Genomic DNA, 57,671 nt, shown 5'->3' with positions numbered 1-57,671 from the left:
ACGGGTACGCCGATGTTGCCGCCCCCGGCGTTGAGGCCGAGCGCCCAGCCCTTCTTGCGCAGCGGGAAGAAGGAGTTGATGTTCGTCATGCTGGAGGCGAAGTTGCCGCCGCCGACGCCGGTGAGCAGGGCGCACACCAGGAAGGTGGTGTAGGAGGTCCCGGGTTCCATGACGACGAACGCCGCGACGGTCGGCAGCAGGAGCAGCGAGGCCGCGACGACGGTCCAGTTGCGTCCGCCGAAGCGGGCGACGGCGAAGGTGTAGGGGACGCGGACGACGGCGCCCACGAGGGTGGCCATCGACACCAGGAAGAACTTCCCGGCGGCGTCGATCCCGTACTCCGGTCCCATGAACAGGACCATGACCGACCACAGCGTCCACACGGAGAACCCGATGTGCTCGGACAGGACCGAGAACACGAGGTTCCGGCGCGCCACGCGCGCGCCCTCCCGCTCCCAGAACTCCTCGTCCTCGGGCTCCCACCGCGAGATCCAGCCCCGCTCACCCCCACCCTTCCCGGCCTCCAAGGCCTCCCGGGCCTTCCCGGTCTTTCCCGTCGTCAAGGTCATCCCACGCCTCCCGGCCAGCGGCTGATGCTCCCGAAGGTAGGGAGGACGCGTTTCAGGCCCGTGCCGCCGGGTGACCGTGGGGGAACGTTGGGCTCACGGTGGGGTGGGGTGGGGGGTGAGGGTGGGCGCCCCGGGCGGGGGCCACCCGGCCGAGCCCGCGCCCGGCCGAGCCCGCACCCGACCAAGTTCGCGCCCGGCCGAGTCCCGGCTAGTCGAGTCCCGGCTAGTGGAGGCCCCCGGCCCAATTGAGGGTGTCGGAGCCCCCCTTGTCCCAGTCCATGACGACGGAGTCGCCGGAGCGGGACAGATCGGCGCCGATGAACTTCTGCTTCGCCCCGGTGCCGCACTTGAGGGCGAGCCGGAACTCGCCGCCGGAGCGGTCCTGTCCGAGCCCGGTGCACATGCCGACACCGCCGGGGTCGAGGTACGACACGATGTGCTTGCCCGCGGCCTGGCCGGTGGTCTGCTTGTCGGCGACGGTGAGGGTCTTGAGGCTCTCGTTCTGCCACTGCCCCTTGTACCCGGAGGCGGGCGCGGGACCGTCGTCGTCATCGCCGCCGATGCCGCCGCTGTCCGGTACGTCGGTACTGGGAGCGGCGGAGGGTATCGAGGGCGACTCGTCCCCGAGGCCACCCCCGCCGTCGTCCGTACCCTCGGAGGGCTCGCCGGAGCCCCCCGGCGTCGCATCGGCGGACGCGCTCTTGTCGGCCTGCGGCTTCTTGCCCTCGTCGGCCTTGTCGTCCTTGTCGTCCCCACCACTGAGGAGGAAGAAGGAGCCACCCCCGACGACGAGCACAGCGGCCACGGCTGCCGCGATCAGGACGGCACGCTTCTTCTGCGCGGGGCCGCGACCGGGCGGGGGCGGCGGATGGCCACCGAACTGAGGCTGCCCGTAGGGCCCCTGCGGGGGCTGCTGCCCGTAGGGCCCCTGACTTGGCGGGGGCTGCTGCCCGTACGGACCCTGACCCGGCAGAGGCTGCTGCCCGTAAGGGTTCGCGGGGGCGTCACCGTGGCCCGGGAGCGGCGGCGGGGCACCGTACGGGCCCGGGGGCTGCTGCGGGTACCCGTACCCCGGCTGCCCTGCGGGCGGGGGCGGGGCGGCGGGCGGCTGCCCGGGGAACGGGGACTGCGGCTGGTGGGGCGGATACGGCTGGTCCGACGGCGGCTGCTGCGGCGCCCCGAACCCGCCCTGCGGCGGCTGGCCAGGTGGCTGATTCATAGCGCGGAGCGTAGCTCCCGGGGGTGGAGCGTCACATCCGTGAATGCGCGAGGGCGTGCACAAGAAGGCCGCCCCGGCTCACACACAGCCGGGGCGGCTCTTGGCTCAGGCAAGCACGCGTCAGCGGTTGACGGACTGGATCTCCTTGACGACGACGTTCTGATCGGCACCGAATTCGGCGTCGGGCAGGCGGTCCCCGCCCTCCGTCGTGCTCGTCCACGTGATCTTCCAGGTGACCGTGGCGTTGAGCTCGTACGAACCGTCGCCCGACGACCGGAGGTACTTCACTCCGCACGGCGGGGTCTGCTTGGACTTGCCCTTGGCCCAGGGCTCGCCGATCCGGCCGTCCACGATGGGGCACTCGCCGGAAGCGGGGTACGTCGTGGCGTCCTTCGTACCCGGGTTGATCCTCAGGGAGATCGGTTCGGCCGTGGTCGTGGCCGAGATGTTGGTGTCGGGCAGACTCGCCGTCACCGAGACCTTCTTGAATTTCGCCTTGTCGAGCCAGACCCAGGTCGGCAGATTGACCTTCGTCTCGCCTTCGGGCGCCATGGTGATCTCGGTCGTGGGAAGCGGGAGTTCGTCGTAGGCGTATTCCGCGAGAATCCTCGGAGAAACGGCAAGAGGTTCCTCGGGTGTCTCGCTCTCCGGCACCCAGAACGGCAGCTTGTCGCAAGCGTTGGCTTCCGGTTCGTCCTTGCGGTTGGGGTTGATGGCCGCGGCCCAGAACATCCCCTCACCCTGTTTGTCCAGGTTGTAATCCTCGTAGGGATGGCCGTCCTTGTAATACGCGTCGTAGATGTCGCCGACGAAGTCCCCGAGGCCGAAGAGCTTGACCTTCCGCCACGCCTTGACCCGGGCCTCGATCTCCTTGGGAGAGAAAGCGGGTTCGTACCAGCAGGCGGGCGGGGTCCAGTCGCCGTCGACGGAGGAGAGCTTGCCCGGCTTGGCGGGCCCGGCGCTGCCGTCGACCTTCGTCCGGACCCTCGTCTCGATATTGATCTTGCCGTCCCGCACCCCGCCCTGCGCGCTGGAATCGCGCTGGTGCTTCCTGCCGCCCTCGCCACCGGCCGCGTGCGCGGTGGCGGGCGTCGCGGCCACCACCGCGGTCAGGGCCAGCGCGGCCAGCCTGACGGGCCTCCCCGGACGTATCACATGCACTTCTTCGCTCCCGTCTCGGACAGGACATCGACCGCCTGCCAGACACCCTTGGCGTTCTTCCTCAGACGCTCGTTGAAGAACGTGTAGTCGTCGGCGGAGGCAGGGATGGACCTGTTCACCTTGCCGGTCTCACGGTCCTTGGGATACGTCTTGGTCGCGTCCGCGCAGTACGTCAAGGACGCCTCGTCCGCCCCGTGCAGGGTGACCTGCCGGTCGTAGTAGCGAGTGGCGCCGACGTAACTCTTCCCGTCGTCGTAATAGCCCTGGATGTAAGAGGCCGTGGCGATCAGGGCCTTGTCCCTGTTGTAGAACTTGAGTGCCTTCTGGGAGGTTTTCCCGCCCACCGTGATGGCCACGTCGATGGCGTCGAGGTTCCGCGCGTTGTCCTCGAGGACCGCGTCCTTCTTCGCGTCCCCGGTCGACCCGCCCTCGAAGACGTTGCGCACGCCCTTGGGCATGTCGACCTTCGGGCGGTCGGCCCGCTCACCCGCCGCCGACGCCGAGGGCGAAGCCTTCTCGCTCGCCGCGGACCCGGCCCCCTCGATCTTGTCGTCACCCTTGGAGTCGCCGTCTCCGCCACCGCAGGCGGAGAGCGTCAGGGCCGCGGCAGTGGTCAGCGCGGCCACCGCGAGCAAGGCAGGTCGGCGGTTCACAGTCAGCTCCCGATGGGACGTGGGGTCAGTGAGTTCACTTGAGTGAACCCACGCTATCCACGCGCAAAGGCTGATGCGAGAGTGAGGTATCCCCAGCACGGGGACAGAGAGGGGCATATCGAAGGCCTGTGCGGGACGTTGTTTCCTAACGGTCGCACAACGCCCCGCGATGATTACCGCCTTGTGTCAGTCCGAAGCGTTGCGTCGCGTACCCGCTCCGCCAGGGCGTGAGGCGGATGTCCCGGCTCCGGATGCGGGGGACCCGTAGGGGTGGGGGCCGTGCCGGTTCCGGGCGTGGTCGCGTTCGCCATGACGAGGGCGTCCGCAGCCGGAACCCACCCGTCGGAAGGCACCCTCAGCCAGCCCTCCGCCGCCGAGAGTTCCGCCGCCGCACGCCGCAGCGCGTCGAGCCCGGGGTGCCGAAGGCCGCGCCGCCACACCAGCGACACCGGTGACAGCGGCACCGGGTCGACCAGGGGCCGAAGGACCGCTCCCGGCAGCTCGGGGAAGCCGACGACGGCGAGCACGGGGTTGCGGTGCTTGGCCATGACGCGGGCGAACTCCTCGGGGCCCACGGCCAGCGGCGCGGGCGGCGCGACCTCTATGCCGCGGCCCTCGAAGAGACGGTGGGCCAGGTCGGTCCACTCCGGGGTGCGCTCGTTGCCCGCGCCCGCGTACACGCGCTCGCCCGCGAGCCGGTCGACCGGCACCGCGTCCAGATCCGTCAGCGGATGGCCCACGGGAAGCAGCACCGCCATCGGCTCGTACCGTACGGGCTGCTGCTCAAGGCCCGCGCGGACGCCGCCGGGCAGTCCGGCGAACCGGCCGAACGACGCGTCGAGACGGCCGGCGGCGATCTCGGCGGCCGCCCCGGTCAGACCGCTCTCGAAGCGGGCCATCAGTTCGCAGTGCGGAACCAGTTCGCGGGCCCGGTCCAGGACCCGGGCGGAGAAGAGCCCCGGGCTGTTCAGGTCCACGAGCAGCGGACGTGCCGCCTGCCCCGTACGCGCGAACGCGGCGGACAGCTCCTCGTGCGCCGCGAGCACCCGCCGTGCGTACGGAAGGAGCCGCGCACCGTCGGCCGTCAGCGTCACCTGCCGCGTCGACCGCACGAACAGCTCCACCGCCAGGGCGCGTTCGAGTCGCCGCACGTCGCGGCTCAGGGCCTGCTGGGCCACGTACAGGCGGGCGGCGGCCCGGGTGAAGTGCAGTTCCTCGGCGACGGCGAGGAAGGACCGCAGGAGGCGGGGGTCGATGTCGCGGGGTGCCGCGGCACCCGGCGCCGCGGCACCCGACGCCTCCGGCGTCGTCGGCGGCGTCGGCGGCGGCGTCGGCATCGGCATCGGCGTCACCGGCGTCGGCGGCGGCGTCGGCGTCGGTTCGGTCATCTGGCGAACCTACAACTCGGGTGCGTGAATCGCGTCCGAGAAGGTGTTGGACCCCGCCCCCGCGCCCCCACGAGCCTGAACCCATGCCCGAGCCCGCCACCCCCACCCACCGCACCCCCGAACTCGCCGCCCCGGCCTACCCCTCCGAGCCCGCCACCCCGACCCACCGCACCCCCGAACTCGCCGCCCCGGCCCACCGCACTCCGGAGCCCGAACCAGCCGCCCCGACCCACCGCTACCCCAAGCCCGCCCCCCTGGCGCACCGCTCCCCCGAGCCCGAGCCCGAGCCCGCGCGCAAGCCCGAGCCCGCACCCGCACCCGCACCCGCACCCGCACCCGCACCCGCCGCCCACACTCGTCACCCCGCCGAGCCCAAGCCCCCCACCCCCCGTGGGCCAAACCTCCCCCACAACCCCCGCACCCCCTACACCCGCCTCTTCGCCATACCCGGCGCCACCGCCTTCACCTTCGGCAACCTCATCGCCCGCCTCCCCATGGGCATGTTCAGCGTCAGTGCCGTGATCATGATTGCCGGGGCCCGGGACTCGTACGCGCTCGCGGGCGCCGTCACCGCCACCGGGCTCGCCGCGACCGCCGTCGTGGCGCCCTGGACGGCACGTCTGGTGGACCGGCACGGGCAGGCGCGCGTCGCGGTCCCCACGACGGGCCTCGCGGTGCTCGGCTCGCTCTCGCTGCTGCTGTGCGTGCGCTTCGGAGCGCCGGACTGGACCCTGTTCGCCTCGTACGCCGCCACGGCCACCACCCCGAACACCGGCGGCATGTCACGGGCCCGCTGGTCGCACCTGCTGAAGGGCGAGCCGGACGCGCTGCACTGCGCGAACTCCTTCGAGCAGGCGGCGGACGAACTGTGCTTCATGCTCGGCCCCGTGCTCGCCGCGTTCCTGTGCGGCGCCCTGTTCCCGCAGGCGGGCACCCTGGTGGGGGCCGTGCTCCTGCTGACGGGGGTGCTGCTCTTCACCGCCCAGCGGACGACGGAACCCCCGCCCCGGGGACGTACGCACGGGCAGGCGAGATCGCCGCTCCGCGCGCGGGGGATGCCCGCCCTGCTCGTCGTCTTCCTCGCGACGGGCGCGGTGTTCGGCTCGATGGAGGTCGCGACGATCGCCTTCGCCGACGACCGGGGCCAGGGGTCGGCCGCGGGTGTGGTCCTCGCCCTCCAGGCCGCGGGTTCGTGCGCGGCGGGCCTCGCCTACGGGGCGCTGCGGCCGAGCGGGTCCGCCGACCGCCGCCACGTCCTGTGCGCGGCGGCGATGGCGGCCCTGATGACGCTGCCGCTGCTCGCCGTCCGCACGACCGGTTCGCTCGTGGTGCTCGCGGTGGCGCTCCTGATCGCCGGGATGGCGACCGCGCCGACCATGGTCACCGGCATGACGCTCGTCCAGCGCCTGGCCCCCGACGGGCAGTTGAACGAGGCCATGACCCTCGCCGTGACCGGGCTCCTCGGGGGCATCGCGTGCGGCGCCGCGGCCGGCGGCTGGGCGGTGGAGCACCTCGGCCCCACCGCCGGCTACACCGTACCGGCGGCCGCCGCGCTGTGCGCGCTGCTGCTCAGCACCGCGCGGGCTTGCGCCACGAGCACTCGAGCGCGCCGCCCGCACCGGAACCGCGCTCCGCGCGGGGCCTGACCGGCACGGCCTCGTCCTCGTCGGACTTCGCGAGGGTGACGACGATGGCGTCCTCGAGCGCCTTGACGGAGGCGGGCAGGTAGTTGTTGAGGATGATGCTGAAGACCAGTTCGCGGCCGCCCGCGTCCGTCACGTACCCGGACAGGGCGGATGCCCCGGTGAGCGTCCCGGTCTTGGCGCGGACGTTGAGGGCCGCCGGTGTCCCGCACATGCGCGAGCGCAGCGTGCCGCCGTCGAACTTGTCCGGGTCGCACGCCACCGGCAGCGACCGGTACCAGTCGGCGAACCAGGGCTCGCCCTTCGCCGACCGCAGCAACTCGATGAACTGGTCGGCGGCGACGTTGTTCTTGCGGGAGAGACCGGAACCGTCGACCTGGCGCAGCGCGCCGGGGTCGACACCGGCCGTCTTGAGGTAGCCGGCGACCGCCGCGACGCCGTCGCCCCAACTCCCCGGCCGCCCGGTCGCCTTGTGCCCCATGGCCTTCGTCAGGGACTCGGCGTGCATGTTGTTGGACAGCTTCATGAAGGGGATCAGGAGGTCCTCGAGCGGCATGGAGTCGTGCGCGGCCAGCGCACGCGCCCCCTCTGGGACGGCGATCCCCGCCCTGGTGGGTCCGCTCACCGTGACGCCGTGGGCGGCCAGGGCGTCACGGAAGATCGCGGCGGCGTACCGCGTGGGCTCCCAGACGGTGATCCACTCCTTGGTGGCGGCGCCGCCCACGGGCACCGTCCCGGTGACCGTGATGGTGTTCCCGCCGTGCTGCCGCTCGACGGCGAGGGTGTCGGCACCGCCCGCGGCGACGGTCCTGGCCCGCAGGTCGATGTCCACGTAGTCGGTCCTCGGGGTCACGGTGACCCGGGGCCGGTCCCCGGCGGCGGGGCCCGGCGCCACCTGGACGACGACCGTGCCGGTGTCGTAGTCGGTGTCGGGGGCGACGCTGAGCGCGGAGATCTGCGCCGCGTAGTACGAGGACTCGTCGTCGGCGCCCCAGGTGTCGCCCTGGCGCCGGTCGTCGAACCGGGTGTCGTCGGCGACGAGCCGCCCCGAGACCCGCTTGACGCCCGCCGCGGCGACCCGCTCCGCGAGCCGGTCGTAGTCCTTGGCGAGCGTCGTCGGGTCGCCGGTGCCGCGCAGATACAGATCGCCCTTGAGCACGGGCCCGTGCCGGTCACCGGTGGTGAGCACGTCGGTGCGGAAGCGGTGGTCCGGGCCGAGCAGTTCGAGGGCGGCGGCCGAGGTGAGCATCTTGGTGTTGGACGCGGGCATGAGCCGCCCGCCGGACAGGTGCTGGTAGAGGGTCTTGCCGGTCGCGGCGTCCGCGACCACGACACTCGCGGCGCCGCCCTCCATACGGGGGTCGCCGAGCACGGTGTCGATGGCCTCGGGCAGCCCGCTCCGCTCGGAGTCCGCCCCGGCGGGCGCGGTCAGGGAGCCGAGGGAGAGAGCGGCCACGGCGATGCCGAGCACGGCGGGCCAGATCCAGTGGCGCATACGGGGGTGAACGCGTCTCACAGGTCTACTCATGGGTCAGGAGCATTCCGGATGACACCGCGCCGCGACAGACCCCACACGGTCACCGGAAGCGTGCGGTCGCCGAACCGGCCCAAGGGGGTGCGGGTGGCAGAGCCCCCGCGACGCGCGGCGCGGACGCGCAGGAACGACGAAGGCGACGTGGCCCGCGCTCTGCGCGGGCACACGTCGCCTGTCGACTTCGTGGAGATGGCGGGAATCGAACCCGCGTCCAACGGTGCGGAATCAGGGCTTCTCCGTGTGCAGTCCACTTCGATTTTCTCGGCCCCGGAGATCTCGTGGACAAGTCTCCGACGGGCTCAGTCACTGTTTGATTTCCTCCCAGACCCCGTGACCGGGTCTAGAAGTTTAGTTCCCTAGCTGATGCCAGGATCCGGGTCGGGAACAGTCCCCGGGCTGACACTTCGCAAGTCGCTACTTAGGCAGCGAGGGCGAAGGAATCGCGCTTGGTGTTGGCGATTATTGGTTGCGACATATGGTTTACGAGATCATTGCCGCTTCCTCGACACGCTTCCCCTGCTTCGACATCCGCTGTCGAAACCGATCATCCCCATGTTGTTTTTTCAAGCCGGACCCGGAGGCCCGGTGCGTCCCGTCACCCGCGGGACGTGTCCCATCGTACGTGACCGACGCCGACCCGTGCCAGCCCATTCCCGCGCGAGGGGCGGGGCTATCCGATCCCCTGCCGCCGCCGCACCGCCGAGATCGCGCGGTTCGTCTCCCGGGTGTCCTGCTTCTCCCGCAGCGTCTGCCGCTTGTCGTACTCCTTCTTGCCCTTGGCGAGCGCGATCTCGACCTTCACGCGGCTGTCCTTGAAGTACAGCGCGAGCGGCACGATCGTGTGGCCCGTCTCCTGCGACTTCGACTCCAGCTTGTCGATCTCCGCGCGGTGCAGGAGCAGCTTGCGCTTGCGCGTGGCGGAGTGGTTGGTCCACGTCCCCTGGACGTACTCCGGTACGTGGATGTTGTGCAGCCACGCCTCGTGGCCGTCGATGTGCACGAAGCCGTCCACCAGGGAGGCCCGGCCGAGCCTGAGGGACTTGACCTCCGTGCCCGTCAGGACCAGGCCGCACTCGTAGGTGTCCAGGATGTGGTAATCGTGCCGTGCCTTCTTGTTCTGCGCGATCATCTTGCGCGCGGGCGCCTTCTCGGCGGCCTTGGCCGCCTTGCGCTTTTGCTTTTCCTTAGCCATAGTGCGGCCATTTTCGCACTACGAGGGGGGTCCGAGGCCAGTCAATACTGTCTCGGCCCGCTCCTGGGCGCCGTCCTCGACCTCCAGGTCGGGTGTGATGCCCCGGCCGTCGACCGCCCGCCCCGAAGGGGTGCGGTAGTGCCCGACGGTCAGCTCGGCGACGGAGCCGTCGGGAAGTCGGCTCGGCATCTGCACCGAGCCCTTGCCGAACGTCCTCGAGCCCACGACGACCGCGCGTCCGCGGTCCTGGAGGGCCCCGGTGAGCAGCTCGGCCGCGCTCATCGTGCCGCCGTCGACGAGCGCGACCACGGGTCTGTCGGTGTCCCCGCCCCGCCGGGCGTGCAGGGCGCGCTGCCGTCCTCGTACGTCGTACGTGGCGACGAGGCCGCCGTCCAGGACCGCGGAGGAGGCCCTGGTGGCCTCGGTGACCAGGCCGCCGGAGTTGCCGCGCAGGTCGAGCAGGATGCCGGCGCCCGCGGGCGCCTTGCGCACCGCCTTCCGCACGGCTTCGCCCGATCCCTTGGTGAAGGCCCCGACCTTGATCATCACGGCGCCGCCGGGGAGCCTGCTCACGGTCACGGAGTCCGTCGACAGGCGGGCGCGGCGCAGGGTCTCCGTCCACGCGCGCGAGGCGCGCCGCAGGCCCAGGGTGACCGGGGTGTTCTCGTGGTCGCCGCGGAGCAGGGACACCACGTCCGTGACGGGGCGCCCGGCGACCTTCTTGCCGTCGACGGCGGTGAGCCGGTCGCCCGCGCGGATGCCCGCCCGCTCCGCGGGCCCGCCGCGCTGCACCCGGGACACCTCGATCCTGCCGTCGGCCGCGCGCTTGGCCCACAGGCCGACGCCGGTGTAGGCGCCGTCCAGGGACTGCTCGAAGGCGCGGTACTCCCCCTGGGAGTAGACCGACGCCCAGCGGTCGCCGCTGCGGCTGACGGCCTCCTCGGCAGCCTCGGTGGCGTCCTTGCCCGACTTGCCGTCGGCCACGGCGTCGGCGGCGGCGTCCGCGGCCGCGTCGGAGGGGTCGCGGTCCTCGCCGCGCGGCCCGCGGTCCTGGCCGCTGTCCTCGGCGGAGGCGACGGAGCGGGCGGGCGGCGCCTCGCTCCGGCCGTGCGCCGTGTCCTTCGTCCAGGATCCGGTGGCCGCGCCGGTGGCGAGGACGCTCGCGAAGACCAATGTCAGGGCTGCCCCGCGGCGGACGCGACGGGGCTCGGCGAGCCGATCAGGGCCTGACATGTCGGTGAGTCTAGGACAACGAGGGGCGCCGCACGGCCGGTTGACCGTACGGCGCCCGAGGCACTCCTCACACCTGGGAAACGGAAGTGGCCCGCCGTCTCACACCCGTATGGCCCGCGTCACACCTTCAGGTACTTGCGCAGCGCGAAGAACGCGGCAAGGGCGGGCATCAGCAGTCCGATGGCGAGCACCAGTGGCAACTTGGCGAGAACCGCGTCCCAGCCGATGAAGTTGATCAGGTTGAGCTTCTCGGACAGCTCCAGTCCGTGGTCGATGATGAAGTACCGGCCGAGGAGCAGGAATCCGCAGGCGAGTCCGCCGCCGATCAGACCGGCGACGGCCGCCTCCAGGATGAACGGCATCTGGATGTAGAAGCTGGACGCGCCGACGAGCCGCATGATGCCGGTTTCACGGCGACGGCTGAACGCCGAGACGCGCACCGTGTTGACGATCAGCATCAGGGCGACCACGAGCATCAGCGCCATCACCGCGAGCGCCGCCCAGTTCATGCCGTTGAGCAGCTCGAAGAGATTGTCCAGGACGCCCTTCTGGTCCTCCACGGACTGCACGCCGTCCCTTCCGGAGAAGGCGGTCGCGACCACCTGGTACTTCTCCGGGTCCTTCAGCTTGATGCGGTACGACTCCTGCATCTGGTCCGGGGTCAGCGAACTGGACAGCGGGGAGTCGCCGAACTGCTCCTTGTAGTGCTTGTACGCCTGGTCGGCCGTCTCGTGCTGGACCGTGTCGACGACGGGCATCTTCTTCAGATCGGTGAGGATCTGCTGCTTCTGCTCGTTCGTGACCGCGCCCTTGGCGCACTTGGGGTCCTGCTCGGCGTCCCCCTTGTTGCACAGGAAGATCGAGACGTTGACCTTGTCGTACCAGTAGCCCTTCATCGTGCTCACCTGGTCGCGCATGAGCAGCGAGCCGCCGAACAGGGCGAGCGAGAGCGCTACGGAGACGACGACCGCGAAGGTCATCGTGAGATTGCGGCGGAGACCGACGCCGATCTCCGACAGGACGAACTGGGCGCGCATGGCGGCCTTTCAGTGGATCAGGTGGAGCTGAGGGGGCAGCACGGAGCGGACACCGGCGGCCATGGCAGGCGCCGGGGCCCGGGTCAGTGCTGGTAGCCGTAGACGCCGCGGGACTGGTCGCGGACCAGGCGGCCCTTCTCCAGCTCGATGACGCGCTTGCGCATCTGGTCCACGATCTGCTGATCGTGGGTGGCCATCACGACGGTGGTGCCGGTCCGGTTGATGCGGTCGAGGAGCTTCATGATGCCGACCGACGTCTGCGGGTCGAGGTTGCCGGTCGGTTCGTCGGCGATGAGGAGCCTCGGCCGGTTGACGAAGGCGCGGGCGATGGCCACGCGCTGCTGCTCACCGCCGGAGAGCTCGCCCGGCATCCGGTCCTCCTTGCCGCCGAGGCCGACGAGGTCGAGGACCTGGGGCACGGACTTGCGGATCTCGCCGCGCGACTTGCCGATGACCTCCTGGGCGAAGGCCACGTTCTCGGCGACGGTCTTGTTCGGCAGGAGCCGGAAGTCCTGGAAGACGGTGCCCAGCTGGCGGCGCATGTGCGGCACCTTCCAGTTGGAGAGCCGGGCCAGGTCCTTGCCCAGGACGTGCACCTGGCCGTGGCTGGTGCGCTCCTCGCGGAGGATCAGCCGCAGGAAGGTGGACTTTCCGGAGCCGGACGAGCCCACCAGGAAGACGAACTCGCCCTTCTCGATCTCCAGCGACACATCGCGGAGGGCTGGGCGGTTCTGCTTCGGGTAGGCCTTGGAGACGTTGTCGAATCGGATCACGGATGCACCACGGGTAGCCGGGGGTAGGTGAGCGTGACCATACGCGAACCGGGTGCGGCCGCGCAGTCGGCGTCCTGAGTTGCGCGTTTTGTTGTGGAAAACACCTGGTGCAAATGGGGCACCGCTGGACCGCGGGCCTCGTCGGGCGGCGGGCCGCGCCGAATTCCGCGGAAGCTGGCACAGTGGTAGGGGGAACGGTTGAGGTTCCCAGAGCGTTGGGCAGGCTGAGACTGTGCGGGAGGAGAAGCGCATGACCTATGACAGGTTGGTGTGCGCGAACTGCGCGGCGCCTGTGAGTGAGGGCCGCTGCCCCGTGTGCCGGGCCAGCCGGGAGCGGATGCAGCAGGAGGGCGGCCCCTTCGGCGGCCTCAGCCCTGCCGCCCTGATAGGGCTGCTCGTGGTGTTGATCATGGCGATGGCACTGGTGGCGCACCAGACCGCCTAGTCGAAGGGCGCCGGGCCGGGGCGCGGCCGCAGGGCACCCCTGGACACGAGGAAGGGCCCGGAGCCGTCAGGCTCCGGGCCCTTCTCACGTCCACTGCCGGTGCGGTCGGGCCGCGCTCACGTCCGCTGCCGTCGTGGTCAAACCGCGCTCACGTCCGCAGCCGCTGCGGTCAGGCCGCGCTCACCTCCGCTGCCGGTGCGGTCGGGCCGCGCTCACGTCCACAGCCGTCGTGGTCCCGCTGCCGTCGTGGTCAAGCCGCGCTCACGTCCGCAGCCGCTGCGGTCAGGCCGCGGCGCCGCGGTTGCCCGCCAGGCGGGGCAGGAACCGGAAGCCGATGCCACCGGCGATCATGGTGGCGGCACCGATGATCAGGAAGGTGGTCTCGGTGGCGCCCGTCTCGGCGAGCTCGCCGTCGTTCTTGGCGCTGCCGTTGTCGGAGACCTGCTGGACGGGCTTGGAGCCGGTGTCGGTCAGGCTGTCCTTGCCGCCCTGCTCGGCCGGGCCCGAGCCGCCGCCGTCGGGGGCGGCGTCGTTGCCGCCGCTGCCACCGCCGCCGGTCCCGTTGCTGTTGCCGCCGCCGGTCCCGTTGCCCCCGCCGGTCCCGTTGCCATTGCCGTTGCCGTCGCCGTTGCCGTTGTCGTCGTCACCGCCGTCGCCGTCACCCGGGTCGGTGGGCGGGACCGAGGGCTCGGGCGGGTTCGTCGGCTCCGGCGGCTGCGTCGGCTCCGGCGGGTCGGTGGGCTCGGGCGGCTCGGTGGGCTCCGGCGGGTCGGTGGGCTCACCGGTGGGCTCGGGCGGGTTGCTGGGCTCCGGCGGGTCGTCGGTGGCGTCGTTCGTACCCGGGAGGTCCGCGTCGACACCGATGCCGCTCTGGTCGGCGGAGGCGCTCGCGCCCGTACCGCCGAGCTCGACACCGACGTCGAGGGCCGAGGCGGCGCCGGCGGCGGTCAGCGAGGCGCCGGCGGCGATCACCGCGCCGGCGGCGATCCGCGCGACGCGGATCCGCGTCTTCTTCGTCATCTGGCTGCTACCCCCAGTAGCTGAATCGTCAGTGAGGCAGCGTCCCGGATCGCGGTCGCGGGATGACTTCTCGATCGGCCCCCCGGATCACACGCGCCCCGGAGATACGCATGCCGCGCGCTAGCCTTGCCAGTTTTCGAAAAGCCGTCAAGGCCGTTGCGGGCGCGATGCCCGTTATGGGGCGGTTGCCTGACGTACGGACGTGTGACTGTGACGTAAAAGGCGCAGGAAGCCCACACGAGGCCCATGAACAAAGGCAACCGCCGCCCCATGGGCCACAGTTGCCTCTGTTTCGGATCAGTTCAATTTTGTCGACATAGCGCCGAGATTACTTCTCCTGCTGCTTGCGCCAGCGAATTCCGGCCTCCAGGAAACCGTCGATCTCGCCATTGAACACCGATTCCGGATTACCGACCTCGTGCTCCGTACGCAGGTCCTTCACCATCTGGTACGGGTGCAGGACGTACGAACGCATCTGGTTGCCCCAGGAGTTGCCGCCGTCGCCCTTGAGCGCGTTCATCTTGGCCTGCTCCTCCTGGCGGCGGCGCTCGAGCAGCTTGGCCTGGAGGACGTTCATGGCCGTGGCCTTGTTCTGGATCTGCGAGCGCTCGTTCTGGCAGGAGACGACGATGCCCGTCGGGAGGTGCGTCAGGCGGACCGCGGAGTCCGTGGTGTTGACGCCCTGGCCGCCGGGGCCCGAGGAGCGGTACACGTCGACGCGCAACTCGCTCTCGTCGATCTCGATGTGGTCGGTCTGCTCGACGACCGGGAGGACCTCGACGCCCGCGAAGGACGTCTGCCGACGGCCCTGGTTGTCGAACGGCGAGATCCGCACCAGGCGGTGCGTGCCCTGCTCGACGGAGAGCGTGCCGTAGGCGTACGGGACGTTGACGGCGAAGGTGGTCGACTTGATGCCGGCCTCTTCGGCGTACGACGTCTCGTACAGCTCGGTCTTGTAGCCGTGGCGCTCCGCCCAGCGCAGATACATGCGCTGGAGCTTCTCGGCGAAGTCCGAGGCGTCGACGCCGCCGGCCTCGGCGCGGACGGTGACGACGGCCTCACGGGAGTCGTACTCGCCGGAGAGGAGGGTGCGGACCTCCATCTCGTCCAGCGCCTTCTTGACCGCCGCGAGCTCCGACTCGGCCTCCGCGCGGGTGTCCGGGTCGTCCTCCTCCTCGGCCATCTCGAAGAGCACGCCGAGGTCGTCGATGCGCCCGCGCAGGCCCTCCGCCTTGCGCACCTCGGCCTGGAGGTGGCTCAGCTTGCTGGTGATCTTCTGCGCCTCGTCCGGGTCGTCCCACAGGGACGGCGCGGCCGCCTGCTCCTCGAGCACGGCGATGTCTGCCCTCAGCTTGTCGAGGTCCAGGACGGCCTCGATCGACTCCATGGTCGAGGAGAGGGACTTGAGCTCTTCGGATACATCGACGACTGCCACAGCTCCAGCCTAACGGCTACGGCAAGCGCTCCTTCCCCGGCGGCCGGGGGCGGGGCCCTCGCGGGGCGCTGCCGGTGCGGCGGGGTGTCAGCCCGTCCGGCGTTTGAGGACGAGCGCGAAGCGCGACCTACGGAGCCAAGGACCGGGCTCACGGAACCGGCGGGGCCGAGTTTCCGTTGTCCGGGGTGGACGGGGAGGACTCGTCGCCGGAGGTGGCGTACCAGGCGCCGACGCCCACCGCGGCGGCCAGCGCCGCCCCGGCCACGCCGAGCGTGATCCGGCGGCGGCGCGTCGAGGCCCGGTGGCGGGCCGAGCCGGGGCGGACGGCGCCCGCGGCGCGGGGGGCCCGCGCGGTGCCCCGGGCACCGCCGGCCAGCTCGTCCGGGGCGGGTACGCGCATGGAGGTGTGGGTGTCCCGGTTGGCGTCCGCGGGCGCGGCGCCAGGCACCAGGGGCACGGCACCCCGGCGGGGGGCCTTCTCGCGGGGCTGGGGCGCCTGCTCCTCGTAGGACTCCTCGGGCTCCGCGTCCGGCTCGTCGACGTCGAGGGGCGGCATGCCCGCGAGCAGCGGCAGCTGCTCACGCAGGCGGGCGGCGAGCTCGGAGGCGCGAAGACGGGACGCGGGGGCCTTGGCCAGGCACTGGACCATCAGCTGCCACAGCTCCTCGGGGATGCCGGGGAGCGGGACCACGGTCTCGGTGACATGGCGCCTGAGCACCGCTCCGGGGTGCCCGCCGCCGAACGGCGTGAAGCCCGCGAGCAGCTCGTACAGGACGGTGGCGAGGGCGTAGATGTCCACGGCCGCGCGCGGGGGCAGGCCCTCGATGATCTCGGGGGCCAGATAGTCCGGCGTACCGATGATCTTCGTGGCGCGAGTCCGGCGCGGCGAGTCGATGAGCTTGGCGACCCCGAAGTCGGTGAGGAGGGCGGGGTGCGCGCCGCCGGGGCCGAGAGGGCCCTGCATGTCCAGGAGCACGTTCTCGGGCTTGACGTCGCGGTGCACGATCCCGGCCGCGTGCGCCGCGGCTAGGGCGTCGGCGACATCGGCGACGATGGCGACGGCGGCCTCGGGGGCCAGCCTGCGCTCGCGCTCCAGGCGCGTACGCAGGTCCGTGCCGCGGACCAGGTCCATCACGAGGGCGAGGTCGTTGCCGTCGACCACGAGGTCGTGGACGCCGACCACGCGCGCGTGGTCGAGGCTGAGCAGTGCCGTGCGCTCCTGGACGAAGCGGCCGACGAGCTCCTGGTCGGAGGCCAGGTCCTCACGCAGCAGCTTGATGGCGACCGGACCCTCGAGTCCCTCGCCGAGCCACACCGTGCCGGCACTGCCCCGCCCGAGGATCTGGTGGGCCGTGTACCGGCTGCCGATCTTCCGTCCCAAGACTGCTCCTACGGATGTGTGTGGGCCCAAAACTACGCGGCCAGGGCACCAACCATCACATCCGCACGGGAAATCACCCCGTAGGAGTCGACAAATCCACAGAGTCGGCCGGATCCGGTGCCCGGACCCGGCCCGGCGTCAGTTCCCGCCGACCTTGCCCATCCAGTCGCCGACGGTGTGGTAGACGTCCTTGACCTGGTCCCAGTACCCCTTTGTGGTACCGATCCAGTCCTGGAGCGGGCTCAGCTCCCAGACCAGCCAGCTCGCGACGAACAGGATGACGAGCATGACGAGGCAGCCCTTGAGACAGCCGAGGCCGGGGATGCGCGTGCGGTTGGGATTGTCGCTGCGGCGCCGGCGCGGGGCGGCCGGCTGCGGCGGCGGCGCGGGCTGCTGCGGGGCGGGCTGCTGCGGCGGCGTGTACGGCTGGGGCTGCTGCGGCTGCGGCGTCCGACGGCGCGGCTGCACCGGGGGCGTATACGGCTGGGGCTGGTGCTGCGGGGGGTACGGCTGCTGCTGGTGCTGCGGGGCGTACGGCTGGGGCTGCTGCTGCGGGCGCGCCACCTGGCGCTGGGGGCGGCGGCGCAGCGGGTCCTGGTTCGGGTCCAGGTACTGCACCTGGGTCTGGTCGTTGCGGTCGCGGGCCGCCCGCATCTGGTTCTGCCACGGGTGCGGGTCGTCGGGGTCGCCGCCGCCCTGTCCCGGGCCCACCGGCGGCAGGACGGCCGTGGGGTCGGCGCCCTGGGGTCCGCCGGTGTGCGGCAGGACGCTGGTGGCGGCGGCCGGGTCGTACCCGCCCGCGTTGGTGTTCGGCAGGACCTGGGTGGGGTCGGCGGCGCCCGGGGTGTCCGGCACCGGGGCCGGGGAGGGGTCGGGGGCGAGCAGTGCGGCCACGCCCTCGGCGGCGGCGATCTGGGCGGCGTTTGCGTGCACCCCGATGCCGTCGGCGACCGCGCGCAGACCGCGCGCCAGGTTCTCGGCGCTCGGGCGGCGGTCGGGGTCCTTGCTCAGGCAGCGCTCGATGACCGTCCACAGCGGGTCGGGCACGGTGGACGGCCTGCGTGGATCGGCGCTCAGATGCTGGTGCAGGACTTCGAGCGCGGAGCCGCCGGAGAACGGCGGGCGGCCGGTGACCAGCTCGTACAACAGGATGCCCGCGCCGTAGATGTCGACGGCGCTCGTCTGCGGGCGGCCCTCCGCGGACTCCGGCGCGACGTAGGCGGGCGTGCCGACGAACTCCTGGGTGCGGGTGAGGCCCGGCGAGTCGGCGAGGCGGGCGATGCCGAAGTCCGTGAGCATCGGGTGCATACCGCTCGCGTCCTGCTTGACCAGGACGTTCGCGGGCTTGAGGTCGCGGTGCACGACGCCGTCGGCGTGGCTCGCGGCCAGCGCGTCGGCGATCTGCGCGGTCAGCAGGGCCGCGGCGGCGGGCGTGAACGGGCCGTTGTCCCGCAGGTACTTGTGCAGGTCGGGACCGTCGATCAGGTCCATCACCAGGGCGAGCAGATCGCCCTCGACGACGAGGTCGCGGGTCCGCACGATGTTCGGGTGCGTCAGCCTGAGCAGGACGGAGCGCTCCCTGAGGAAGCGCATCACCACGTCCGGGTCGTTGGCGAGCTCCTCCTTGAGGACCTTGATCGCGACGGTCTCGCCGGGCTGCCCGGCCACCGCCGCCTCGGCACCCGCGGTCTCCCGCTGGCGGGCTCGCCAGACGGTGCCCGTGGCGCCGCGCCCGAGCGGCTCCTCGAGCAGGTACTTGCTGCCTACCGGCCGCACGTCATGCGCTCCCTGCTGATCTGGCTGGTCTCTGGTCCCGTGGCTCCGGACCGTGGTCCCGGACCGGGTTCCGGACTGTCGTTGTTCCGGACTGTCGTTCCGGACGGTGCTTCCGGACTGTGGTTCCGGACTGTGGTTCCGCCCCACTGTAGTGCCGTGGAACGGGGCGCCGTCCGATGATCTCGCGTTCGCCGGGGGGTGGCACGGGCCCGTGCACGCACCTGTGTTCGGAGGGAAGACGCGTGCCCGGCACGGTTGGTTGCCGGGACCTCCTTGCGGGCGCCCGAATAGATCTGTTGCCCTCGCCCACATCCGTCCGAGCAGGCACTTTGCGGACACTTTTGCGAGCAGAGCCGAACAATCAAGATCACTTGTGGGTGGGGGGCGGGCAGGTTGTCAGTGGCAGGTGCGAGGATGCTCCCGTACTGGCCGACGTGCCCGTGCGCGGTGGGGGGAATCACAGCGCGAGTCCCCGTGCCGGGCGGCAAGGGCAGAAGGGACCGCCGACGGCGATGCAGATCCGGCTGACCGTCCTCGGGCCGCGTGGCGGCCAGACCGAGCCGGGGGGACGCCCCGCGGCGGCCTGCGACGTGCTGGTCACCGCCCCCGCCGGGACCGCGCTCGCCGCGGTCGCCTCCGGCCTCGCCGCCGCCGTCGGCGCCGGCGAAGGCCCCACCGTCCTTTACGCGCAGTCGGACCGTCTCGACCTCCAGCGCTGCACGCTCGGCGAGCCGCCCCTGATCGACGGCGCCGTCCTGTCCGTCGGCGCCCCCGCGGAGCCGGGCCCCGAGCTCGCCGACGCCGCGACGCGGCTGCATGTCGTCGCGGGCCCCGACGCCGGCGGCGTGCACCTGCTGCACGGCGGCCAGATCCAGGTCGGCCGCTCCGACCGGGCCGACGTGCCCCTCGACGACCCCGACGTGTCCCGGGTGCACTGCGCGGTCACCCTCGCCCCCGACGGCCGGGTCACGGTCACCGACCTCGGCTCGACGAACGGCACGACGGTCGACGGCCGCGCGATCGGCGACCGCCCCGTCCCCCTCTCCTCCGGCTCCCTCCTGCGCATCGGCGAGTCCGTGCTGCGCCTGACCATTGGCAGCGTCCCGGACGGCCCCCTGCCCACCGCCCCGGACGGGGAGGGCCATGTGCGGGTGCGCGTCGCCCAGCTGCCCGAGAGCGCGCCGGGGGGCGCGGGAGACGCAGGTGGCGCCACGGTGCCCGCGCCCCGCGCTCCCGAGGGTTCCCCGCCGTCCGCGCACGGCCCGACCCAGCATGCGTACGGCTCGGCGGACTGGGGGGCGGCGGCCGGGGGCTGCGGTGCCGCGGCCCCCGGCCGCGGGGACGATCCCGGGGCGCCGGGGGCGGTGGTGCCGCAGCAGGGCGGAACGCCCGACCTCGAGCGGCACCGGACGGGCGCGCCCCCGCGGGACACCACCGCCCCCCGCCTGCCGCGCAAGCGCGGTGGCCTCTCGGCGTGGGCGCGGCGCCTGGCCGGGGGCCGGGGCGACGGGGCGGAGCGCGGCGACGGGAGGCGGGACGCCCAGGACGCGTACGGCACCGACGCGGCGTACGGCACTGATGCGTACGACACCGATCCGCGCGACTCCACCGCGTACGCACCGCACGCCGCGCCCGCCCCACATGCCCCGCACACCGTGGATGCCTCGTACGACGAGACGCACGCCGGTCTCCACGGCGTCGTGGGGCCCGGTGAGGTGTACGCGGAGGCGGGCGGGGGCGGGGGCGTCGGCGGGGCGCAGGCCGGTGCGGGGGCGCCCGAGGTGTGGCCCGACGCGGCGGCGCTGCTGCTCGCGGCCCTCGGCCCGGGGGCGCGGCTGTGGGAGCGCGGGCCCGCGCATCCGGAGGCCCTCGCCGTGCGGCTCGGTACGACGGACCGGCCCGCACCCGGCGCGGCGGGCCTCCTTCCGGCCGTGCCGGTGACGGTGAGCCTGCGGGAGGCGGGGGCGCTCGGGCTCGCGGGGCCCCGGGAGCGACTAGCGGGCCTGGCGAGGTCGGTGCTCGCGCAGCTGGCCGCGCTGCACTCCCCCGCCGTCCTGGAGATCGTCCTGATCAGCACGGACCGCGGGCGCACGGCGCGGGAGCGTGCCGACGAGTGGTCCTGGCTCGGCTGGCTGCCGCACGTCAGGCCCGGCCGCGGACAGGACTGCCGGCTGCTCCTCGCGTACGACCGCGAGCAGGCGGCGGCGCGTACGAGTGAGCTGCTGCGCCGCCTGGACGAGCCCGCGGAGGCGGGAGCGGGTGGACGGAGCTTCTTCGCCGAGGAGTCGACCGGTGCCGCCGCGGGCCCGGTGGCGGCCGGGCCGCGCACGGTCGTGGTGGTGGACGGCGACCCGGGCGCGGCGGACCTGCGGGAGGCCGCGGCGCGGCTGGCCCGCGAAGGGGCGCGGGCGGGCATCCATGTGGTGTGCCTGGCCGAGACGGCGGCCGCCTTCCCCGTGTCACCGGTGCCGGATACGTACGAGGAGGCGTGCGAGGTGTCGCCCGCGTTCCGCGCGTGCGGTGCCGCGGCGCTGCTCAGCGGGGACGTGGCGACGGCCCTGCGGGTGCTGCGCACGGTGGAGGGGCGGCCCGCGGGGCACGGCACGGTGGCCGTGGTGGACGCGGTGTCGGCGGCGTGGGCGCAGCGGTTCGCGCGGGCGCTCGCTCCCCTGCGGCCCGACGGGGCGGGCGGGGCCGGGCACGCGCGCGTGGCGACGCCGTTGCCGCAGTCGGCGCGGCTCCTGGACGAGCTGGGGCTCGCCCGGGCCACGCCAGCCTCGCTGATGGCGCGGTGGGCGGCCGCCGCCGACGACGCCCAGGCGCTCGGCGGGCGGGCCTGGGCGGTGCTCGGGGCGGGGGCGCGGGGCCCGGTCGTGGTGGACCTGGCCGCGGACGGACCGCATCTTCTGGTCGAGGGCCCCGCGGGCAGTGGACGCACGGAGTTGCTGCGGTCGGTGGCGGCGTCCCTGGCCGCGGCGGAGCGCCCGGACCGGCTCGGGATCGTCCTCGTCGACGGCCGCGACGGCGGCCCCGGCGGCGGCGCGGGCGGCACCGGGCAGCGCCCCGGCGAAGGCCTGCGGCCCTGTACGGAGCTGCCGCACGTGACCACCCATCTCACCGCCAACGACCCCGTACGGATGCGGGAGTTCGCGCAGTCGCTGACAGCGGAGCTGAAGCGGCGCGCGGAGCTGCTCGGCCGGGTGGGGTTCGCCGAGTGGCACACGCGGCGGGAGGTGTCCGGGCGGTTGGTTCCGCAGCGGGCCGGGGGGCCTGCGGGCGGGGCGGTGCGGGCTGCGGGGGTCGGCGGAGCGGGGGGTGTCGGCGGGTCAGCGGTTCTCTCGGCCGGGACCGAAGCTGGGGCTGGGGCCGGGGGCGGGGCTGTCGTCGGGCGGCAGGGTGTGGAGGGGGCGGAGGCGGCGGCCGGTGGGGATCTCGCCGACGTGCAGACGAGTGCCACGCTGCGGCTGCGGCCCGCGGGAGCCGTGCAGGCCGAGTCCGGACCGCCCCTGGCGCGGCTCGTCGTGCTGGTGGACGACTTCGACGCGCTGCTAGCGCCCGCCCTGGGGTCGCCGGGCCGGCCGGCCGCCGGTTCCGTGGTGCGGGCCCTTGAGGCGGTGGCCAGGGACGGGGAGCGGCTCGGGGTGCAGCTGGTGGTGGCGGCGCGGGGCGAGCGGGTCGGGGCCTCCGAGGTGGGGCGGCGGGCCGGGCTCGTGGTCACGTTGGACGCGGTCGGGGGCGGGGCGGAGGATCCGGCTCCCGGGCGGGGTGTCCTGCGGGGGGCCGACGGGCGGGAGGCCGCTTTCCAGGGTGGGCGGGTCACGGGGCGGATTCCGCGTACGGCGACCCTGCGGCCCACCGTGGTGCCGCTCGAATGGGAACGGGCGGGGGATCCGCCCGCTCGGCGGCCCGTCCGCGAACTGGGGAACGGGCCGACGGACCTGGCCCTCCTGGCCAGTGCCCTGGACCGCGCCGCACGATCCGTCACCACGGAACGGACCCCGTCCCTCCTCTGAGGCTTCCCACCGCCCCGCACCGCCACCGCCCGCGGCAGCCGCCGTGCGGGCGTGCGGGTGTGCGGGCGTGCGGCCCCACCGGCGTGCGGGCGCAACGCCGTGCGGGCGCACCGCCGTGCGGGCGCACCGCCGCACATGCCCTTACGCCCACATCTCCGGACCGTACGCAGGGGCTGTGCCCACCTTGCCTCTCCCGGCTACGCTCGGGCAGGGGCTACCCCACTCGCCCTCTGGGCGGCTCGGCTGCCCACAGGGAGGGGTGGCTCGGCTGCCCGCAGGGGGGTGCCCGGCTGCCCGCAGGGGGCCCGGCGCAGGGCCGCCCGCGGAGCGGGCCGAACCGCTGGCGGCGGGTCAGACGCCGCATACCTGCACGGACGGGCCGCGCAGCGGCGGCGGACCTGAGCCGCGCACAGCGGCAGCGGACCCGGGCCGCGCGGGGCGACCCAGCTGCCCGCAGGGGGCCCAGCGTCCGGCTGCCCGCGAAGCCAGCCGAACCGGTGGCGGCGGGTCAGGCGCCGCATACCTGCACGGACGGGTGGGCGGGATGAACCCCCGCGCGCAGCGGCGGCGGACCCAAGGCGCCGCAGCGGCAGCGGACCCGGGCCACGCGGGGCGGCCCAGCTAATCCCAGGAGGATGGCCCAGCTACCCGCAGGGGACCCGGCGCCCAGCTGCCCGCGGAGTCGGCCGAACCGGTAGTGGCGGGTCAGACGCCGCCTACCTGCACGGGCGGGCGGGCGGGACGAACCGCCGCGCAGCGGCGGTAGACCCAAGGCGCCGCAGCAACGGCGAACCCGGCCCACACGCAGCGGCGGCGGACCCGGCCCGCGGTAGCGGCGGTGGGCCCGAGCCGTGTGGAACCGCCAGGGCGCCCCCGCCAGCAGAAGGCCCCCGCCAGGTGACACCACGTCACAAGCCCATTACGATCACCGAGTTGACTCCGTAGACCATCTTGCCGCCCCTCACCGCCCGGGCGTAGACAGACCGAACGGGACCAGAACCGGACCGGTCGGGGTAGAGAACGGGGCAGTGATGCGCAGCAGGCTCGCTACAGGCACACGCACACGCACTCCGCACGCACGCCGTGCTCGTCGTCCGCGCGGGGCGGCCGCCAAGGTGGTCGCCTCCGCCGCCGTGGCCGCCCTCGCACTGGGCCTCAGTGCGTGCGGCGGCGACAGCGACGGCGACAAGGACAAGGGCGAGGGCGCCGGCGGCAAGGAGGACGCGGCCACCGTTCGACTGCCGAAGCTGGACGGCGAGAAGGTGTCGGTGTCCGCCGTGTGGGGCGGCGCCGAGCGCAAGGTGTTCCTGAAGGTCCTGGACGAGTTCGAGAAGCGTACGGGCGCCGAGGTCTCCTTCGTACCGGCACAGGACCCCATCATCAGCTTCCTGGAGTCGAAGGTCGCGGGCGGGCAGCCGCCGGACGTGGCGATGCTGCCGCAGGTGGGCGCCATCGAGCAGGCCGTGGCCAACAAGTGGGCGAAGCCGGTGGGACCCGAGGCGCAGAAGCAGCTCGACAAGAACTACGCCAAGGGCTGGCAGGACCTCGGCGCGGTGGACGGCAAGCAGTACGGTGTCTACTTCAAGGCCGCCAACAAGTCGCTGATCTGGTACAACACCGAGGTCTTCGACAACGCGGGCGTCCAGGAGCCGAAGACCTGGGACGCGTTCATGAAGACCGCGCAGACCGTGTACGACTCGGGCGTCACGCCGCTGTCCGTGGCGGGCGCGGAGGCGTGGACGCTCACCGACTGGTTCGAGAACGTCTATCTCTCGCAGGCGGGCCCGGAGAAGTACGACCAGCTCGCGAAGCACGAGATCAAGTGGACCGATCCGACGGTGAAGAAAGCGCTGACGACCCTCGGCGGGCTCTTCGGGAAGAAGGGGTTCGTCGCGGACAACGCGTTGCAGACCGAGTTCCCCGCCTCCGTGAAGCAGACCTTCACCGGCGGCGACCAGCCCAAGGCGGGCATGGTCTTCGAGGGCGACATGGTCTCGCTCGCCATCTCCGAGACCAAGGCGAAGGTGGGGACGGACGCGAAGGTCTTCCCGTTCCCCGCGGTCGGGGACGCCTCCCCCGCGGTGGTCGGCGGCGACGCCGCCGTCGCGCTGAAGGACAGCAAGGGCGCGCAGGCCCTCCTCACCTACTTCGCCTCCCCGGACGCGGCGCGGATCTGGGCGGAGGCGGGCGGCTTCGTGTCGCCCAACAAGGGCCTCGACCTGAAGGCGTACCCGAACGACGTGCAGCGCGGCATCGCCGACGCCCTGATCGAGGCGGGCGACGACATCCGCTTCGACATGTCGGACCAGGCCCCGCAGTCGTTCGGCGGCACGCCGGGCAAGGGCGAGTGGAAGGCGTTGCAGGACTTCCTGAAGAACCCGAAGGACGTCGCGGGCACCCAGCGTGCGCTGGAGGACGCGGCGGCCAAGGCGTACAAGAAGAGCTGACGGGGCGATGACGACCCCCGGCGCCGGGGGCACCGCGGCGGTGCCCCCGGCCGATGCGACGCCGCACACCCCCAGGACCGGCCCGCACGGGACCGGCCCCCGCACGAGCGTCACCAGGACCCGCAGGGCGATCGCGGCGCTGTTCCTGCTGCCCGCCCTCGTCCTGCTCGGCGCGCTCGTGCTCTACCCCATCGGCTACTCCGTCGGCCGCAGCTTCTTCGACAAGGCCGGCGACTTCAGTGGCTTCGACAACTACGAGACGATGTTCTCGGACGACGGGATCCGTACCGCCGTCAAGAACAACGCGATCTGGCTGGTCGCCGCCCCCGCCCTCACCACCGCGCTCGGCCTGGTCTTCGCGGTCCTGACCGAACGGGTGCGCTGGGGCACGGCGTTCAAGCTCATCATCTTCATGCCGATGGTGATCTCGATGCTGGCGGCGGGCATCATCTTCCGGCTCGTGTACGAGTCGGACCCCGACCGCGGTGTCGCCAACGCCCTGTGGGTGGGTGTGCACGACACGTTCGCCGAGTCGTCGGGGTTCCCGCAGGGCCATCCCGGCGCGCGCTCGCCCCTCAAGGGCGCGGGCGGCGGCGCGTTCATCACCAAGGACCCGGTGCGGGCCGGGGAGCCGGTGGTGCTCCCGCTGACCGGTGTGCCGCCGGACCGGATGCCCGACGACGCCGACGCGGCGAAGCCCGCGCGGGCCGAGCCGGGCAAGGTCACCGGCACCGCCTGGCAGGACTTCACCCGCGGCGAGGGCCGGGGCCGGGTGAACGCCCCGGACGCCGCCGAGTTCGGCTACCCCGGCATCAGGATCGAGGCGGTCAGGGACGGCAAGGTGGTGGCCTCGACGAAGGCCGCGTCCGACGGCACGTTCACCCTGCCCGGGGAGGCGGACGGGGCCCAGCTGCGCTATCCGGCGTCCAACTTCCGCGAGCCGTACAACGGCGTCGACTGGCTCGGCCCGTCCCTGATCACGCCCGCCATCATCGGCAGCTACATCTGGATGTGGGCCGGGTTCGCGATGGTCCTGATCGCGGCCGGGCTTGCCAGCGTGCCGCGGGAGCTCCTGGAGGCGGCGCGGGTGGACGGTGCCAACGAGTGGCAGGTGTTCCGGCGGGTCACGGTGCCGTTGCTCGCACCGGTCCTCGCGGTCGTCGTGGTGACGCTGATGATCAACGTGATGAAGATCTTCGACCTGGTCTTCGTGATCCCGCCGGGCTCGTCCAAGGACGAGTCGAACGTCCTCGCGGTGCAGCTGTACAACTCGGCGTTCGGCGACCGGGACGCGGGCGTGGCGAGCGCCATCGCGGTACTGCTGTTCCTCCTGGTGATTCCGGTGATGCTCTTCAATTTGCGGCGGATGAGGCGGGAGGGTCGGCGATGACGCGGCACCCCTCTCCCGGCCGGGGGTCCGGGGGTTGTCCCCCGGGAGAACACAGCAATTTGCGGCGGATGAGGCGGGAGGGTCGGCGATGACGGCAGGGAGGACCACGTCGGGGAGTGGGGCGGGCACGGCGGCGCCGCCCGCGTCGCGGGGCGTCACGGTCGTGAAGGTCGAGCAGTCCCTGGGCGCCCGGATCGCCGCCGTCGTCAGCGGCAGCGTGCTGCGGGTGTTCCTCGTCGTCGTCGGCCTCTTCTGGCTGGTGCCGACGCTAGGGCTGCTGCTCGGTTCGCTGCGGACGCCCGCGGACATGAGTGAGAGCGGCTGGTGGAAGGTCTTCAGCAAGCCCTCGCAGCTGACCTTCGAGAACTACTCCCACCTGCTGGAGGACGAGACGATCACCGACTCGATCCTGACCAGCGTGTCGATCACCGTGCCGGCGACGCTGCTGGTCGTGGTGATCGGCTCCCTGGCGGGGTACGCGTTCGCGTGGATGGAGTTCCCCGGGCGCGACTGGTGGTTCCTCGGCGTGGTCGCTCTCCTCGTGGTGCCGGTGCAGGTGGCGCTGCTTCCGGTCGCCAAGCTGTTCGGGGAGATCGGCATCTTCGAGTCGACGACGGGCGTGGTGCTCTTCCACACCGCTTTCGGCCTGCCGTTCGCGATCTTCCTGCTGCGGAACTTCTTCGCGGAGATCCCGCGGGAGCTGCTGGAGGCCGCGCGCCTGGACGGCGCCGGTGAGCTGCGTCTGTTCCTGCGCGTGGTGATGCCGCTCGGCGCGCCCGCCATCGCCTCGCTCGGCATCTTCCAGTTCCTGTGGGTGTGGAACGACATGCTGATCGCGCTGATCTTCGCCGACGCGGGCAGCCCGCCGATCACGGTGGCGCTCCAGCAGCAGGTGCGGTTCTTCGGTGACAACGTGCAGATCCTGGCGCCGGGCGCGTTCATCTCGATGGTCATTCCGCTGGCGGTGTTCTTCGCCTTCCAGCGTCAGTTCGTGTCCGGTGTCATGGCCGGTGCGGTGAAGTGAGAGGCAGGTGACGTAGGGGGCGGCGGGAGTTTCGAGGAGGCGGTACGGCACCGGGCGCGTGCCGTACCGATGAATTCCGGGTGAATAGCGCCAAAGTAGGGCAATGCACCCCCATGCCTCCTTCGGCCACCCCGGTGACCCCGGGCACCCCAGCGACCCCGGTGACCCCGGGCACCCCGGGCACCCCGGGCACCCCGGGGAGCGCGGTGACCCCGGGCACCCCGGTCACCCCCGGCACCCCCCGCACCCCCGGCACCCCGCCCTCTCCGCACTGGCCACCCTCCTGGCACTCCCCGCCCTCCAGTCCGCCCTGGCCCCCCGGGCCCGCCGCGCCGCCGCCCGTGCGCGCAGCACGCGGTTCCGCCTGGAGCGGGCGGCCGCCGGGCGCGACAGCGGGCGCGAGCCGCTCCTGCCGCCGCCCGCGCACCTCTCGCTGCGGGACAGCCGCACCCTCAACCTGGCCCTGGCCGCGCCCGAGCCGGGGACGCGGTCCGCGGAGCTCCTGATCACCCGCGGCCACCGCCGCTTCCGGGTCCCGCTCGCCGTCGAACGGGACACCGACGGCAGCCCCCTCCTGACGGCGACGGCCACCCTGCACGACGCCCTGGACGCCACCCGCGCCCCGGGGGCCCCCGCCCCGGCCCCCCTCCTCGGCGACGGCGTCTGGCGGCTCACGGTGGTGACGGCGGACGAGGGCGGGCGGGTACGGCGGCGGGGGTTCGCACTCGCCGCCGAAGGCGCCGGTGCGGGCGGCGCGCCGCGAGGACCCACGACCCCGCACGCGCCGAGCCCGCGCACCGGCACCCTCATGCGGGTGGTGCGCTGCCGCGGCGGCAGGGCGGCGGTGCAGGTGACGCGGTCGCCGACGCGCGCGGAGCTGGTGCGGTTCGAGCCGCGCGGGGACGGGATCACGGTGTACGGGCGAGTGGTGGCGGGCCCCGGGGAGCGGGCCCTCGCGGCCCTGGCCGGGCGGGCCGTGCGCCGCCGTGACGGCGTCGTCGTACCGGTCGGACTCGACTGGGACGGCACCGGGTTCCGCTTCCCGCTGCCGCTCGCCGCGATGGCGGGCGCGGGGCCGGGCCAGTGGGTGTGGGACTTCCGCGTCGGCGAGCTGCCGCTGGGGCGCCGCCTGACCGACGTACGCGATCTGCCGGCCGCCTTCCCGACGCCGTTCCGGCTCGTCGCGCTGCCCGACGGCCGCATGGTGCGCACGCACCCGCACCTCACCGCGTCCGGCGCGTTCGCCGTCACCTGCCTGGACATCACCGAGGAGACCTCATGAAGATCACGTACCTGCTCGGCTGGGGCGACGAGATGGGCGGCACCGAGCTCGCCACGTACACCCAGGCGCTGCACCTCGCCGAGCGGCACGACGTGCGGGTACTCTCCGTCTTCCGCACCAGGGCCGAGCCGTTCTTCCCCGAGGCGCGACAGGTCCGCGTGCGGTACCTCATCGACCGCACGGTGACGCCGGAGCGGCCCGTACGGGCGTCGGGGCTCGACGAGGCGGCGTGCCGCACCCTCGCCGCGCTGCCGAGCGAACTGATCGACCCGGCCTGGGAGTCGGCGTTCGACCGGCTCAGTGACGTGGAGCTGACCGCGGCGCTCGGCGCGCTCGACACGGACGTCCTGGTCACGACGACCCCGGCCCTGCTCGCCGCCGCCGTCGATGTGGTGCACGGGCGGGTGGTGACCGTGCACCAGGAGCACCGCCCGACGCAGCGCCGCGGCCGCTCCGGCGAGCCGCTGCTCCTGCACGCGCCGCGCCTCGACGCCCTGGTCACGCTGACCGGGCGGACCCGGGACTGGATCGCGGAGTCCCTCGGCGCGAGCGCACCGGAACTCGCCGTGATCCCCAACGCCGTACCGGACGGCTTCCGGCCGCGCGCCGACGGCGAGAGCAAGGTCATCGTCATGGCCGCGCGCCTGACCGGCGAGAAGCGCGTGGACCACGCCGTCCGCGCGTTCGCACAGCTGGCCGACGCCCATCCGGAGTGGACGCTGCGCGTCTTCGGCGGCGGCCACCGCGAGCAGAGCCTGCGCCGCCTGGTGGACGGCTTCGGGCTCCAGGACCGGGTCGAACTCCTCGGTCCGTGCCAGGACATGGCCGCCGAATGGGCCAAGGCGGGCCTCTCCCTGATGACCGCGGGCCACAACGAGGCGTTCCCGCTGGTGCTCCTCGAAGCGCTCGCCGCGGGGGTGCCCGTGGTCGCGTACGACGTCCTCACGGGCCCGGCGGAGATCGTCCGCCACCGCGTCGACGGACTGCTCGTACCACCCGGTGAGATCGACGAACTCGCGCACGCCATGTCCGAGTTGATGACCGACGACACCCTGCGCCGGTCCTGTGCGCGCGCCGCCCGCGAGGGCGTGTACGAGCGGTTCTCCTCCGCCGGTGTGACGGCGCAGTGGGAGGAGCTGTACACGCGGCTCGTGGCGGGCCGTGACCGTCCCGAGCGGGCGGCGGCGCGCGCGGACCGGGTGGCGCTCGGGGTGGCGTCCGGCGGGTGCGGCTTCCGGCCGACGGCGCCGCACGCCTTCGACGCGGCCGCGAGCGCCGACGAGAAGGCCCGCGAGGACGAGATCGCCGCCGCCGCCCCCGACGGCGGCGTGATCCGTTCGGTCGGCCGCCTCGCGGAGTGCCGCGACGACGTGCTGGCACCGCGCATGGCCGCCCTGAACCTCGAACTCACCGCGGCCGCCCTGGAGTCGCGTCAGGTGCCGTACGTCCTGGTGCGCACCGGCGGCTGCGCGCACACCCTCGCCGTGGACGAGGACGACCGCGACCGGGCCCTGAAGGCGCTCGCGGAGTCGCTGCACGGGCAGCCGGTCTACGCCGAGCTGGTGCGCCCGCGCGACGCGGCGCCCGGGTCGGTGCTCGCCGAGCGCCTCGACGGGATCGGTGAGCTCGCGGGCGTCCGGGTGTTCAAGCCGGTGACCACGACGACGCTCTCGCTGCGCCACGGCGTGCAGCAGGCGTGCACGGTGGCGTTCTGGACCCGCCCGCCCACGCCGGACGCCCCCACCCCGGACACCCCCGCGCCCGACACCCGCACGCCGGACACCCCGGCGACGGACGCCCCGGCCGCCCGGACCGCGCGCCGCGCCCCCTTCGGCGGCACCCTCGCCGGAGCCGAGCTGCCCTCCCTCGCGCCCACCGCCGAACTGCGCGTGGGCGCTCGTACCTACCCCACCCCCGGTGTCTTCACCGAGGTCCTCATGAACGACGTCGACTTCCCCGTCGACGCCGTCTACACCTGGGTCGACGACACCGACCCCGGCTGGCGGGCGGCCCGCGCCGCCGCGCTGGCCGAGGCGAGCGGCGCGGGTCCTGGCGCGAGCACCGACTCCTCCCCCGACACCGGCACCGTCCGCTTCCGCAACCGCGACGAACTGCGCTACTCGCTGCGCTCACTCGCCATGTACGCGCCCTGGGTGCGGCACGTGTACCTGGTCACCGCGGGGCAGGTCCCGAACTGGCTGGACCGGGACCACCCCGGCCTCACCGTCGTCGACCACCGGGACCTGTTCGCCGACCAGGACGCCCTGCCGACCTTCAACTCCCACGCCATCGAGACCCAGCTGCACCGCGTCGAGGGCCTCGCGGAGCACTTCCTGTACTTCAACGACGACATGTTCCTCGGCCGCCCGACGACCCCGGGCACCTTCTTCCTCGGCTCCGGGCTGCCCAGGTTCTTCTGGTCGTCCATGCCCGTGCCGCCGCTGCCGGTGTCCGCGGCGGACGAGGGCTATCTGGCGGCGGCGAAGAACAACCGGGAGCTGCTGCGCCGCGACTTCGGCCGGACCGCGACGCACTGCTTCTACCACGTGCCGTACGCGCTGCGCCGCAGCATCCTCCAGGAGCTCACCGAGCGGTACGCGGACGAGCTGACGGCGACCTCCCGCAGCCGGTTCCGCTGCAACGACGACTACTCCCTGGTGTCGTCGCTGCACCAGCACTACGCGTACCTCACCGGGCGCGCCGTGCCGGGCGGGCTCAGCTACGACTTCGTGGACATCGGCAGGCGCGCCGACCACGCGCGGCTCGGGCAGCTCCTCCAGTCGCGCAACAAGACGGCGTTCTGCATCGGCGAGTCGCCCGACAGCGGCATGTCCGACCAGGAGATGGCGCTCGCCGTCCGCTCGTTCCTGACGGCGTACTTCCCGGTGCGCTCGCCCTACGAGCGCGCCCCCGCCGGCTGAGGCACGCCCGCCGCGCAGACCGGCCGGTCCGGGTTCAGGCCAGGAAGAGCCGCCGCACCACGCGCTCGGCGGCTCCTCCGTCGTCGTACGGGCAGAACCGCGCCCGGAACGCCGCGCGGAGGCGCGTCGTCTCCTCCGTGTCCCAGCCGCCGTCGCGAAAGAGCGCGGACAGCTCGTCCTGGGTCGTCGCGAGGGCGCCCGGTGTCTCGCCGGGGCGGCCCGAGAGCACGTCGAAGTAGGTGCCGCGGGCCAGGCGGTAGGCCTGCCAGTCGGGGGCGTAGGTGACGATCGGGCGGTCCAGGCAGGCGTAGTCGAACATGATGGAGGAGTAGTCCGTGACCAGGGCGTCGGCGGCCAGGCACAGCTCCTCCACGCGCGCGTGCCCGGTGACGTCGATCAGGTTCGGGTGCGCGGCGAGGCCCGCGTCGGCGCCGTAGAAGTAGTGGGCGCGGACCAGGACGACATGGTCGGGGCCGAGGGCGGCCGCGAACCGCTCCAGGTCGAGGCGGGGCAGGAAGCCCTTCTGGTAGTCGCGGTGCGTGGGGGCGTAGAGCAGCGCGCGCACACCGGGGCGGATGCCGAGGTCGGCGCGGATCTTGGCGGTGTCGTCGGGCCCCGTCGTGAAGTACACGTCGTTGCGGGGGTAGCCCGCCTCCAGGGCCTGGTACGCCGCCGGGTACACGCGTTCCCACACCTCGGTGGAGTGCGGGTTCGCGGACAGGCTGTAGTCCCACTGGTCGGTGTGGTCGAGGACCTTCTGGAAGCTGATGCCGTGCGTGCCCGCGGGGTAGCGGCGCTGGTCGAGGCCCATCTTCTTCAGGGGCGTGCCGTGGTGGGTCTGGAGGTAGACCTGGCCGGGGCGCTTGGTGAAGCCGCCGGGGAAGGAGGAGTTGTTGACGAGGTAGGTGGCGCGGGCCATCGCCTGCCAGTAGCGCCGCGAGCCCTCGATGACGTACTCGACGCCGGGCGGCACCCGGTGCTTGTGGCGGCTTGAGACCACCCACACCCCGCGGATGTGCGGGGCGAGCTCGCGGGCCTTGGCGTGGATGGCGGCCGGGTTGCAGCTGACGGCGCGGTTCCAGTAGGCGCCGTACACGGCCAGGTGCGGGTCGAGGGAGCGGCGCAGGTCGGCGCGGTAGGTGACACGCATGGCGCGGGCGCGGACGGCCTTCTTGCGGCGGGCGAGCGCGGAGCGGACGGCCTTCATGCGGCCGCCCGCGCGGGCGAGGCCGCGGTAGGTGGCGTACGAGCCGGACAGCAGGGCGCGTTGCCGGTCGGTCACCGTGACGTAGCCGCCGGGGCGGTGGGCGCGCAGCATGGCGGCGGCGGCACGGAAGTACGCGGCGCGGTCGCCGGGCTGGATGCGGCCCGGGTCGTCGAGGACGGCCAGGATGTGGTCGACGGCGTACGGGAAGAGCCGGGCCGTCACCTCGGTGCCCGCGGCGAACAGCTCCTCGTACCGCCCGACGACCGCGAAGTGCGCCCGGCCCGGTGACTTCGCGAAGCTGCCGCCGCGCCGCTCGCGCCAGCGCACGCACACCCGGTCCAGGGCGCCGACGCGCTCCCCCGCGGCCAGCGTCGCCTGGTGCACCGGCACCACGTCCTCGTAGGGCCCTGCCGAGAAGGCGAGCGCGTGCGCGGACCAGAAGGAGCGGCGCACGACGCGGTTCCAGGCGGCGACGGTCACGGCGAGCGGGTCGCCGGTGACGTCCTCGCCGACCGGGCGGCGCACCGTCTCCCACCAGTCGACGCGGTCGTGGCCGAAGAGCAGCACGTCGACGTCCTCGGAGGGGCCGCGCAGCGCTTCGTCCAGGGCCGCGAGGGCGCCGGGGAGCAGGACGTCGTCGCCGTCGAGGAACAGCAGCCACTGGCCGGTGGCGCGCTCGGCGCCGATGTCGCGGGCGGCGCCGATGCCCCGCCGCTCGGGCAGGCGGACCAGTTGCACCCGGGGGTCGCGCTGCGCATACTCCGCGGCGATCGCGGCCCCCGCGTCCGGCGAGTCGTCGTCGACGACGACCAGTTCGAGGTCCTTGAAGGACTGGTCGAGCACGGACTCCAGGCACTCCCGGAGGTAGCCCTGGACGCGGTGGGCGGGCACGACGACTGAGAAGCACGGCATGAGTACCGACCGTAGCCACACGTGCACGCCGTGTCGAAGACCGCGCCTCACTCGATGGGGTGATCGGGCACCTCGATGGGGTGAGCGGGCGCACAGAAGTTGATCGTGTCGGGCAAAAAGGGTGAATACGCCCGTACTAGGTCGTAGCGCCACCCATACTCCTACGAAAGGCCGGTCGCCGTGCAGCCCCGACTCACCGTCGTCGTGCCCATCTACAACGTCGAGGAGTTTCTGCAGGAGTGCCTTGAGTCGATCGCCCGGCAGACTCTGGACGGCGGCATCGAAGCCGTCCTCGTCGACGACGGCTCCACCGACTCCAGTCCGCGCATCGCGCGTGAATTCGCCACCCGCGACCCCCGCTTCGTCTACGTCCGCCAGCCCAACGCGGGCCTGAGCGCCGCCCGCAACACCGGGGTGCGGCACGCCCACCCGAGCGCCGAGTACCTCACGTTCGTGGACAGCGACGACATCGTGCCGCACGACGCCTACGCCCGCCTGATCGCGAGCCTGGACGCCAGCGGCTCCGACTTCGCCAGCGGCAACGTCTGGCGGCTCACCGACCGCGGCCGCTCGCAGGCCTGGCAGTACCAGTGGCTCACCGCGCCGCGCACCCGTACCCACATCAGCCGTGACCTGGCCCTGCTCGCCGACCGCGTCGCCTGGAACAAGGTCTTCAGGCGCGCCTTCTGGGACCGGCACGGCTTCGAGTTCCCCGAGGGACGGCTCTACGAGGACACCCCGGTGATGATCCCGGCGCACTTCCTCGCCTCCTCCGTGGACGTGCTCCACGACCACGTCTACTACTGGCGGGTGCGCGAGGGCTCGATCACCCGGCGGCGCACCGACGTCAAGGGCGTGCGGGACCGCATCGCGGCGTGCGCCCACGTCAGCACCTTCCTGGCCGGACAGGCGCCCGGGCTGAAGTCCACGTACGACGTCTCGTGCCTGCGCGACGACTTCGTGTACTTCCTGGAGGCGCTGCCGATGGGCGGCCCCGAGTACCGGGCGGCGTTCCTGGAGGGCACCGCCGGCTTCCTGCGCGCGGCGGACCCGGAGGTCCTGCGGCGGCTCCCGGCGGATCTGCGCGTGAAGTGGCACCTGGTGCGGGAGCGGCGCACCGGTGAGCTGATCGAGCTGCTCGACCACGAACGGCGCGGCGGCAAGGGCACGTTCGCGGTGCGCGGCGCCGTGCGCAAGTACGCCGAGTACCCGGGGGTGGAGGGCCTTCCCCCCGAGATCGCCCGGCTCGGCCGCGACGAACTGCCCGCCGTGGCACGCCTCGGCGAGGCACGCTGGGGGGCCGACGGGCTCCTGCGGATCAGCGGCTACGCGCACCTGCGCAACCTGGACGCGGCCCGGCCCGCGCAGTCGGTGAGGACCGGGCTGCTCAAGGCGGCCCACAGCAGGGGCCGCTACCGGTGGGTGCCGGTCGCGACCGTGCCCGCGCCCGAGGCCACCGAGCACTCCGAGCAGCATCTGCACTGCTACGACCTGTCCGGCTTCGAGATGACCGTCGACCCGCAGCGGCTGCGGACCGGCGGCAGGTGGCGGCCGGGCAACTGGCTGCTCGGCGTGGTCGTCGCGGGCCACGGCGTCGTGCGCCACGCCGCCGTCCGCGCCCGGGACCGCTCCCGCACCCAGTCCCTGGTGCACGACCTCGGCGACGGGGTGCGGGTGGTGCTCGGCTTCAGCAAGGGCAGGCTCGTGCTGCGCGTCCAGGAGTACGCGGCCCGGGTCGAGGGCCATCGCGGGCACGGCGGCGACGTGGTGCTCACCGGCAGCCTGCCGGGACACGCCCGCCCCAGGGCGCTGCGCCTCACCCACCCCGGCGGTACCCGGCTCGACTTCCCGGTCGCCGTCGTCGACGACCGCTTCGAGGCCCGCGTCCACCTGCCCGACCTGGAGGCCGTGCCGCCCTCACCGCACCACGCCCCCGCCCAGGTGGAACCGCCGCACAGCGACCGCTGGCAGGCCGCGCTCGAACTCCCCGACGGCTCCACGCTGCCCCTCGCGGCGGTCACCGACCTGCCGCCGGGGCGGTACGCGACCCGGCCCGGCCGTGAGCTGTGCACCACCGCCGACGACCGCGGCAACCTGGTGGTGGAGCTGACCCGGCGGCCCATCGCGGACCGGGTCGTGTGGTCCGCCGACGGCGCCCTGGAGATCGAGGGCTCCGCCACCGAGGCGAGCTGGCCGTCGGCCGTCCTCGTCCTGCGGCACAGCGGCCGCGACGACGAGGTGACGGTGCCGGTGGAGCTGACCGGCGACCGGTTCCGCGCGGTGGTGGCGCCCGGGGGCGGGGTGCTGCGGGAGGGCCGCTGGTACGTGTTCCTGCGCGAGGTGGAGAACAGCGGGCAGGGGGTGCCGGTGCGGGTCCTTGCCTCGACGGGGGCCGGGCTGCCGTTCCACCAGGTGCTCCAGGGGCGGCGGTTCACCGCCGACCGGCGCTTCGGCGACCGGCTCGTGATCGACGCCGGGTCGGTCCTCGCGCCGACCGAGCGCGGCGCGTACCGGCGTCACCGGCTGCGCACCGAGCACTACCCGCGCGAGCGCACCAGGGCGCTGCGGGACGCCGTCCTGTACTTCGACGGCGACTCGCCGCGCGCCGTCCACGAGGAGCTGGTGCGGCGCGGCGCCGACATCGAGCACCTGTGGGTCACCGAGGACCAGCAGACCCGGGTGCCCGCGGGGGCGCGCGGCGTGGCCGCGCACAGCACCGAGTTCCACGAGGCCCTGGCCCGCTGCCGCCGCATCGTCACCGCGGGGCACCTGCCGGACTTCTTCCGGCGCAGGCGGGGCCAGACCGTCGTGCAGACCTGGAACGGCACCCCCCTCAAGCGCATCGGCACCGACCTCACCGACACCCTGTACGCCGACCACGGCCACCTGGACCGGCTGCCGCACCTGGCCGCGCAGTGGAGCGTCCTGGTCTCCCCCAGCCGCTTCGCGACGCCCCACCTGGGCCGCGCGCTCAGCTACGACGGCGAGGTCCTGGAAGCCGGATCGCCGCGCAACGACGTGCTGTTCGCCGACGACCGCGGCAAGGTCGCCGAGCGCGTCCGGCGCGAACTGGGCCTCGCCCCGGACCGCCGTGTCGTCCTGTACGCGCCCACCTACCGCGACCACCTCGGCTTCGGCGCGGGGCGGTACCGCCACGACCCGGCCCTGGACCTCGGCGCCGTCGAGGACGGCCTCGGCGACGACCACGTCCTGCTCGTACGCAGACACCCGCTGACGTCGGGGCGCCTGCCCGGCGCCCGCGCGCCCTTCGTCCGCGACGTCACCGCTCACCCCCGGGCGTCCGAACTCCTGCTGGTGGCGGACGTGCTGATCACCGACTACTCGTCCCTGATGTTCGACTTCGCGCACACCGGGCGCCCGATGCTCTTCCACGCCTACGACCTGGAGCACTACCGCGACACCGTCCGCGGCTTCTACCTCGACTTCGAGAACGGCGCGCCGGGCCCGCTGCTGACCTCCACCGCCGAGGTCGTCGACGCCCTGCGCGACCTCGACGCCGTCACCCGACGGCACGCGGACGCGTACGCGGCGTTCCGCGAGGCGTACTGCGACCTGGACGACGGGCGCGCAGCGGGCCGCGTCGCGGACAGGCTGCTGCGGTGACGGCGCCGATCAGGTCCTCCCCCGCGGCGCCCGGGGCGAAGACCCCCGCGCGGGCCGCGGGCACCGGCACCGCGGGCGCGACGGGGGGCGCGGGTGCGGTGTGGCGGCGGGTCTCGCTCGGCGCCACCGCGTCCGGGTTCGGGGTGCGGTGGCGGCCGAGCCCCTACCTCCTGCTCGGCGGGCTCTTCTGGCTCGTGATGTCGCTCGCCTACTGGCGGGTCCCGATCTGCTGCGACTTCGGGCAGCACGCGGCGGTCGTCGAGCGGCTCAAGGACGACCTGCTGCACCCCGCCCACCCGATGGCGGACCTGCCGGGCGACGGCAGCGCGTACTACTCTCCGTACGCCGTCGCGCAGGCCTTGCTCGCCGACGCGACGGGCCTCGCGGGCTGGCAGGTCGTCAAGCTCTCGGGCCCGCTGAACCTGCTGGTGCTGCTCACCGGCATCGGCCGCTTCGTCCGTGTCCTCACCCCGCGCCCCTGGGCCCCCGTGCTCGCCCTGTTCGCGATGGTGCTGCTCTGGGGCACGCGGATGGCCTGGTGGAGCGGCTATCTGGGCCTGATGTCGATGACGGGCAACCTCGGCTACCCGTCGACGTTCGGCATCGCGCTGATGTTCTGGGCCTGGGCGTGGGCGGGCACGGCCGCCAGGTCCCGGCGCGGCGCGCCGACCCACCTGGGGCTCGGCGCGCTGTGCGGGCTGATCCTGCTGATCCATCCGATCACGTCGGTGGCGGCGGTCATCGGCGTGAGCGCCTTCGCCCTGCCGCAGTGCGCGCGGGCGCTGCGGGACGGCGTGCCGGCGGGGCCGAGGGTGGCGCTGCTGTGGGCGCTCACCGGGCTCACCGCCCTCGCGGTGGCCACGACCTGGCCGTACTTCAATCCGCTGACCCTGGTCGGGGACCAGTCCGTCGACTGGATCCACCGGCAGCTGTACACGGACATGCCCGAGCGCTTCTGGCTCGCCGCCCTCGGTCTTCCCGCCCTGTACCTGCGGTGGCGCAAGGACCACAAGGACCCGCTGGTCGTGATGTTCGCCCTGGACTGCGCGGTCGTCGGCTACGGCTGGCTCAGCGGCCACTACACCTACGGCCGCATCCTCGGTCTGACCCTGGTCCCGTTGCAGTTCGCCCTGGCGATCGAACTGGCGGCCGCGCGCCCGTGGGGCACCCGCCGCGCCGCCCTCGCGGGGGCCACCGCGCTCGGCGCGTTCACCGGGTTCTTCCAGATCCAGGCGGGCGCCGTGGTGCCCCGCACCCTGGACCCGGTCGGCTTCGCGCAGCCCCCGCGCTGGCCGGACTACGGCTGGGCGGCGGCGCACATGGACCGCGGCGACGTCGTCCTGACCGACAGCTACCGGCCCATGCGCTCGGTCCCCGCGTTCGGCGTCAACCTGGTGGCGCCCGCCTGGCCGGACGCCTCGCTCGACGAGTCGGTGCGCAACCGGCGCCTAGAGGAGGTGCGCCGCTACCTCGACCCGGCGTCGACACCCGCCGAACGCGCCGCCGTGGTCGAGCGGTACCACGTGCGCTGGCTGCTGCTCGCCCCGGAACAACGGCTGCCGCCCGAGGCGGTGGTGGTGACGTGGAGCTCCCGCACCGGCGAGATCCTCGCCCGGGTGGGCGGGGCGCCGTGAGGCGGGAGTGACCAGGGCGCGATGAGGCGGAAGTGGCCAGTGGGGCGTGTGAGGCGGTGGGGTCCGGGAAGGCACCTCGAGCAAGCCTCCCGACGAACAACCCTAATCGGATAAATCCTGCCAAGCTCTAAAATTTCTCCCGTGGACCGCATCTCACCGCAAGAGCCCCAGATCACCGTCGTCGTGATCGGCTACGACGACGCCCCGCACATCGCCGACGCGGTGCGCTCCGCGCTCGCCCAGGGCCCCGTCGTGGGCGAGGTGATCGCGGTGGACGACTGCTCGACGGACGACACCCCCGCCGTGCTCGCGGAACTGGCCGCGCGGGACCGCCGGGTGCGGGTGGTCCGGCGGCCCGTCAACAGCGGCGGCTGCGGCGCCCCCCGCAACGACGGCGTCGACGCCGCCGGACTGCCGTACCTGATGTTCCTGGACAGCGACGACGTGCTGGCCCCGGGCGCCGCCCAGAAGCTCCTGGACGCGGCGCTCGGGCACGGCGCCGAGGTCGCGTCCGGGCGGTGCGTGCGGCGCGAGCTGCCGTCGGGCCGCGAAGTGCCCTGGCAGCCCGAGCTGTACCGCAGGCCCGCGCTCGTGGCCCGACCCGCGCTGCGCCCGCGCCTCGTCCACGACACGCTCTGCGTCAACAAGCTCTACCGCACGGACTTCCTGCGCGCCCACGGCATCCGCTTCCCCGAGGGCCGCTTCCTCTACGAGGACTTCGTCTTCGGCGCCCGCGTCCTGGCCGCCGCGCCGCGCATCGCCCTCGTCCCCGACACCGTGTACGTGTGGCACGTGCGCCGAGCGGCCACCAGGCTGTCGATCTCCCTGGACCGCGCGGGGATCGAGAACTGGCGGGCCCGCGTCACCGCGCACCGCCGGGCCGTGGAGATCCTGCGGGGCGCGGCCGACGGCGACAAGCTCCTGGTGCGGGCGGCCCGCGCCCAGTTCCTCGACCACGGCCTGCGCATGTACGCGCGGGAGCTGACGGCCCGCGGCCCGGAGTACCGGCGCGAGTGGTGGGCGCTCACCCGCGCCTACCTCGCCGAGTTCGACGCCGCCGACCTGGAGGCCGCGCCCGCGCCGGGACGCGTCGTCGCCCGGGTCGTCCTCGCCGCGGCCGAGCCCCGCGACCTGGACCGCGTCACGCAGGTGGCGGCGCGCCCGGCCCGGCTCGTCCCGCCGTACGCGCGCACCGCCGACGGCACCCCCGTCTGGTCGCCCGACCTGCCCCAGGTCACCCTGGACCACCTCCTCGTACGGCCGCTGCGGCTGCTTCCGCTCGCGGTCGACGCGGAGCTGCGCCCGCGCGCGGGCACCAGCGTGCTGCGCCTGCGGCTGCACGAGCTGTACGGACGGGTCGCCGCGGCGGGCCCCGGCGTGGTCGACGTGGAGCTGACGCGCCGGGGCGGCGGCCGGCCCGGTCTGCGGCGCACGGCCGCGTTCGGCCCCGAGCGGCCGGACGGGACCTGGCTCGCCGAGGTGCGCGTCGACCTCGGTGCGCTCGACGGCGACGTGTGGGACCTGCGGCTCCGGTTGCTCTTCGACGACGGGACGGCGCGCGAGACCACGGCGCGCGCCGTGCCGGGCCCCGGTCTGCTGCGGCGCGCCGTGGTGCCGGGCGGGCGGCGCGGCGTCCTGCTCGTACAGCCCTACGCGACGCGGGCGGGCAACCTCTCGGTGCGGATCGCCCCCGGGGTGCGCGGGGTCGCGGCGGTCGCGCGGCGGCGGCTCGGGCGGATCGTGCGCGGGCTGCCGGGCAGGCGGGCGGACGGCCCCTGACGCGAGCCGTACCCGGACTCTGGAAGACTGCGCGTCCGGGATGTCCGGGGGCGCGACCACCACCGGCACGGCACGACGGTCCACGACCGACACGACACGACGGGACGAGCTGACCATGACCTGGCTGATCACCGGCGGCGCGGGATACATCGGAGGACACGTCGTGCGCGCCATGGCGGAGGCGGGCGAGCGGACGGTGGTCTACGACGACCTGTCGTCGGGCCTCGCCGAGCGCGTGCCCGACGGCGTGCCCCTCGTCGTCGGCTCGACCCTGGACGTGGACCTCGTCGCGCGCGCCATGCGGGACCACGAGGTCTCCGGGGTGATCCACCTGGCGGCGAAGAAGCAGGTCGGCGAGTCCGTCGAGCAGCCCCTGCACTACTACAGGGAGAACGTCGAGGGCCTCAGGGTCCTCCTCGACGCGGTCACCGACTCGGCGGTGCCGTCGTTCGTCCTCTCCTCGTCGGCCGCCGTGTACGGCATGCCGGACGTGGACCTGGTCACCGAGGACACGCCCTGCGTGCCGATGAGTCCCTACGGCGAGACGAAGCTGGCGGGCGAGTGGCTGACCCGCGCGGTGGGCCGTGCCACCGGGCTGCGCACGGCGTGCCTGCGGTACTTCAACGTGGCGGGCGCGAAGAGCCCCGAACTCGCCGACACCGGTGTCTTCAACCTGATCCCGATGGTCTTCGAGAAGCTCACCGCCGGCGAGGCCCCGAGGATCTTCGGCGCCGACTATCCGACGCCCGACGGCACCTGCGTACGCGACTACATCCACGTCACGGACCTCGCGGAGGCCCATGTGGCCGCGGCCCGGCGGCTCACGGCGTCCCCCGGCGGCACCGACCTGACCCTCAACGTCGGCCGCGGCGAGGGCGTTTCGGTGCGCGTGATGGTCGATCTGATCGCGGAAGTCACCGGGTACGACGTCCCGGCCGCGGTCACCGAGCGGCGCGCGGGCGACCCGGCGCGCGTGGTCGCCGTGGCGGACCGGGTGACCGCCGAGCTCGGCTGGTCGGCGAAGCGGGACGTGCGGGAGATGGTGGAGTCGGCGTGGGCGGGCTGGACGCGGCTGCACCCGGAGGCACAGCGACTGCACCCGTAGGCAGAGCCGCAGGCACGCACCGAGAGGTAAGTACGCACCCGATAGTGGGTACTTGAGCGGCGGCCCGGTGGGCGCCAGGCTTGGGGCGCGGCGAGCGACACCTCGCCCCGCGCCACTCCACCGCCCCTCGCCCCTCCTTGGGAGCCGCCATGCCCGCGCACGCCCGTACACCCGTGACCCTGGTCGGACTCGGCGCGATGGGCGCGGCCCTCGCGTCGGCGTACCTCGCGGCCGGGCACCCCGTCACCGTGTGGAACCGCACCCCGGCCAAGGCCGCGCCGCTCGTCGAGCGCGGCGCGGTGCACGCCCTCGACGTCCGGGACGCCATCGCCGCGAGCCCGCTGACGATCGCCTGCCTGACGACGTACGAGGCGACCCTCGCGGCCCTTGGACCCGCGGCGTCCGCGCTCGCGGGGCGGACCCTGGTCACCGTCAACTCCGGTACCCCCGCGGGCGCGCGGGCGATGGCCGGCTGGGCCATCGGCCACGGTGCGCGCTTCCTCGACGGCGCCGTCAAGAACGTGCCCGCGGCCGTGGGCGCGCCCGACACCCTGCTCTGCTACAGCGGCGACCGGGCCGTCTTCGACGCGCACGAGGCCACGCTGCGGGTCATGGGCGGCGACACCGTGCACCTGGGCACCGACCCCGACCTCGCGGCCCTGTACGAGTCGGCCGTGGGCGGCACGCTGCTGCCCGCGCTGCTCGGCTTCCTCCAGGGCGCGGCGCTGGTCACGGCGCGCGGCCTGGAGGCGAGCACCCTGGTCCCGTACACGGTGAAGTGGCTGGAGATGATCAACTCCCTGCTCCCGCGGTACGCGGCGGAGATCGACCGCGGCGACTACGACGCGCCCCAGTCGTCCATCGGCATCTTCCACGCGGGCATCCCCGGTGACACCGAGGTCGCCGTGGAGGCCGGTCTCGACGTGAGCTGGCACGCGCCGATGCACGCGCTCCTGGAGCGGGCGGTCGCCGAGGGGCGCGCCGAGCAGAGCGTCGCGGCGCTGGTGGAGGTGTTGCGCAGGCCCGTCTGACGCGGCTCGCGCGCGGTGCCGCGCGGCGGGGGTGTAGCAGGCTCCACCCCCGCTTCGGGTGCGCGCCCTCTCGTGGCCACCGGGTCCGGATTCCTAGCGTTCTCGGTGACGGGCGGCAAGGCCGCGGGAGTCGGGGAGAGGGCGTAGAAGATGTTCGGGCGGCGCGGGTCTGCGCGGCGGGCGGCCAGGGAACGGGTGGGCAGCGACGCGCTCGTCCTGGACGGGGTCGGGCGTACGTACCGCGGGGGTGATGTCGTCGCCCTGCACCCGGTCGACCTGGTGGTGCCCCGCGGCCGGTTCCTCGCCGTCATGGGCCCCTCGGGCTCCGGCAAGTCGACGCTCCTACAGTGCGCGGCCGGGCTCGACCGGCCCTCGTCCGGCACCGTCCGGGTCGAGGGCGTCGGGATCGGCGCCCTGCCCGAGGCCGAGCTGACCCGGCTGCGCCGGGAGCGGATCGGCTTCGTCTTCCAGGCCCACAACCTCGTGCCGTCGCTCAGCGTCGGCGAGAACGTGGCGCTGCCGCTGATGCTCGGCGGCGCGACGGACGGGGTGGGCGCCCGCGCGGCCGTGGCCCTGGCCGCCGTCGGCCTCGGCGACCGCGCCGACGACCGCCCCGCCGAACTCTCCGGCGGCCAGCAGCAGCGCGTCGCGATCGCCCGCGCCCTGGTCACCGACCCGGCCGTGGTCTTCGCCGACGAGCCCACCGGCGCCCTGGACCCCGCAACCGCCCACGACGTCCTCACCCTGCTGCGCCAGGCGGTCGACAGGGACGGCCACACGGTCGTCATGGTGACGCACGACCCCTCGGCGGCCGCCTGGTGCGACGAGGCGGTCTTCCTCGCCGGGGGCCGAGTCGTCGCCGCCCTCGGCGCCCCGGACGCCGAGCGGGTGCACGCCGTGATGCGGCAGCTGGGCGGCGGGCGGACGGTGGTGACGGTATGAGCGGCGTGCACCGGACGGGCGGGGTTCCCGACGCGGGTGGGGGGCACGGGGGGCGTGCGGGGCGGGGTGGCCGGGGCGGCGTCGGGCCGGGCGGCTGGAACGGCGCCGAGCGGGGTGGCCCGAGCGACGCCGGACCGGGCGGCTGGAACGGCGCCCGGCAGGGCGGCCTGAGCGACGCCCGGCAGGGCGGTCCGAACGACGCCTGGCGTGGCGGCCCGAGCGACGCCCGGCAGGGCGGCCCGTACGACACCCGGCAGGGCGGCCTGAGCGACGCCCGGCAGGGCGGCCCGTACGACACCCGGCAGGTCGGCCTGAGCGACGCCCGGCAGGGCGGTCCGAACGACGCCGGACCGGGTGACTGGAACGGCGCCCGACAGGGCGGCCCGAACGACGCCCGACAGCACAGCCCGAACAGCGCCCGGCGTGGCGGCCGGAACGGCGCCCCACAGGGCGGCCCGAACCGCGCCCGCCAAGGCGGCCGGGGCGTCGTCGCGCTGCTCGCCGCCCGTGGGGCGCGTACGCACCGCAAGGCGTGGGCCGCGGTCTTCGCGGCGCTCGTCCTGACGTCCACGCTGCTCGGCGCCTTCGCGCTCGCCGTGACGTCGGCGGCGCTCGGCCACGCCCGCGTGGAGCGCTACGCGGCGGCCGACCTCGTTGTCGCAGGTGACCAGAACACCCGCTACACCGCCAAGCCGTGGGGCTCGGAACCGGAGACGGCGACAGCGGGCCTGACGGAACGGGTACGGGTGCCCGAGCGCGCGCTCGACGTGGTGCGCGGGGTGCCGGGCGTACGGGCGGCCGTCGCCGACCGGGTGTTCCCCGTGGGCCTCGCGGGCACCGCGGCCACCGGCCGCCCCTGGGACGCCGCCCGCCTCGCCCCGTACGCGCTGCGGGACGGCCGGGAACCGCAGCGGGCGGGCGAGGCCGTGGTGGGGCACGGCACAGCTGTGGCCGGCGGCCGGGTCGCGGTGCGGGTCGACGGGGCCGAGCGGACGTACCGGGTCGTGGGCGTCGCGGACGGGCCGCGCGCCGCGGTCTACTTCACCGGCGGTGAGGCGCGCCGCCTCGCCGGGCACTCGGGCACCGTGGACGCCGTCGGCGTCGTGGCCGACGAGGGCGTCGGCACGGGCGCGCTGTCCGGGCGGGTGCGGGACGCCGTGGACAAGGCCGGTCTCCGCGGCGCCGGAGAGCGGGCGAAGGGCGACGCGGCGGGGCTTCGGGTGCTCACCGGCGACGGCCGCGGGGCCGCGGAGGACCTGACGGCGTCCCCGGCGCGCTCCACCCTCCTGGAGATCCTCGGGGCGGTCGCGGGGACGATGACGCTGATCGCCGTCCTCGTGGTGTCGTCGACGATCGTGCAGGCGCTGCGCCAGCGCGGCCACGAACTCGCCCTGTTGCGGGCCGTGGGCGCGACGCCCCGGCAGCTGCGGGGCGCGGTGGGCCGCGAGGTGGGGCGCGTCGCGGTGGCGGCGGCAGCGGTGGGCGCCGTCCTCGCCGTGCCCGCCCACCTGGCGCTGCGCGCGCTCCTCGACGCGCGCGGCGCGGTGCCCTCGGGCCTCGTACTCCCCCTGCCGCCCTGGCTGGCGGCCGCGCCGCTGGTCACGGCGGGCGTCACCGTACTCGTCGCCCGGCTCTCGGCGCTGATCGCCTGCGGTCGCACGGCGAAGGTCCGGCCCGCGCAGGCGCTGCGCGAGTCACCGCCGGGAACACCCCGCCGCATCACGGGCCTCGTGCTGCTCGGCCTCGGTGTCAGCGCAGCGGGAACGGCGACGCTCCAGGGCGGGCAGGCCGCGGCGGCGGCCGCGAGCGCCGCCGCCGTCCTCATGGTGATCGCGTGCGCGGTGCTCGGCCCGTGGATCGCGACGGGCGCGATGCGGGTGCTCGGCGCGCCGATGCGCCGCTTCGGCGGCCCCGGCGGCCGGCTCGCGGCCGCCAACTGCACGGCGGCGGCGCCCCGCCTGGGCGCCGCGATCACCCCCGTCGTCCTGGTCACCGCGTTCGCCCTGGTGCAGCTCGCGGCGGGCGCCACCCTCACGCACGAGGCACGGGCCCAGGCACGGGAAGTCGCCCGCGCGGACGTCGTGGTGCGGGCCGAAGGGGGGCTCCCGCGCGGTGCCCTGGAGCGGATCAGGGCCCTGCCCGGGGTGTCGGGCGCGACGGAGGTCGTGCACAGCACGGTGGTGCTCGCTGGCAAGGAGGCGGGCGAACCGAAGCTGGAGCGCCTTCCGGTGCTCGGTGTCACGCCGGAGCGCCTGACCCGCACCCTGGACCCCGACGTCCGCGAGGGCGACCTGGCAGGACTGCGCCCCGGCACCGTCGCCCTCTCCGCGGACCGGGCCCGCGCCCTGGACGCAGAGCCGGGATCGACGGTGCGGCTGCGCTTCGGCGACGGCACCGAAGGGCGGCTGCGGGTGGCCGCGGTCTACGACCGGGGCCTCGGCACCGGGGACTTCCTGCTCGCCCGTGACGAGGTCCTGCGGCACGCGTCCGGCGCAGGCCGGGCCCGGGTCCTGGTGGCGACGGACGGCGCGGCCCGCACGCTGCGCGCGGTGGACGCGGCCGTGCCGGGGGCCCGTGTGCAGCGGGACGCGGCGGCCGTACGGGACGCGGTGCGCGTCGAACCGGAGGACCAGGCCCTCGGCGAGGTGGTGACCGGGGCGGCGGTCGGCGCGATCGGCGCCTTCACCGTCATCGCCGTCCTCAGCACGCTCTCGCTGATCGCGGTCGGCCGCCGCCCCGAGCTCACCCTCCTGCGCAGGGCCGGGGCCGCCCGCTCCCAGCTGCGCAGGATGCTGCGCGCGGAGGCCGCCGCGGTCGCCGTCACCGGCCTGGTGGTGGGCGCCGCCGTCGCCCTGGTCCCGCTGCTCGCCTTCAGCTTGGCCTTCGCGGGCGCCCTGCCCTACCTGCCGCCCGTCCAGGGCGCGCTGATCGTCGGCGTGGTCGCGGCGACGGCCCTCGCGGGGACGGTGCCGCCGGTGCGGCGGGTGCTGCGGGGGCGGTATCCGACGGGGTGAGGGCGCGGGAGCGGGGCCGGGGAGCGGGGTGCGGGGTGTGTCCCGCACCCCGCTCAGGCCTTGTTGAGGTACGCGAGGACAGCGAGCACCCGCCGGTGCCCGCTGTCGCTCGGCGGCAGGCCGAGCTTCAGGAAGACGTTCCCGATGTGCTTGCTGACGGCGCGTTCGGAGACGACCAGGGTGGCCGCGATGGTGGTGTTGTCGCGGCCCTCGGCCATGAGCTGGAGCACCTCGCGCTCGCGCGGCGTGAGGGAGTCGATGGGGTCGTCGGCGCGCCGCGTCAGAAGCTCGGTGACGACCTCGGGGTCCAGTGCGGTGCCGCCCGCGGCGACGCGCTCCAGGGCGTCGAGGAACGCGTCGACCCGGCCGACGCGGTCCTTCAGGAGATAGCCGACACCGCTCGCGTCACCGGCGAGCAGCTCGGCCGCGTACGTCTCCTCGACGTACTGGGACAGGACGAGGACCGGAAGTCCCGGCAGCTGCTTGCGGGCGTCGAGGGCGGCGCGCAGCCCCTCGTCGCGGAACCCGGGGGGCATCCGGACGTCGAGGACGGCCACGTCGGGCCGGTGTTCGAGGAGGGCGGGCAGGACCTCGGGGCCCGTGGCCGCGACGGCCGCCACCTCGTGCCCCGCCGATGTCAGGAGCAGCACGAGCCCCTCCCTCAGCAACGCGTTGTCCTCCGCGATCACCACACGCACGGCAGCTCCACCCCGATCTCGGTCGGCCCCCCGGCGGGGCTCGTCACATCCATGGTCCCGTCCAGGGCCGCGACCCTGCGCCGCATGCCGAGCAGTCCGCTGCCGCCCGCCTCGTCGGCGCCGCCCTCGCCCTCGTCCCGCACGCACAGCCGCAGGCCGCGCGGTGCGCGGGCCAGTTCGATGCGGGCCGCGTGCGCCCCGCTGTGCTTGGCGGCGTTCGTCAGGGCCTCGGCCACCACGAAGTACGCGGCTGCCTCCACGGCGGCGGGTGCCCGGGCGCCGCCCTCCACGCCGTCGTCCCGCACGGACACCTCGAGGCCGCTGCTCGCGGCCAGCGCCCGTACCGCGCCGACGAGGCCGCGGTCGGTGAGGATGGGCGGGTGGATGCCGCGCACGACGTGCCGCAGCTCGGTCAGGGCCTCCTCGGCCTGGTCCTGGGCGTCGTCGAGGAGTCTGCGCACCGTGTCGGGGTCGGTGCCGCCCTGGTCGTGGGCCCGCTTGGCCAGACCGATCCGCATGGACAGGGCGACGAGCCGCGCCTGGGTGCCGTCGTGCAGATCCCGCTCGATGCGGCGCAGCTCGGCGCCGTGCGCCGCCACCGCGCCCGCCCTGGTCTCCGTCAGCTCCTCGACGCGCTCGGCCAGCTCGGCGTTGCGCTCGTCCTCGGCAGACGGCTTGAGCAGCGCCCGCGACCAGCGCGCGTCGAGTTCGGCGAGGCGCACGATCAGCGGGAGCACGACGGCCCGGCGGCGGAGCAGTCCGCACCACACGCCGTCGACGATCACACCGATCACCCACAGCGGCAGCGCCGCGTACAGCAGCGCGAACCCGTAGACGAAGTGGAGGGCGAGCCAGCGCAGGTCCCGGTAGGTGCCGGGGTCCTTGACGGCCTTGCGCACCCGCTCCACGAGGGTGCCGGTCAGCGGCGTGTACGCCTCGGGTATCCGGGTGCCCGACCACTGGGCGACCTGGCGCCGCTTGTGACCCGCGATACGGCGCAGCATCAGGACGGTCTCGGGCAGGACGCCGAGTCCGATTACGATGAGCGAGGCGACGGCGGTGAAGAGCAGGACGCCGACGAACACGTACGAGAGGAGGGCGAGCCCCGCACCCATGAGCAGTTGCATGGAGGCGCGGTCCGCCCGCCCGATCGTCTCTCGCATGACACTCAGGTTAGGCGAGCCCCCTGGCGGGCGCGGGTGAGCGTGCCACCGCCCGGAGGGTGGAGCCCGCTACACCCCGGCCCGGGAGCACACCCCCTCGATCACCGCGGGCGCGGCAGGCAGAGTTGACCGCGAACGCAAGTCCTTGCCCCGAAAGGTTCCGTCATGAAGGCCCTCCTCTGGCTCGTGCTCGCCGTCGCCATCGTCCTGAACGCCTTCAGCAGCGTCGCGTTCAGCGGGGGGACGGAACTGGCGGTGAGCATCACCACGGGTTCCGCCGTGATCGGCTCGATCACGGTGCTCGTGCTGACTCGGGAGCGGCAGTCGTAGCTGCGCCGCAGGTGTAGCTCAGCCGCAGGCGTGGCTCAGCGCGGGTCGGGCGCGAGGCAGTCGTAGAGCCCGGCGCACGTCGGACGCGAGCCAGCCGTAGTGCCCGGCGCACGTCGGGCGGGCGGACTCGCGCATGGGGCGCGAGGGGACTCACAGCGCCTTGAGGGCCGCCGCCGTCGCCCCGGCCAGCCCCTCCAGATACCCCTCGGGCAGCTCACCGCGCACCACGACCGCCCGCCAGTACAGCGGCCCCGACATCAGGTCCAGGGCCAGGGCCTCGTCCGTCGCCGTGAGGCCCGCGCGCAGTTCGCCGCGCGCCACGGCCTGCGCGACGATGCCGCTCGCCACGCCGTACTGCCCCTCGCGCAGCGCCTTCTGCAAGGCCGCCTCGATGTCGGGGTTGCGGGCCGCCTCCGCCTGGAGGTCGGGGACGACCTGGGAGGCGACGGGGTGGCGCAGCGCGCGGGACGTCACCTCGTACAGCAGGCGCAGATCGCCCTCCAGGGTGCCGGTGTCCGGCGTGGGCAGGCCCTGGACCGCGAGCGCCGACACCAGGTCGAGCACCAGGTGCAGCTTGGAGCGCCAGCGGCGGTAGACGGCCGTCTTGCCGACGCCCGCGCGGCGCGCGATGCCCTCGATGGACATGCGCGCGTACCCCACCGCCGCCAGCTCCTCGAAGACGGCGGCACGGATGGCCTCGGTCACGTCCTCGCGCAGCACGGCGGCCCCCGCGGGCGCCCTGCGGCCCCGGTCACCCGGCTTTTTCCCGCTCTCCCCGGACTCTCCGCCACGCGTCGTCATGGGAACAGCATAGGGCGCGACGACGAAACGGTTGCGTTCCGACGTCGAGGCGTCCTACTGTCTACGTGACGACGATACGGTCCCGTCCCAACGTGTTCGACGCGCCACACGTTTCGGTGTGTTCCGAAGCGAACTGACGTGAACCGGCGTGACCTCGCACCGTGCCGCCGCCCTCCCACGTCCCCGAGCGGAAGCAACGGCCGTGACCCTCGTACTCGACAAACCGCCCGCGGCCGAATCCGCAGCGGAGTCCGCCGCAGCCCTCGCCGCCCGCCACGGACTGAGTGTCATCGGCGCCCGCCCCTCCCTGCCCGCCTATGTGCGCGAACTGTGGCGGCGGCGCCACTTCGTCACCGCGTTCGCCACGGCCCGGCTCACCGCCCAGTACAGCCGGGCGAGGCTCGGCCAGCTCTGGCAGGTGCTGACGCCGCTGCTCAACGCGGCCGTCTACTACTTCGTCTTCGGCGTCCTGATGGACACCAGGCGCGACGTGCCGGACTATGTGCCGTTCCTGGTCACGGGCGTCTTCGTGTTCACCTTCACGCAGCAGTCCGCCCTCGCGGGCACCCGCGCCGTCTCCGGCAGCCTCGGACTGGTGCGCGCCCTGCACTTCCCGCGTGCCGCGCTGCCGATCTCGTACTGCCTGCAACAGCTCCAGCAACTCCTCTTCTCCCTGGGCGCGCTGCTCGCGATCCTGCTCGGCTTCGGGGTGCCGCCCAGCCCCTCCTGGCTCCTGGCCCTGCCCGCGCTCGCCCTCCAGTTCGTCTTCAACGCGGGGCTCGCCCTCGCCCTCGCCCGCCTCGGCGCGCGGACGCCGGACATCGCGCAGCTGATGCCGTTCGTGCTGCGGACCTGGATGTACGCGTCCGGGGTGATGTGGAGCATCGACAAGGTCCTGGCCGACAGGGACCTGCCACGCGCCGTTACCGTGCTTCTCCAGGCCAACCCCGCCGCCGTCCACATCGACCTCATGCGGTTCGCGCTCATCGACAGCTTCCACGCCGACCGGCTCCCGCCGCACGTGTGGGCATGGGCGGTGGGCTGGGCGCTGGTCGCCGGGGTCGGCGGGTTCCTCTACTTCTGGAAGGCGGAGGAGACGTATGGCCGCGGCTGACGCACCCCCGGGGGCGAGCGCGCCCCGCACGCACGAGCCCCCCGCCCCGACCGTCGTCGTCGACGCCGTCGACATCGTGTACCGCGTGCACGGCACCGGTGCGGCCACCACCCGGGGCACCGCGACCGCCGCCCTCGGCCGCGTCCTGCGGCGCGGGCGCGGCGCGGGCGCAGGGGCGCGCACGGTGCACGCCGTCCGCGGGGTGTCCTTCACGGCCCTGCGCGGCGAGGCCATCGGGCTCGTCGGCACCAACGGCTCCGGCAAGTCCACGCTCCTGCGGGCGGTCGCGGGCCTGCTGCCGGTCGAGCGCGGCCGGATCTACACCGACGGCAGGCCCTCGCTGCTCGGCGTCGACGCGGCCCTGATGAACGACCTCACCGGCGAGCGCAACGTCCGGCTCGGCTGCCTCGCGGCGGGGATGTCCCGCGAGGAGACCCGGGAGCGCGGCGCGGGCATCGTCGCCTTCTCCGGGATCGACGACAAGGGCGACTTCAGCACGCTGCCGATGCGCACCTACTCCTCCGGCATGGCCGCCCGCCTGCGCTTCTCCATCGGTGCCGCCAAGGACCACGACGTCCTGCTGATCGACGAGGCCCTGGCCACCGGCGACCGCGCGTTCCAGAAGCGCTCCCAGGAACGCGTCCGCGCGCTGCGCGAGCGCGCCGGGACGGTCTTCCTCGTCAGCCACAACAACAAGTCGATCCGGGACACCTGCGACCGCGTCCTGTGGCTGGAACACGGGGAGCTGCGCCTGGACGGGCCGACGGCGGAGGTCATGAAGGAGTACGAGCGGTTCACCGGCGGCAAGAACTGAGACCCTCCTTGCCCCTTTTGTCACGCCAATAAGCAGATCCTTACACTATGGGAGCGTTTAGCAGCGTTGGCCGAGCCGACGACCGAGGCAGCAGAGAGGCTGGAGCAGGGATGCCGGAGCTGAGCGTCGTGGTGTACGGCCGCAACGTGCAGGGACACCTCACGGAGAGCCTCACGGCCCTCACGGACGCCGCGCCCGCGGTGGAGGTCGTCGTCGCGGCCATCGGCGACTCCGCCCGGCAGGCCGCGGAGCAGTACCCCTACGTCACCCTCGTCGCGCTGCCCGACGGCACCCCGGACGGCACGGCCCGCGCGGCGGGCGCGGACCGGGCGACGGGGCGCTGGCTCCAGTTCGTGCACAGCAAGGACACCGTGCCCGCGCGCGCGGCGCGGGCGGTCGCCGAGCGGACGGCGGCCCTCCAGAGGACGGCGGCCGCACATGACGACAGCGCGGCCGCGCGGGACGGCGCAGCCGCGCGGGCAACGGCGGCCGCTCAGCAATCCGCGCCCCCTCAGCAATCCGCGGCCCCGCAAGAAGTGGACGTCCTGCTCACCGATCACGTCCGCTCCACCTGGCGGCACGCCCGCATGCCGAGCCCCGACGGTGGTGTCCTCGCCGAGCCGGGCCGCCGCGAGGTGTCCCTCGGGGACTGCCCGGACCTGCTGCGGGTGACACCGCTGCTCGGCACGCACGTCGTACGGGCGGACTTCTGGCGGGCACAACAGCGGGAGGGCCTCGCCACGGACGACGAGCTGTTCACGGCGTACGCGCTGCTGCTCACCGCCGGACGGATCGCGGCCCTCGACCAAGTGGTCCTGGAGGAGCGGCAGTTGCGGGCCCAGAGCCTGCCGCCGCTCACGGCCGACGGCCACTTCGCGCTCCTCGCCGCCTACGAGCGGCTGCTCCGCCTCGCCGCCGAACGGCACGCGGACCCCGGCCCGCGCGCCGTGCTGTACGCCGCGATGGTCACCGCGAGCCTGCGCACCGTGGCCCGCGCGCCCCTGCCCGACGACACGGCGCGGGAGTTCTTCGCCCGCGCCGCCCGGGCGGCGGTGGAGCTCCGCCCGCCCGGGTACCGGCACCCCGGCGGCCTGGAAGGGGTGCGCCGCCGCTTCCTGGAGGAGAACGCGTACACCAGGTACCGCGTGTTCCAGGCGGCGAACCAGCGGCGCCGTAAGGTGCGTTCGGCGGTCAGGAAGAGCCGGCGGACGGTGGGCAGGAAGGTCCGTGACCTCCAGTACCACCACGACCTGAAGCGCCCGGTCGACCCGGACCTTGCGGTCTTCTCCGCGTACTGGGACCGGGGCGTCGCCTGCAACCCGGCCGCCGTCGCCGCGAAGCTCGCCGAACTCGCCCCGCACATCCACCAGGTGTGGATCGTCACCGCCGGCAACGTGCCGCTGCTGCCGCCGGGCACCGACCACGTCGTACCGGGAACGCGCCGCTACTGGCGGGTCCTCGCGACGGCCAAGTACCTGGTGAACAACGCCAACTTCCCGAACGCCGTGGTCAAGCGCCCCGACGCCGTGCACCTCCAGACGCACCACGGCACCCCGCTGAAGCGCATGGGCCTGGACCAGCTCGACCACCCGGCCGCGGCCAAGGGCCTGAACTTCCACGACCTGCTCGCCCGCGTGGACCGCTGGGACTACAGCGTCTCGTCCAACAGCCACTCCACACAGATGTGGCAGCGCGCCTACCCGTCCCGCTACGTGGAGCTCGATTACGGCTACCCGCGCAACGACGTGTACTACACGGCGACGGCCGCGGACGTCCGCGCCGTCCGCGAGCGCCTCGGCATCGCCCCCGGCAGGCGCGCCCTGCTGTACGCGCCCACGCACCGCGACTACGAGGCGACGTGGACGCCGCCCCTCGACCTGGCGGCGCTCGCCGACCGGCTCGGCGGGGACACGGTGCTCCTGGTGCGGGGCCACTACTTCTACGGCGGCGCCGCCTCGCCCCTGACGAGCCTGCGCCGTTCCGGCCGCCTCGTCGACGTGTCCACGTACGACCCGGTGGAGGACCTGGCCCTCGCGGCGGACGCGCTGATCACGGACTACTCCTCCATCATGTTCGACTACGCCAACCTCGACCGCCCGGTCGTGATCTACGCCGACGACTGGGAGACGTACGCGAAGACGCGCGGCGTCTACTTCGACCTGCCCGCGCAGGCGCCCGGCCCGGTGGCCCGTACACAGGAGGAACTGACCCGCATCCTCACCTCCGACGCCTGGCGGGACGAGGCGGCGGCCGAGGCCCGGGCGGTGTTCCGGCGGCGCTTCTGCGAGTTCGACGACGGGCGGGCCGCCGAGCGCGTCGTACGCCGGGTGTTCCTCGGCGAGCCCGAGGAGTCGCTGCCCGCCATCACCCCGCTGGACGGGCGGACACCCGCCCCCACCCCGGAGGAGGCCACCCGATGACGCCCGCCGCCCCGCCCCCCGACGCGCCCGAAGCCTCCGACGCACCCGACACACCCGACACACCCGACACACCCGACGTGACGGTCACCGTCATCGTCCACAACGACGCCGAGCGCCTGCCGCGCGCCGTCGCCTCGCTCCGGCGCCAGTCCCACCGGAACATCGAGATCGTCATCAGCGACGACCACTCCACGGACGCCACCCCCCGGGTGGCGCGGGAGCTCGCCGCCCTCGACGACCGCGTCACCTACCTCCGCCTGCCGCGGAACAGCGGCGGATGCAGCGCCCCGCGCAACCGCGCGATCGACATCGCGCGCGCCCCGTTCCTGATGTTCCTCGACAGCGACGACGAACTCCCAAAGCGGGCGGTGGAGTCACTCCTCGCGGCCCACGGCGAACGCCCGGTCGACTTCGTGATGGGCGCGGTGGAACGGGTACGGGTCGACACCGGCCGCACCTCCACGTGGATGCCCCACCTGGTCGCCGAGCGCCGCACGGTGGCGGGCATCGAAGCCGAACCCGCCCTGCTCTTCGAGCACTTGTCGACGAGCAAGATGTACCGGAAGTCCTTCCTCGACGACCACGCGCTGCGCTTCCCCGAAGGCATCCACTACGAGGACCAGCTCTTCTCGGCCCAGGCGTACTGCCTGGCGAAGGCGTTCACGGTCATCCCCGAGCCGGTGTACCGCTGGTACACAGAGCCGTACGGCGCCGCGGACGCGGCGTCCATCTCCAACCAGCGGCACAAGCTGAGCAACGTACGCGACCGGGTGCACGTGCAGGGCCTCATCGACGCGTTCCTGGAGCGACGCGGCCACCGGGCCCTGCGCGACGCCAAGGACTACAAGTTCCTCAAGCACGACTTCCGGATGTACGCGGGCGACCTGCCCTTCCGTGACGAGACGTGGCTGCGCGGCTTCGCCGCCATCGTGAACCCGTACCTGGCGGGCCTGTCCGAGGCCGCGTACGCCCGGCTGCCGCGGGCGGAGCGGGTCGTCATCCAGCTGGTACGGGACGGGCGCCTGGACGAGGCGCAGGTGGCGGCGCGGGGGCTCGGGCACGCGGTGGGGCCGCGCGCCCTGGCGGAGGACGCCGACGGGCGGGTCTACTGGGGCGACCGGGTTCCCGCCACGCCCGCCGGGCGCCGCGAACTCGACCTCACCGACCTCGGTCCGGACTCCCGGCCGTTCCCGGGCGCGCAGTTCCGGCACGAGATCACCCGCGTCGAACCGGCCCCCGGCGCCGCCCTCGCCCTGTCGGTCCGCACCTACGACCCCGGCCGCAGGCTCCCGATGGGCCCGCAGGTGGCGAGCCTCGTCGTGGCACCGGGCCGCCGCCGCCTGACGACCCGCTTCCGGCTCGACCCGGTGCGGCCCGGCGTCTACGAGGGCGAGGTCGTCCTCGACCTCGCCCGGGCCCCCGTACCGCAGGACGGCTTCGCGGGCACCCGCCACCCGCTGGTCCAGCTCACCGACGGCCGCCTGCGCAACAGCGGCGTACTCCTCGCACCCCTCGCCCTCCCCCGCCTGACGGCCCGCGTCCCCTACCGCGCGGGCACGGCCCCGCACCGGGTGACGGCGGAACCGGAGGGCCGCGGCGCGGGCCGCCTCCAGCTCACCTGGGTCCCGGTGGGCGTGACGTCCCGCGTCCTTGGGCCCCTGGTCCGCCGGGTGGCCGGGGAGCCGGGCTCGCGTGTGCGCAGGGCGGCGCGCCTGGTGGGGAGCGTCCTGCGCTGACCGCGTTCGCGAAGCGAAGTACCGGCGCACGACGGCGGCGACGGCCGCGACCGCCGCCCCTCTGTGCCCCGGCTGCTCGTCGCTCCCGCTACGGCCGCCGCACGTCATGGTGGGCACGGTCCTTGAACACCCACGTCCGGTACACCAGGAAGCGGAACGCCGACGCGAGCACGATGGACTGGGCCTTCGCGATGTTCGAACCGAGCGGCCCGCTCAGCCCCGCCCCGTGGTACGCGGCGTAGAACAGCAGGCTCTCCATCAGCACGCCGATGCCGCTGAAGACGAAGAACAGGGCGATCTGCCGCTTGCTGCGCGAGGCGCGGTCCCGGTAGGCGAAGAACCGGAACCCCAGGTAGTTGGTGCCCATGGCGACGCAGCTGGCGAGGACGGTGGCCGTCATGGGCCGCGAGCCGAGGCCGTGCAGGAGCAGGTTGAAGACGACGAGGTTGACGGCGACCCCGCTGCCGCCGACCACCCCGAACTTCACGAGCTCCAGGCAGAGGCGGCGCAGCCGGGCGAGGGGGAAGCGGGGCACGGCCACCGGGGCGGCCACGCCGGGCACGGCGGCACCGGGGGCGGTGACGGGGGCGGCGGCCCGCGCCTCGTGCAGTGTGCCGCTCGTCATACGGACGGCCCCGCCCCGAGGCCCCCGCGGGCGCCCCGTGCCGCGCGCACCCGCAGCTTCCACGGCATGCCGACGGACTCCAGCTGCACCATCAGGTTCATCTTGGACTCGCCGACGGTACGGTCCTCGAAGTGGATCGGGACCTCCATGACGTCGAAGCCGTGGCGCAGCGCGCGGTACTTCATCTCGACCTGGAAGCTGTAGCCCGCGCTGTCGACGCTCGCGAGGTCCACGGCGCGCACGGCGTCGGCCCGCCACAGGTTGAAGCCGCCGGTGATGTCGCGGACGCGGGTGCCGAGGATGGTGCCCGCGTAGGCGTTGGCCCAGCGGGAGAGGAGTTTGCGGTGGGCGCCCCAGGTCTCGGAGAGGGTGCCGCCCTGCACGTACCGGCTGCCGACGACGACCCCGGCGTCCGTGGCGAGCGCGACGCCGAGCAGATCGGCGACCTTCTCCACGGGGTGGCTGCCGTCGGCGTCCATCTGTAGGACGTAGCGCGCGCCGTCCTCGACGGCCTTGGCCATGCCCGCCGCGTAGGCCCGGCCGAGGCCGTCCTTCTCCGTGCGGTGCAGCACGCTCATGCGGCGGCGGCCCGACGTCTCCTGGTGGCGCCGGGCGCAGTCCTCGGCGATCTCGCCGGTGCCGTCGGGGCTGGAGTCGTCGACGACGAGCAGGCTCAGGCCCGGCAGCCCGAGGGCGAGCAGCGCGTCGGCCATGCCGGGCAGGTTTCCCGCCTCGTTGTACGTCGGCATGACCACGGTCAGCGGTGTGGCGGCCCACTCCTCGGGCAGCCGTCCGGCACCGAGCACCTGGGCCGCGCGCTCCGCCGCGGTCGGCGGACTTGCTTCTGTCATCGGCCTACCCTGCGACCTTCCCGGCGTCCACGCCGACGGTTCGATACCGATCTGCCCGTCAGATCCGTCCGTCGGATCCCCTCGTCGGATCCGTCCGTCGGACAATCTCATCTACCGTAGACCAAATGCCCGAATTAATGGCATAAGGCAAGTCTCGTCACCCGTTCCGCAGACTGCGGGTATCCCGTACGGCGCCGGAAACGCCGTCAACGGGACCGGGGGCGCCCCCCCCCCGGGGGGGGGGGGGGCCCCCCCCCCCCGGGGGCGCCCGCCCCCCCCCGGGCCCCCCCGGTTAGGCTGCGCGGGCCGGACCCGGCGCCACAGGCCCCAGGGCA

Annotated in this window: 40 protein-coding genes and 1 other RNA gene (1 of these 41 cut by a window edge); 20 read left to right on the top strand and 21 right to left on the bottom strand. The window is 73.8% G+C overall.

Annotation, left to right across the window (positions count from 1 at the left end; translation table 11 throughout):
* The 5 genes from ACH4DX_RS00315 to ACH4DX_RS00295 all read right to left on the bottom strand — a co-directional run.
* Positions 1-569, bottom strand: the 5' portion of a protein-coding gene (locus ACH4DX_RS00315) for a nitrate/nitrite transporter (protein ID WP_398153443.1). It extends 853 nt beyond the left edge of the window; only the first 569 of its 1,422 coding nucleotides appear in the window; the start codon lies at positions 567-569; its stop codon lies beyond the left edge, outside the window.
* Between the two features lie 223 nt (positions 570-792).
* Entirely contained in the window at positions 793-1,788 is a 996-nt protein-coding gene (locus ACH4DX_RS00310) for a hypothetical protein (protein WP_398153442.1), read from the bottom strand.
* A 120-nt stretch (positions 1,789-1,908) separates the two neighbouring features.
* The gene (locus ACH4DX_RS00305) at positions 1,909-2,949 is read right to left on the bottom strand and encodes a hypothetical protein (protein WP_398153441.1); all 1,041 of its coding nucleotides are present in this window, start codon (positions 2,947-2,949) and stop codon (positions 1,909-1,911) included.
* Positions 2,940-3,602: a hypothetical protein gene (locus ACH4DX_RS00300; RefSeq protein ID WP_398153440.1), complete on the bottom strand. Its 663-nt coding sequence runs from the start codon at positions 3,600-3,602 to the stop codon at positions 2,940-2,942. Before ACH4DX_RS00300 ends, ACH4DX_RS00305 begins: the two co-directional genes overlap by 10 nt.
* Before the next feature lie 173 nt (positions 3,603-3,775).
* Positions 3,776-4,990, bottom strand: coding sequence for a LysR family transcriptional regulator (locus tag ACH4DX_RS00295; protein WP_398153439.1), 1,215 nt, complete (start codon positions 4,988-4,990; stop codon positions 3,776-3,778).
* 254 nt (positions 4,991-5,244) lie between these two features.
* On the opposite strand from ACH4DX_RS00295, the gene ACH4DX_RS00290 reads away from it, so the two are divergent.
* Entirely contained in the window at positions 5,245-6,636 is a 1,392-nt protein-coding gene (locus ACH4DX_RS00290; RefSeq protein ID WP_398154138.1) for an MFS transporter, read from the top strand.
* On the opposite strand, the gene dacB is transcribed toward ACH4DX_RS00290, so the two are convergent.
* From dacB to ftsE, 6 genes are all read right to left on the bottom strand, one after another.
* Entirely contained in the window at positions 6,560-8,161 is a 1,602-nt protein-coding gene (dacB, locus tag ACH4DX_RS00285; protein WP_398153438.1) for a D-alanyl-D-alanine carboxypeptidase/D-alanyl-D-alanine-endopeptidase, read from the bottom strand. The two genes, ACH4DX_RS00290 and dacB, sit on opposite strands and share 77 nt — an antisense overlap.
* Positions 8,162-8,348: 187 nt before the next feature.
* Positions 8,349-8,719, bottom strand: a transfer-messenger RNA (tmRNA) gene (gene ssrA, locus ACH4DX_RS00280).
* A 118-nt stretch (positions 8,720-8,837) separates the two neighbouring features.
* A complete protein-coding gene (gene smpB / locus ACH4DX_RS00275) occupies positions 8,838-9,359 on the bottom strand; it encodes an SsrA-binding protein SmpB (RefSeq protein WP_398116389.1) in 522 nt (173 codons plus the stop codon).
* Positions 9,360-9,377: 18 nt separating this feature from the next.
* Positions 9,378-10,592: a S41 family peptidase gene (locus ACH4DX_RS00270; protein WP_398153437.1), complete on the bottom strand. Its 1,215-nt coding sequence runs from the start codon at positions 10,590-10,592 to the stop codon at positions 9,378-9,380.
* Positions 10,593-10,711: 119 nt separating this feature from the next.
* Positions 10,712-11,629 (bottom strand): permease-like cell division protein FtsX, encoded by a 918-nt coding sequence (gene ftsX / locus ACH4DX_RS00265; RefSeq protein WP_398116386.1) that lies wholly within the window; start codon positions 11,627-11,629, stop codon positions 10,712-10,714.
* A gap of 83 nt (positions 11,630-11,712) precedes the next feature.
* Positions 11,713-12,402: a cell division ATP-binding protein FtsE gene (ftsE, locus tag ACH4DX_RS00260; RefSeq protein ID WP_164324428.1), complete on the bottom strand. Its 690-nt coding sequence runs from the start codon at positions 12,400-12,402 to the stop codon at positions 11,713-11,715.
* Positions 12,403-12,652: 250 nt separating this feature from the next.
* On the opposite strand from ftsE, the gene ACH4DX_RS00255 reads away from it, so the two are divergent.
* On the top strand, positions 12,653-12,847 hold the full coding sequence (locus tag ACH4DX_RS00255; RefSeq protein ID WP_398153436.1) for a hypothetical protein: 195 nt from the start codon (positions 12,653-12,655) through the stop codon (positions 12,845-12,847).
* 282 nt (positions 12,848-13,129) lie between these two features.
* On the opposite strand, the gene ACH4DX_RS00250 is transcribed toward ACH4DX_RS00255, so the two are convergent.
* From ACH4DX_RS00250 to ACH4DX_RS00235, 4 genes are all read right to left on the bottom strand, one after another.
* Positions 13,130-13,867: a hypothetical protein gene (locus ACH4DX_RS00250; RefSeq protein ID WP_398153435.1), complete on the bottom strand. Its 738-nt coding sequence runs from the start codon at positions 13,865-13,867 to the stop codon at positions 13,130-13,132.
* A 328-nt stretch (positions 13,868-14,195) separates the two neighbouring features.
* Positions 14,196-15,302, bottom strand: coding sequence for a peptide chain release factor 2 (gene prfB / locus ACH4DX_RS00245; protein ID WP_398153434.1), 1,107 nt, complete (start codon positions 15,300-15,302; stop codon positions 14,196-14,198).
* A 148-nt stretch (positions 15,303-15,450) separates the two neighbouring features.
* On the bottom strand, positions 15,451-16,683 hold the full coding sequence (locus ACH4DX_RS00240) for a serine/threonine-protein kinase (RefSeq protein WP_398153433.1): 1,233 nt from the start codon (positions 16,681-16,683) through the stop codon (positions 15,451-15,453).
* Between the two features lie 138 nt (positions 16,684-16,821).
* Positions 16,822-18,459, bottom strand: a complete 1,638-nt coding sequence (locus ACH4DX_RS00235; protein WP_398153432.1) for a serine/threonine-protein kinase — start codon at positions 18,457-18,459, stop codon at positions 16,822-16,824.
* A 512-nt stretch (positions 18,460-18,971) separates the two neighbouring features.
* On the opposite strand from ACH4DX_RS00235, the gene ACH4DX_RS00230 reads away from it, so the two are divergent.
* The 6 genes from ACH4DX_RS00230 to ACH4DX_RS00205 all read left to right on the top strand — a co-directional run bounded on the left by ACH4DX_RS00230 (position 18,972) and on the right by ACH4DX_RS00205 (position 31,536).
* On the top strand, positions 18,972-22,472 hold the full coding sequence (locus ACH4DX_RS00230; RefSeq protein ID WP_398153431.1) for an FHA domain-containing protein: 3,501 nt from the start codon (positions 18,972-18,974) through the stop codon (positions 22,470-22,472).
* Positions 22,473-23,503: 1,031 nt separating this feature from the next.
* Entirely contained in the window at positions 23,504-24,919 is a 1,416-nt protein-coding gene (locus ACH4DX_RS00225) for an ABC transporter substrate-binding protein (protein WP_398153430.1), read from the top strand.
* Between the two features lie 7 nt (positions 24,920-24,926).
* Positions 24,927-26,309, top strand: coding sequence for a carbohydrate ABC transporter permease (locus tag ACH4DX_RS00220; RefSeq protein ID WP_398153429.1), 1,383 nt, complete (start codon positions 24,927-24,929; stop codon positions 26,307-26,309).
* Positions 26,310-26,397: 88 nt separating this feature from the next.
* Positions 26,398-27,333 carry a carbohydrate ABC transporter permease gene (locus tag ACH4DX_RS00215; RefSeq protein ID WP_398153428.1) on the top strand — a complete coding sequence of 312 codons (936 nt, stop codon included), beginning with the start codon at positions 26,398-26,400 and terminating at the stop codon, positions 27,331-27,333.
* A 103-nt stretch (positions 27,334-27,436) separates the two neighbouring features.
* Positions 27,437-28,615: a hypothetical protein gene (locus tag ACH4DX_RS00210; protein ID WP_398153427.1), complete on the top strand. Its 1,179-nt coding sequence runs from the start codon at positions 27,437-27,439 to the stop codon at positions 28,613-28,615.
* Positions 28,612-31,536, top strand: a complete 2,925-nt coding sequence (locus ACH4DX_RS00205) for a stealth conserved region 3 domain-containing protein (protein ID WP_398153426.1) — start codon at positions 28,612-28,614, stop codon at positions 31,534-31,536. Before ACH4DX_RS00210 ends, ACH4DX_RS00205 begins: the two co-directional genes overlap by 4 nt.
* 34 nt (positions 31,537-31,570) lie before the next feature.
* Here the strand turns inward: ACH4DX_RS00205 and ACH4DX_RS00200 are convergent, their stop codons facing one another.
* Entirely contained in the window at positions 31,571-33,655 is a 2,085-nt protein-coding gene (locus ACH4DX_RS00200) for a CDP-glycerol glycerophosphotransferase family protein (protein WP_398153425.1), read from the bottom strand.
* Between the two features lie 180 nt (positions 33,656-33,835).
* Between ACH4DX_RS00200 and ACH4DX_RS00195 the strand changes: the two genes are divergently transcribed.
* The 7 genes from ACH4DX_RS00195 to ACH4DX_RS00165 all read left to right on the top strand — a co-directional run bounded on the left by ACH4DX_RS00195 (position 33,836) and on the right by ACH4DX_RS00165 (position 46,784).
* Complete coding sequence (locus tag ACH4DX_RS00195; protein ID WP_398153424.1) at positions 33,836-37,279, top strand: CDP-glycerol glycerophosphotransferase family protein; 3,444 nt, start codon at positions 33,836-33,838, stop codon at positions 37,277-37,279.
* Positions 37,280-37,377: 98 nt separating this feature from the next.
* Positions 37,378-38,913 (top strand): hypothetical protein, encoded by a 1,536-nt coding sequence (locus ACH4DX_RS00190; RefSeq protein WP_398154137.1) that lies wholly within the window; start codon positions 37,378-37,380, stop codon positions 38,911-38,913.
* 150 nt (positions 38,914-39,063) lie between these two features.
* The gene (locus ACH4DX_RS00185; protein ID WP_398154136.1) at positions 39,064-40,692 is read left to right on the top strand and encodes a glycosyltransferase family 2 protein; all 1,629 of its coding nucleotides are present in this window, start codon (positions 39,064-39,066) and stop codon (positions 40,690-40,692) included.
* Between the two features lie 115 nt (positions 40,693-40,807).
* Positions 40,808-41,797 (top strand): UDP-glucose 4-epimerase GalE, encoded by a 990-nt coding sequence (gene galE, locus ACH4DX_RS00180; protein ID WP_398154135.1) that lies wholly within the window; start codon positions 40,808-40,810, stop codon positions 41,795-41,797.
* 149 nt (positions 41,798-41,946) lie between these two features.
* Positions 41,947-42,828, top strand: coding sequence for an NAD(P)-dependent oxidoreductase (locus tag ACH4DX_RS00175; protein WP_398153423.1), 882 nt, complete (start codon positions 41,947-41,949; stop codon positions 42,826-42,828).
* Between the two features lie 150 nt (positions 42,829-42,978).
* The gene (locus tag ACH4DX_RS00170; protein ID WP_398116205.1) at positions 42,979-43,770 is read left to right on the top strand and encodes an ABC transporter ATP-binding protein; all 792 of its coding nucleotides are present in this window, start codon (positions 42,979-42,981) and stop codon (positions 43,768-43,770) included.
* Positions 43,767-46,784: an FtsX-like permease family protein gene (locus tag ACH4DX_RS00165; RefSeq protein ID WP_398153422.1), complete on the top strand. Its 3,018-nt coding sequence runs from the start codon at positions 43,767-43,769 to the stop codon at positions 46,782-46,784. Before ACH4DX_RS00170 ends, ACH4DX_RS00165 begins: the two co-directional genes overlap by 4 nt.
* A gap of 53 nt (positions 46,785-46,837) precedes the next feature.
* On the opposite strand, the gene ACH4DX_RS00160 is transcribed toward ACH4DX_RS00165, so the two are convergent.
* Positions 46,838-47,482, bottom strand: coding sequence for a LuxR C-terminal-related transcriptional regulator (locus ACH4DX_RS00160; protein ID WP_398116201.1), 645 nt, complete (start codon positions 47,480-47,482; stop codon positions 46,838-46,840).
* Positions 47,470-48,645: a sensor histidine kinase gene (locus ACH4DX_RS00155; protein ID WP_398153421.1), complete on the bottom strand. Its 1,176-nt coding sequence runs from the start codon at positions 48,643-48,645 to the stop codon at positions 47,470-47,472. Before ACH4DX_RS00155 ends, ACH4DX_RS00160 begins: the two co-directional genes overlap by 13 nt.
* Before the next feature lie 165 nt (positions 48,646-48,810).
* Between ACH4DX_RS00155 and ACH4DX_RS00150 the strand changes: the two genes are divergently transcribed.
* Complete coding sequence (locus ACH4DX_RS00150) at positions 48,811-48,975, top strand: hypothetical protein (RefSeq protein ID WP_398116197.1); 165 nt, start codon at positions 48,811-48,813, stop codon at positions 48,973-48,975.
* A gap of 150 nt (positions 48,976-49,125) precedes the next feature.
* Here the strand turns inward: ACH4DX_RS00150 and ACH4DX_RS00145 are convergent, their stop codons facing one another.
* Positions 49,126-49,776 (bottom strand): TetR/AcrR family transcriptional regulator, encoded by a 651-nt coding sequence (locus tag ACH4DX_RS00145; protein ID WP_398153420.1) that lies wholly within the window; start codon positions 49,774-49,776, stop codon positions 49,126-49,128.
* A gap of 202 nt (positions 49,777-49,978) precedes the next feature.
* Between ACH4DX_RS00145 and ACH4DX_RS00140 the strand changes: the two genes are divergently transcribed.
* The 4 genes from ACH4DX_RS00140 (at position 49,979) to ACH4DX_RS00125 (ending at position 55,860) form a co-directional block, all read left to right on the top strand.
* Entirely contained in the window at positions 49,979-50,890 is a 912-nt protein-coding gene (locus tag ACH4DX_RS00140) for an ABC transporter permease (RefSeq protein WP_398153419.1), read from the top strand.
* Positions 50,877-51,704: an ABC transporter ATP-binding protein gene (locus ACH4DX_RS00135; RefSeq protein WP_398153418.1), complete on the top strand. Its 828-nt coding sequence runs from the start codon at positions 50,877-50,879 to the stop codon at positions 51,702-51,704. The genes ACH4DX_RS00140 and ACH4DX_RS00135 overlap by 14 nt, the downstream gene beginning before the upstream one ends.
* Before the next feature lie 110 nt (positions 51,705-51,814).
* A complete protein-coding gene (locus ACH4DX_RS00130; protein WP_398153417.1) occupies positions 51,815-54,124 on the top strand; it encodes a CDP-glycerol glycerophosphotransferase family protein in 2,310 nt (769 codons plus the stop codon).
* Entirely contained in the window at positions 54,121-55,860 is a 1,740-nt protein-coding gene (locus tag ACH4DX_RS00125) for a glycosyltransferase family 2 protein (RefSeq protein ID WP_398153416.1), read from the top strand. The genes ACH4DX_RS00130 and ACH4DX_RS00125 overlap by 4 nt, the downstream gene beginning before the upstream one ends.
* 88 nt (positions 55,861-55,948) lie before the next feature.
* On the opposite strand, the gene ACH4DX_RS00120 is transcribed toward ACH4DX_RS00125, so the two are convergent.
* Together ACH4DX_RS00120 and ACH4DX_RS00115 are read right to left on the bottom strand one after the other, a co-directional pair.
* Positions 55,949-56,485: a GtrA family protein gene (locus tag ACH4DX_RS00120; protein ID WP_398116187.1), complete on the bottom strand. Its 537-nt coding sequence runs from the start codon at positions 56,483-56,485 to the stop codon at positions 55,949-55,951.
* Positions 56,482-57,336: a polyprenol monophosphomannose synthase gene (locus ACH4DX_RS00115; protein ID WP_398153415.1), complete on the bottom strand. Its 855-nt coding sequence runs from the start codon at positions 57,334-57,336 to the stop codon at positions 56,482-56,484. Before ACH4DX_RS00115 ends, ACH4DX_RS00120 begins: the two co-directional genes overlap by 4 nt.
* Positions 57,337-57,671: the final 335 nt, after the last annotated feature.

This window comes from Streptomyces sp. NPDC017940, from assembly GCF_044328435.1.
In the GTDB taxonomy this organism is placed as follows: domain Bacteria; phylum Actinomycetota; class Actinomycetes; order Streptomycetales; family Streptomycetaceae; genus Streptomyces.
This window is presented reverse-complemented; position numbering and strand designations above follow the sequence as displayed.

Bases quoted from the DNA above. Each gene is read 5' to 3' on its own strand.
- ACH4DX_RS00310 (WP_398153442.1), bottom strand. From the start codon at position 1,788: ATGAATCAGCCACCTGGCCAGCCGCCGCAGGGCGGGTTCGGGGCGCCG.
- ACH4DX_RS00215 (WP_398153428.1), top strand. From the start codon at position 26,398: ATGACGGCAGGGAGGACCACGTCGGGGAGTGGGGCGGGCACGGCGGCG.
- dacB (WP_398153438.1), bottom strand. From the start codon at position 8,161: ATGAGTAGACCTGTGAGACGCGTTCACCCCCGTATGCGCCACTGGATC.
- ACH4DX_RS00145 (WP_398153420.1), bottom strand. From the start codon at position 49,776: ATGACGACGCGTGGCGGAGAGTCCGGGGAGAGCGGGAAAAAGCCGGGT.
- ACH4DX_RS00200 (WP_398153425.1), bottom strand. From the start codon at position 33,655: ATGCCGTGCTTCTCAGTCGTCGTGCCCGCCCACCGCGTCCAGGGCTAC.
- ftsX (WP_398116386.1), bottom strand. From the start codon at position 11,629: ATGCGCGCCCAGTTCGTCCTGTCGGAGATCGGCGTCGGTCTCCGCCGC.
- ACH4DX_RS00170 (WP_398116205.1), top strand. From the start codon at position 42,979: ATGTTCGGGCGGCGCGGGTCTGCGCGGCGGGCGGCCAGGGAACGGGTG.
- ACH4DX_RS00230 (WP_398153431.1), top strand. From the start codon at position 18,972: ATGCAGATCCGGCTGACCGTCCTCGGGCCGCGTGGCGGCCAGACCGAG.
- ACH4DX_RS00295 (WP_398153439.1), bottom strand. From the start codon at position 4,990: ATGACCGAACCGACGCCGACGCCGCCGCCGACGCCGGTGACGCCGATG.
- ACH4DX_RS00175 (WP_398153423.1), top strand. From the start codon at position 41,947: ATGCCCGCGCACGCCCGTACACCCGTGACCCTGGTCGGACTCGGCGCG.
- ACH4DX_RS00120 (WP_398116187.1), bottom strand. From the start codon at position 56,485: ATGACGAGCGGCACACTGCACGAGGCGCGGGCCGCCGCCCCCGTCACC.
- ACH4DX_RS00165 (WP_398153422.1), top strand. From the start codon at position 43,767: ATGAGCGGCGTGCACCGGACGGGCGGGGTTCCCGACGCGGGTGGGGGG.
- smpB (WP_398116389.1), bottom strand. From the start codon at position 9,359: ATGGCTAAGGAAAAGCAAAAGCGCAAGGCGGCCAAGGCCGCCGAGAAG.
- galE (WP_398154135.1), top strand. From the start codon at position 40,808: ATGACCTGGCTGATCACCGGCGGCGCGGGATACATCGGAGGACACGTC.
- ACH4DX_RS00205 (WP_398153426.1), top strand. From the start codon at position 28,612: ATGAAGATCACGTACCTGCTCGGCTGGGGCGACGAGATGGGCGGCACC.
- ACH4DX_RS00125 (WP_398153416.1), top strand. From the start codon at position 54,121: ATGACGCCCGCCGCCCCGCCCCCCGACGCGCCCGAAGCCTCCGACGCA.
- ACH4DX_RS00115 (WP_398153415.1), bottom strand. From the start codon at position 57,336: ATGACAGAAGCAAGTCCGCCGACCGCGGCGGAGCGCGCGGCCCAGGTG.
- ACH4DX_RS00270 (WP_398153437.1), bottom strand. From the start codon at position 10,592: ATGTCAGGCCCTGATCGGCTCGCCGAGCCCCGTCGCGTCCGCCGCGGG.
- ACH4DX_RS00255 (WP_398153436.1), top strand. From the start codon at position 12,653: ATGACCTATGACAGGTTGGTGTGCGCGAACTGCGCGGCGCCTGTGAGT.
- ACH4DX_RS00135 (WP_398153418.1), top strand. From the start codon at position 50,877: ATGGCCGCGGCTGACGCACCCCCGGGGGCGAGCGCGCCCCGCACGCAC.
- ACH4DX_RS00220 (WP_398153429.1), top strand. From the start codon at position 24,927: ATGACGACCCCCGGCGCCGGGGGCACCGCGGCGGTGCCCCCGGCCGAT.
- ACH4DX_RS00210 (WP_398153427.1), top strand. From the start codon at position 27,437: ATGCACCCCCATGCCTCCTTCGGCCACCCCGGTGACCCCGGGCACCCC.
- ACH4DX_RS00150 (WP_398116197.1), top strand. From the start codon at position 48,811: ATGAAGGCCCTCCTCTGGCTCGTGCTCGCCGTCGCCATCGTCCTGAAC.
- ACH4DX_RS00250 (WP_398153435.1), bottom strand. From the start codon at position 13,867: ATGACGAAGAAGACGCGGATCCGCGTCGCGCGGATCGCCGCCGGCGCG.
- ACH4DX_RS00130 (WP_398153417.1), top strand. From the start codon at position 51,815: ATGCCGGAGCTGAGCGTCGTGGTGTACGGCCGCAACGTGCAGGGACAC.
- ACH4DX_RS00155 (WP_398153421.1), bottom strand. From the start codon at position 48,645: ATGCGAGAGACGATCGGGCGGGCGGACCGCGCCTCCATGCAACTGCTC.
- ACH4DX_RS00225 (WP_398153430.1), top strand. From the start codon at position 23,504: ATGCGCAGCAGGCTCGCTACAGGCACACGCACACGCACTCCGCACGCA.